The 56616-nt window shown below is 68.5% G+C and carries 59 protein-coding genes (2 of these 59 only partly in view); 20 read left to right on the forward strand and 39 right to left on the reverse strand.

Annotated features, from left to right (window positions below; all coding sequences use genetic code 11):
- The 7 genes from AB0H49_RS17610 to AB0H49_RS17640 form a co-directional block, all read right to left on the reverse strand.
- Positions 1–4603, reverse strand: the 5' portion of a protein-coding gene (locus AB0H49_RS17610) for an amino acid adenylation domain-containing protein (protein WP_357252523.1). It extends 9398 nt beyond the left edge of the window; 4603 of the gene's 14001 nt are visible here — the first part of the coding sequence; it begins with the start codon at positions 4601–4603; its stop codon lies off the left edge, out of view.
- 249 nt (positions 4604–4852) lie between these two features.
- Entirely contained in the window at positions 4853–5311 is a 459-nt protein-coding gene (locus tag AB0H49_RS17615; protein ID WP_357252526.1) for an AMP-binding protein, read from the reverse strand.
- Positions 5312–5499: 188 nt separating this feature from the next.
- Entirely contained in the window at positions 5500–6705 is a 1206-nt protein-coding gene (locus AB0H49_RS17620; RefSeq protein ID WP_357252529.1) for an FAD-dependent monooxygenase, read from the reverse strand.
- A 244-nt stretch (positions 6706–6949) separates the two neighbouring features.
- A complete protein-coding gene (locus AB0H49_RS17625) occupies positions 6950–7600 on the reverse strand; it encodes a PadR family transcriptional regulator (RefSeq protein WP_357252532.1) in 651 nt (216 codons plus the stop codon).
- 308 nt (positions 7601–7908) lie between these two features.
- Positions 7909–8166 carry a S1 RNA-binding domain-containing protein gene (locus AB0H49_RS17630; RefSeq protein WP_357252535.1) on the reverse strand — a complete coding sequence of 86 codons (258 nt, stop codon included), beginning with the start codon at positions 8164–8166 and terminating at the stop codon, positions 7909–7911.
- 379 nt (positions 8167–8545) lie between these two features.
- The gene (locus AB0H49_RS17635) at positions 8546–8851 is read right to left on the reverse strand and encodes a hypothetical protein (protein WP_357252538.1); all 306 of its coding nucleotides are present in this window, start codon (positions 8849–8851) and stop codon (positions 8546–8548) included.
- Between the two features lie 64 nt (positions 8852–8915).
- The gene (locus AB0H49_RS17640; RefSeq protein WP_357252541.1) at positions 8916–9551 is read right to left on the reverse strand and encodes a TetR family transcriptional regulator; all 636 of its coding nucleotides are present in this window, start codon (positions 9549–9551) and stop codon (positions 8916–8918) included.
- Between the two features lie 117 nt (positions 9552–9668).
- Between AB0H49_RS17640 and AB0H49_RS17645 the strand changes: the two genes are divergently transcribed.
- Positions 9669–9935, forward strand: a complete 267-nt coding sequence (locus AB0H49_RS17645) for a hypothetical protein (protein ID WP_357252544.1) — start codon at positions 9669–9671, stop codon at positions 9933–9935.
- 130 nt (positions 9936–10065) lie between these two features.
- Positions 10066–11007 (forward strand): sigma-70 family RNA polymerase sigma factor, encoded by a 942-nt coding sequence (locus AB0H49_RS17650; RefSeq protein WP_357252546.1) that lies wholly within the window; start codon positions 10066–10068, stop codon positions 11005–11007.
- 25 nt (positions 11008–11032) lie between these two features.
- On the opposite strand, the gene AB0H49_RS17655 is transcribed toward AB0H49_RS17650, so the two are convergent.
- Positions 11033–11665, reverse strand: a complete 633-nt coding sequence (locus tag AB0H49_RS17655) for a TetR/AcrR family transcriptional regulator (protein WP_355001091.1) — start codon at positions 11663–11665, stop codon at positions 11033–11035.
- Between the two features lie 145 nt (positions 11666–11810).
- Between AB0H49_RS17655 and AB0H49_RS17660 the strand changes: the two genes are divergently transcribed.
- The 3 genes from AB0H49_RS17660 (at position 11811) to AB0H49_RS17670 (ending at position 13596) form a co-directional block, all read left to right on the forward strand.
- Positions 11811–12686 carry an oxidoreductase gene (locus AB0H49_RS17660; protein WP_355001092.1) on the forward strand — a complete coding sequence of 292 codons (876 nt, stop codon included), beginning with the start codon at positions 11811–11813 and terminating at the stop codon, positions 12684–12686.
- Between the two features lie 74 nt (positions 12687–12760).
- Entirely contained in the window at positions 12761–13216 is a 456-nt protein-coding gene (locus AB0H49_RS17665) for a transcriptional regulator (RefSeq protein ID WP_357252551.1), read from the forward strand.
- 80 nt (positions 13217–13296) lie between these two features.
- Complete coding sequence (locus AB0H49_RS17670; protein WP_355001169.1) at positions 13297–13596, forward strand: DUF3817 domain-containing protein; 300 nt, start codon at positions 13297–13299, stop codon at positions 13594–13596.
- A 277-nt stretch (positions 13597–13873) separates the two neighbouring features.
- Here the strand turns inward: AB0H49_RS17670 and rdgB are convergent, their stop codons facing one another.
- The 10 genes from rdgB to clpS all read right to left on the reverse strand — a co-directional run bounded on the left by rdgB (position 13874) and on the right by clpS (position 20969).
- Positions 13874–14485 (reverse strand): RdgB/HAM1 family non-canonical purine NTP pyrophosphatase, encoded by a 612-nt coding sequence (rdgB, locus tag AB0H49_RS17675; RefSeq protein WP_357252553.1) that lies wholly within the window; start codon positions 14483–14485, stop codon positions 13874–13876.
- Positions 14485–15258, reverse strand: coding sequence for a ribonuclease PH (rph, locus tag AB0H49_RS17680; protein ID WP_067790707.1), 774 nt, complete (start codon positions 15256–15258; stop codon positions 14485–14487). Before rph ends, rdgB begins: the two co-directional genes overlap by 1 nt.
- 55 nt (positions 15259–15313) lie before the next feature.
- Entirely contained in the window at positions 15314–16078 is a 765-nt protein-coding gene (locus AB0H49_RS17685) for a cyclic nucleotide-degrading phosphodiesterase (RefSeq protein ID WP_357252556.1), read from the reverse strand.
- A 204-nt stretch (positions 16079–16282) separates the two neighbouring features.
- Positions 16283–16993, reverse strand: coding sequence for a rhomboid family intramembrane serine protease (locus tag AB0H49_RS17690; protein ID WP_357252558.1), 711 nt, complete (start codon positions 16991–16993; stop codon positions 16283–16285).
- Between the two features lie 69 nt (positions 16994–17062).
- Positions 17063–18025 carry a cysteine synthase gene (locus tag AB0H49_RS17695; protein WP_357252561.1) on the reverse strand — a complete coding sequence of 321 codons (963 nt, stop codon included), beginning with the start codon at positions 18023–18025 and terminating at the stop codon, positions 17063–17065.
- Positions 18026–18029: 4 nt separating this feature from the next.
- Positions 18030–18329 (reverse strand): MoaD/ThiS family protein, encoded by a 300-nt coding sequence (locus AB0H49_RS17700; protein WP_355001097.1) that lies wholly within the window; start codon positions 18327–18329, stop codon positions 18030–18032.
- Between the two features lie 33 nt (positions 18330–18362).
- The gene (locus tag AB0H49_RS17705; RefSeq protein WP_357252564.1) at positions 18363–18785 is read right to left on the reverse strand and encodes a M67 family metallopeptidase; all 423 of its coding nucleotides are present in this window, start codon (positions 18783–18785) and stop codon (positions 18363–18365) included.
- Between the two features lie 187 nt (positions 18786–18972).
- Positions 18973–20031 (reverse strand): P1 family peptidase, encoded by a 1059-nt coding sequence (locus AB0H49_RS17710; protein ID WP_357252567.1) that lies wholly within the window; start codon positions 20029–20031, stop codon positions 18973–18975.
- A gap of 2 nt (positions 20032–20033) precedes the next feature.
- On the reverse strand, positions 20034–20603 hold the full coding sequence (locus AB0H49_RS17715; protein WP_355001100.1) for a DUF2017 domain-containing protein: 570 nt from the start codon (positions 20601–20603) through the stop codon (positions 20034–20036).
- Positions 20604–20648: 45 nt separating this feature from the next.
- A complete protein-coding gene (clpS, locus tag AB0H49_RS17720; protein ID WP_067790717.1) occupies positions 20649–20969 on the reverse strand; it encodes an ATP-dependent Clp protease adapter ClpS in 321 nt (106 codons plus the stop codon).
- 84 nt (positions 20970–21053) lie between these two features.
- Here clpS and AB0H49_RS17725 point away from each other — a divergent pair, with 84 nt between their 5' ends.
- The 5 genes from AB0H49_RS17725 to AB0H49_RS17745 all read left to right on the forward strand — a co-directional run bounded on the left by AB0H49_RS17725 (position 21054) and on the right by AB0H49_RS17745 (position 26834).
- On the forward strand, positions 21054–22367 hold the full coding sequence (locus AB0H49_RS17725) for a nicotinate phosphoribosyltransferase (RefSeq protein ID WP_357252571.1): 1314 nt from the start codon (positions 21054–21056) through the stop codon (positions 22365–22367).
- A 166-nt stretch (positions 22368–22533) separates the two neighbouring features.
- Entirely contained in the window at positions 22534–23103 is a 570-nt protein-coding gene (locus tag AB0H49_RS17730) for a nicotinamidase (RefSeq protein WP_355001102.1), read from the forward strand.
- Between the two features lie 67 nt (positions 23104–23170).
- On the forward strand, positions 23171–23716 hold the full coding sequence (locus tag AB0H49_RS17735) for a hypothetical protein (RefSeq protein ID WP_357252574.1): 546 nt from the start codon (positions 23171–23173) through the stop codon (positions 23714–23716).
- Between the two features lie 32 nt (positions 23717–23748).
- On the forward strand, positions 23749–25794 hold the full coding sequence (locus tag AB0H49_RS17740; protein WP_355001104.1) for an ATP-dependent DNA helicase: 2046 nt from the start codon (positions 23749–23751) through the stop codon (positions 25792–25794).
- Between the two features lie 332 nt (positions 25795–26126).
- Entirely contained in the window at positions 26127–26834 is a 708-nt protein-coding gene (locus AB0H49_RS17745; RefSeq protein ID WP_357252577.1) for a methyltransferase domain-containing protein, read from the forward strand.
- 118 nt (positions 26835–26952) lie between these two features.
- Here the strand turns inward: AB0H49_RS17745 and AB0H49_RS17750 are convergent, their stop codons facing one another.
- Genes AB0H49_RS17750 through AB0H49_RS17765 form a run of 4 tightly spaced genes read right to left on the reverse strand, consistent with a single transcriptional unit; the run spans position 26953 to position 30018 of the window.
- Positions 26953–27717, reverse strand: coding sequence for an ESX secretion-associated protein EspG (locus AB0H49_RS17750; RefSeq protein ID WP_357252579.1), 765 nt, complete (start codon positions 27715–27717; stop codon positions 26953–26955).
- Positions 27714–29003 carry a hypothetical protein gene (locus AB0H49_RS17755; RefSeq protein WP_357252667.1) on the reverse strand — a complete coding sequence of 430 codons (1290 nt, stop codon included), beginning with the start codon at positions 29001–29003 and terminating at the stop codon, positions 27714–27716. The genes AB0H49_RS17750 and AB0H49_RS17755 overlap by 4 nt, the downstream gene beginning before the upstream one ends.
- 3 nt (positions 29004–29006) lie before the next feature.
- Positions 29007–29408 carry a hypothetical protein gene (locus AB0H49_RS17760; RefSeq protein ID WP_357252582.1) on the reverse strand — a complete coding sequence of 134 codons (402 nt, stop codon included), beginning with the start codon at positions 29406–29408 and terminating at the stop codon, positions 29007–29009.
- Between the two features lie 34 nt (positions 29409–29442).
- Positions 29443–30018 (reverse strand): DUF3558 domain-containing protein, encoded by a 576-nt coding sequence (locus tag AB0H49_RS17765; RefSeq protein WP_357252585.1) that lies wholly within the window; start codon positions 30016–30018, stop codon positions 29443–29445.
- A 537-nt stretch (positions 30019–30555) separates the two neighbouring features.
- On the opposite strand from AB0H49_RS17765, the gene AB0H49_RS17770 reads away from it, so the two are divergent.
- The 4 genes from AB0H49_RS17770 (at position 30556) to AB0H49_RS17785 (ending at position 32978) form a co-directional block, all read left to right on the forward strand.
- A complete protein-coding gene (locus AB0H49_RS17770) occupies positions 30556–31140 on the forward strand; it encodes a YbaB/EbfC family nucleoid-associated protein (protein ID WP_357252587.1) in 585 nt (194 codons plus the stop codon).
- A 2-nt stretch (positions 31141–31142) separates the two neighbouring features.
- Entirely contained in the window at positions 31143–31484 is a 342-nt protein-coding gene (locus AB0H49_RS17775; RefSeq protein WP_357252590.1) for a type VII secretion target, read from the forward strand.
- A 3-nt stretch (positions 31485–31487) separates the two neighbouring features.
- Entirely contained in the window at positions 31488–32369 is an 882-nt protein-coding gene (locus AB0H49_RS17780; protein ID WP_355001112.1) for a hypothetical protein, read from the forward strand.
- A 120-nt stretch (positions 32370–32489) separates the two neighbouring features.
- On the forward strand, positions 32490–32978 hold the full coding sequence (locus AB0H49_RS17785; protein ID WP_357252593.1) for a hypothetical protein: 489 nt from the start codon (positions 32490–32492) through the stop codon (positions 32976–32978).
- 134 nt (positions 32979–33112) lie between these two features.
- Here the strand turns inward: AB0H49_RS17785 and AB0H49_RS17790 are convergent, their stop codons facing one another.
- The 12 genes from AB0H49_RS17790 to AB0H49_RS17845 form a co-directional block, all read right to left on the reverse strand.
- A complete protein-coding gene (locus AB0H49_RS17790; RefSeq protein ID WP_357252596.1) occupies positions 33113–33880 on the reverse strand; it encodes an ESX secretion-associated protein EspG in 768 nt (255 codons plus the stop codon).
- Positions 33877–35205 carry a hypothetical protein gene (locus tag AB0H49_RS17795; RefSeq protein WP_357252599.1) on the reverse strand — a complete coding sequence of 443 codons (1329 nt, stop codon included), beginning with the start codon at positions 35203–35205 and terminating at the stop codon, positions 33877–33879. Before AB0H49_RS17795 ends, AB0H49_RS17790 begins: the two co-directional genes overlap by 4 nt.
- An 8-nt stretch (positions 35206–35213) precedes the next feature.
- Positions 35214–35606 (reverse strand): hypothetical protein, encoded by a 393-nt coding sequence (locus tag AB0H49_RS17800; RefSeq protein WP_357252602.1) that lies wholly within the window; start codon positions 35604–35606, stop codon positions 35214–35216.
- A gap of 108 nt (positions 35607–35714) precedes the next feature.
- On the reverse strand, positions 35715–36326 hold the full coding sequence (locus tag AB0H49_RS17805; RefSeq protein ID WP_357252605.1) for a DUF3558 domain-containing protein: 612 nt from the start codon (positions 36324–36326) through the stop codon (positions 35715–35717).
- A gap of 123 nt (positions 36327–36449) precedes the next feature.
- Positions 36450–36719, reverse strand: coding sequence for a hypothetical protein (locus AB0H49_RS17810; RefSeq protein ID WP_357252607.1), 270 nt, complete (start codon positions 36717–36719; stop codon positions 36450–36452).
- Positions 36720–37389: 670 nt separating this feature from the next.
- Positions 37390–39033, reverse strand: a complete 1644-nt coding sequence (locus tag AB0H49_RS17815) for a serine/threonine-protein kinase (RefSeq protein ID WP_357252610.1) — start codon at positions 39031–39033, stop codon at positions 37390–37392.
- Between the two features lie 21 nt (positions 39034–39054).
- The gene (locus AB0H49_RS17820; RefSeq protein WP_357252670.1) at positions 39055–39693 is read right to left on the reverse strand and encodes an SUMF1/EgtB/PvdO family nonheme iron enzyme; all 639 of its coding nucleotides are present in this window, start codon (positions 39691–39693) and stop codon (positions 39055–39057) included.
- A 151-nt stretch (positions 39694–39844) separates the two neighbouring features.
- Entirely contained in the window at positions 39845–40240 is a 396-nt protein-coding gene (locus AB0H49_RS17825; RefSeq protein WP_357252613.1) for a Rid family hydrolase, read from the reverse strand.
- Positions 40241–40360: 120 nt separating this feature from the next.
- Positions 40361–40903 carry a DoxX family protein gene (locus AB0H49_RS17830; protein ID WP_355001121.1) on the reverse strand — a complete coding sequence of 181 codons (543 nt, stop codon included), beginning with the start codon at positions 40901–40903 and terminating at the stop codon, positions 40361–40363.
- 121 nt (positions 40904–41024) lie between these two features.
- The gene (locus tag AB0H49_RS17835) at positions 41025–42386 is read right to left on the reverse strand and encodes an NCS2 family permease (protein WP_355001122.1); all 1362 of its coding nucleotides are present in this window, start codon (positions 42384–42386) and stop codon (positions 41025–41027) included.
- Positions 42387–42603: 217 nt separating this feature from the next.
- Positions 42604–45234: an alpha-glucan family phosphorylase gene (glgP, locus tag AB0H49_RS17840; protein WP_355001123.1), complete on the reverse strand. Its 2631-nt coding sequence runs from the start codon at positions 45232–45234 to the stop codon at positions 42604–42606.
- 51 nt (positions 45235–45285) lie between these two features.
- Positions 45286–45738, reverse strand: coding sequence for a VOC family protein (locus tag AB0H49_RS17845; protein WP_357252618.1), 453 nt, complete (start codon positions 45736–45738; stop codon positions 45286–45288).
- A 78-nt stretch (positions 45739–45816) separates the two neighbouring features.
- Here AB0H49_RS17845 and AB0H49_RS17850 point away from each other — a divergent pair, with 78 nt between their 5' ends.
- Genes AB0H49_RS17850 through glgB form a run of 4 tightly spaced genes read left to right on the forward strand, consistent with a single transcriptional unit; the run spans position 45817 to position 51323 of the window.
- Positions 45817–46416 carry a TetR/AcrR family transcriptional regulator gene (locus AB0H49_RS17850; protein WP_357252621.1) on the forward strand — a complete coding sequence of 200 codons (600 nt, stop codon included), beginning with the start codon at positions 45817–45819 and terminating at the stop codon, positions 46414–46416.
- A 48-nt stretch (positions 46417–46464) separates the two neighbouring features.
- Positions 46465–47106: a LysE family translocator gene (locus AB0H49_RS17855; RefSeq protein WP_357252624.1), complete on the forward strand. Its 642-nt coding sequence runs from the start codon at positions 46465–46467 to the stop codon at positions 47104–47106.
- Between the two features lie 39 nt (positions 47107–47145).
- The gene (locus tag AB0H49_RS17860) at positions 47146–49149 is read left to right on the forward strand and encodes an alpha-1,4-glucan--maltose-1-phosphate maltosyltransferase (RefSeq protein ID WP_355001127.1); all 2004 of its coding nucleotides are present in this window, start codon (positions 47146–47148) and stop codon (positions 49147–49149) included.
- A complete protein-coding gene (gene glgB / locus AB0H49_RS17865) occupies positions 49146–51323 on the forward strand; it encodes a 1,4-alpha-glucan branching protein GlgB (protein WP_357252627.1) in 2178 nt (725 codons plus the stop codon). The genes AB0H49_RS17860 and glgB overlap by 4 nt, the downstream gene beginning before the upstream one ends.
- Before the next feature lie 187 nt (positions 51324–51510).
- Here the strand turns inward: glgB and AB0H49_RS17870 are convergent, their stop codons facing one another.
- From AB0H49_RS17870 to AB0H49_RS17880, 3 genes are all read right to left on the reverse strand, one after another.
- Positions 51511–52356: a tetratricopeptide repeat protein gene (locus tag AB0H49_RS17870; RefSeq protein WP_357252673.1), complete on the reverse strand. Its 846-nt coding sequence runs from the start codon at positions 52354–52356 to the stop codon at positions 51511–51513.
- Between the two features lie 61 nt (positions 52357–52417).
- The gene (locus AB0H49_RS17875) at positions 52418–52795 is read right to left on the reverse strand and encodes a DUF3817 domain-containing protein (protein WP_357252630.1); all 378 of its coding nucleotides are present in this window, start codon (positions 52793–52795) and stop codon (positions 52418–52420) included.
- A 150-nt stretch (positions 52796–52945) separates the two neighbouring features.
- Positions 52946–54124: an acetyl-CoA C-acetyltransferase gene (locus AB0H49_RS17880; RefSeq protein ID WP_357252633.1), complete on the reverse strand. Its 1179-nt coding sequence runs from the start codon at positions 54122–54124 to the stop codon at positions 52946–52948.
- A 126-nt stretch (positions 54125–54250) separates the two neighbouring features.
- On the opposite strand from AB0H49_RS17880, the gene mce reads away from it, so the two are divergent.
- Together mce and AB0H49_RS17890 are read left to right on the forward strand one after the other, a co-directional pair.
- Positions 54251–54724, forward strand: coding sequence for a methylmalonyl-CoA epimerase (mce, locus tag AB0H49_RS17885; RefSeq protein WP_357252636.1), 474 nt, complete (start codon positions 54251–54253; stop codon positions 54722–54724).
- Positions 54725–54810: 86 nt separating this feature from the next.
- Entirely contained in the window at positions 54811–55815 is a 1005-nt protein-coding gene (locus AB0H49_RS17890) for a hypothetical protein (protein ID WP_355001132.1), read from the forward strand.
- Between the two features lie 134 nt (positions 55816–55949).
- Here AB0H49_RS17890 and AB0H49_RS17895 read toward each other — a convergent pair whose 3' ends face one another.
- Together AB0H49_RS17895 and AB0H49_RS17900 are read right to left on the reverse strand one after the other, a co-directional pair.
- Entirely contained in the window at positions 55950–56249 is a 300-nt protein-coding gene (locus AB0H49_RS17895; protein ID WP_253815591.1) for an ATP/GTP-binding protein, read from the reverse strand.
- A gap of 134 nt (positions 56250–56383) precedes the next feature.
- On the reverse strand, positions 56384–56616 hold the 3' portion of the coding sequence (locus AB0H49_RS17900) for an endonuclease/exonuclease/phosphatase family protein (protein WP_357252640.1). Its footprint extends 481 nt past the window's final position; only the last 233 of its 714 coding nucleotides appear in the window; the start codon falls outside the window, past its right edge; the stop codon is at positions 56384–56386.

Consider the following 56616-nt stretch of genomic DNA (forward strand, 5'->3'; position numbering starts at 1 on the left):
AGCCCACCGTGCGCGCGAGATCCGCGCCGGGCAGCACCGATTCCTCGCGCCCGTGCCCCTCGAGGGTGAACAGCGCACCGGACCTGGTCCGCCACCGCGCGACCGCCATGGTGAGCGCGGCGAGGAGCACATCGTCGGCGCCGCAGTGGAACAGCGCGGGCACCGTGTCCAGCACTGCGGTCGCGGTCTCCACCGGCACGGTGGTCCGCACCTCGGCCGCGGTGGCCACGGTGTCCACCCCCAGGTCCGCCGCTCGCGCCCCGAGTGGGGCGTCCGGCGTGGCGAGCACGCGCCGCCACACGGGGAGTTCGGTCGCGCGCGCCGCCGCCTGCTCGACGTTCGCGTGCGCCCAGCGGCGGTACGAGGTACCGACGGGCTCCAGCTCGCCGCCGGAGAAGGCGGTGGCCAAGTCGGGCAACAGAACTCGCCAGGAGACGCCATCGGTGACCAAGTGGTGGAGAACCAACCAGAGCCGGGTGCCCTCGGCGATGCCATGGCCGTCGGCGACGTCGACACCGCCGGTGGCATACGCATCGGCGCCGCGGCCCTCCCTGCCAACGTCTACACCATCGGCGGTGCGAGCATCGGCACCACGGCCGCCATCGGGCATATCGGCACCATCGGTGCCGCGCACATCAGCGCCACGGCCCGCATCAGCGATGCCACGGCCACCATCGGCGGCGTCATCGGCAAGGCCGATGCCATCGGCAGCACGCGCATCGGCGCCACGGCCCACACCGGCGATGCCACGGCCACCATCGGCGGCGTCTACACCATCGGCGCCCCGCACATCAGAGCCACGGCCCGCATCGGCGATGCCACGGCCGCCTGTTGCCTCATCGGCAAAGCCGACACCCTCGGCGGCGCGAGCATCCATTCCACCGCCCGCACCGGCGATTCCGACCTCTTCGGCGGCCCGCGCGTCGATACCACCCTCGGCAGCGGCCACGTCGACGACGGTCCTCTCGGCGAACTCCGCCGCACCACCGATGACGCCGGGAATGACGACGCCCACTCCATCGGTGGTGCCGGTGCCTGGAGCATCGACGACCGATTCACCGGCGGCCGAATTCGGTTCCACCAGAACGAACCGGGCGACCACCCCTGCGGCCGGATCGAGCCGATCGGCGGCGCGCTGCAAGGCATACTCGCAACTCACCTCGAGGTCGTCACCCGCGACCACCGAATCGATGCGTTCGGCCGCGCGCACCGAACCCGGCTCCGCGACAACCCATTCCCAGCCGTCCTCGCCCTTACGCAACGTGCTGCGCAGCACGTCGTGGTGGTCGATGAGCGTCTGCACCGCGGCGGTCAGCCGCGCGCGGTCGCCGTCCGGCGGCAGCGCGATCAGGACGGCCTGACTGTAGCGGTCCCAGGTCTCGCCCTGATCGAGCATCGCGTGCACGATCGGGGTGATCTCGACGGAACCGACACCGCCACCGGGCAGTTCGAGCACCGCGGTGTCGGCGGCATCGGTGGCGACGGCGGCCAGCGCGGCGACCGTCTTGCGCTCGAACACGTCGCGCGCGCTGAACCGCAGACCGGCCGAGCGGGCGCGGGAGACCAGCTGGATGGAGATGATGCTGTCGCCGCCGAGCGCGAAGAAGTTCTCGTCGACGCCGACCGCGTCCAGGCCGAGCACCTCCGCGAAGAGCCCCGCGATCGTTTCCTCGCGGGGCGTGGACGGTGGGCGTCGCACGACGGTGCGCATACCGAAATCCGGTGCGGGCAGAGCTCTGCGGTCGACTTTGCCCACCGGCGTCAACGGGACACTGTCCAGCACCATGATCACCGTCGGCACCATGTAGGCCGGAAGACTTTCGCCGACAGCCGCTTTCAGCGCCTCCGGCTGCACCTCGACACCCGGCGCGCCGAGCACGTAGGACACCAGGGCGGTGGCGCCGCTCGGGGTGGTCGCGCCGATGGTGAGGGCGAACTCGACCTCCGGCTGCCGCTCCAGCGCGGCGTCCACCTCGCCGAGCTCGATGCGATAGCCGCGCACCTTCACCTGGAAATCCCCGCGGCCCGCGTAATCCAGCTCCAGCCTGCCCCCGCGCCGCCGCCACCGAACCAGGTCACCGGTGCGGTACATGCGACCGCCGGGCTCGTACGGGTTCGCCACGAACCGGCTGGCAGTCAGCCCGGTGCGCTGGTGGTAGCCGCGCGCGACGGCGGGCCCGCCCAGGTACAGCTCGCCGACCACACCGGGCGCGACCGGTCGCAGCCACGGATCGAGCACCAGGCCGACCACGCCACGAGCCAGGCTGCCGATGCTGACCGGACCGTGCGGCACCAGCGGCGCGCTGACGGTGACGGTGATCGTGGTCTCGGTGGGGCCGTACCCATTGAGTAGCGTGCGGCCCGCCCATCTCGCCACCAGCTCCGGCGGGCACGCGTCTCCGCCGACCACCACGGTGCGCAGGTCGGGCAAGGTTTCCGGGTCCAGCGAGCCGACCACGGCGGGTGTCACGTTCAGATGCGTGACCCGGTGCGCCCGCAGCACTTCGGCCAAGTCCTCGCCCGCGTAGGCGGCGGGCGGAACGACGGCGATCGACGCGCCCACCGCGAACGCGACGAGCAGCTCCTCGACCGAAATGTCGAAGCTCGGCGAGACCGCGTGCGCCACCACGGCATTCGCGTCCACGCCGAACGACGCGCCGGACCCGGCGACCAGGTTCGCCAAGCCACGATGGGTCACGGTGACGCCCTTGGGCATGCCCGTCGAACCGGAGGTGTAGATGAGGTAGGCGGGCTGGTCGAGGTGGATCGCGGTGGTCCGCACGGCATCCGTGATCGGGGCCGAATCCTGGTGCGCCAGAACCTCTTCGGTGTCGGAGTCGTCGAGCGTCAGCCAGGTGATGCGGTCGGGCAGCGCCGACCGCGCGCCCGTTACGGTGAGCCCGGCGACGACGCCGCTGTCCGCGACCATGTGCTCGATGCGGTCGGCGGGATACCCGGGATCGACCGGCACGAACGCGGCGCCGGTGCGCGCGACCGCCCAGACCGCAAGCACCGACTCGACGGAGCGTGGAATGGCCACGGCCACCGCGCTTTCCGGTCCGGCGCCCGCCGCGATGAGCAGCCGCGCGAGGCGGTTGGCGTAGGACTCGACCGCGCGATAGGTCAGCGACGTGCCGTCGGCGCGGATGGCGACCGCGTCCGGATCGACGGCCGCGCCGTCCGCCAGAATCTCGGCCAGCGTGCGCGGCGGCACCGACGCGGGCCCGCGGGCGGGCTCGAGCTCGGCACGTTCCTCGGGCGAGAGGACCGGCACCGCGTGCAGCGGCGCGTCCGGTCCCGCGGCAAGGAAGCGGTGCAGGAAGTCCAGAAATCTCCGGTGCTGCGCGGCGAGTTCTTCGTCGTCGTACAGGTTGGGATTGGCCTGGAAATCGATGTGGGTGTTCTCCGCGCCCATGCCCGGATACAGGTTCAGGAACAGGTCTTCGATCAGTCCCGAGGTCAGCACGTGCATCCGGCCGGTGACCTCGCCCAGCTGAATCCTGGTGTCCACCATCATCAGATTGACGGTCGGGCCGAACGAGGCCGCCTCGTCCAGCGACCAGCCGAGGTCGCGGACGATGTCCTCCTGGCGGTACCGCTGCCTGCGCAGCGCCGAGGTCAGCTCGCCCTGCGCGGACCTGATCAGTCCACCGACGGTGCTCTCGGCGCCGAGGGGCAGTCGCAGCGGCACGACGTTGGCGATCATGCCGCCGGAGCGCCGTAGCGCGGCGGTGGTGCGACCGGAGACGGGCAGGCTCAGTATCACTTCGGGCGCACCGGTCATCGCGCCGATATAGGCGCCGAACGCGGCCACCACCACGGGCGCGATGCTGGAGGACACCGACTTGGCCACCGCGTCCAGCAGTTCGGCGGTGGCAGGCGGCAATTCACCGGCCACCAGGGCGGGATGCGCATCCACCTCGGCCGCCCGGCCCGCCAGGCTGACGGGCTCGGACATGCCCGCGAGATGGTCGCGCCAGTACTGCGCGTCGGCCTGGAAGCGCTCGGAATCCCGGTAGGCGACATCCGCGTCCACGATGGTGCGCAGGTCGGCGGCCTTGTTCGGCGGCGCCTCGCGGCCCGCGAGCTCGGCGTTGTACAGCTCGGCGGTGCGCTGCACGAGGCTCATCGCGCCGAAGCCGTCCAGCAGGATGTGGTGGATGCGCTGGTACCAGTACCAGTGCTGGTCGCCCAGTCGCAGCATGGCGTACTTGCCGAGCCGGTCGCGCAGCAGATTCAGCGGCGCGGTGTACTCCGCGCGCATCCAGGCGTGCGCGGCGGCCACCGGATCGGGCTCGTCGCGCAGATCGACCACCAGCGTCTCGTCCTCGAGCGAGGTATCGATGACCTGGTAGGGAAATCCGTCCACCTCGATCAACCGAAGGTAGCCGCTGCCGAACTCGTCGACGGCTCGGCGCGCCACGTCGGCTAGTAGATCCAAATCCAGCGGCCCGTGGAATTCCACGTACTGCGCGATCGAGATCGGGGTGTCACCCGCGAAGTGCTGGGCGAACCAGATGCCGCGCTGCGCCGCGGAAAGCGGAAAGGCGCCTGCGGGCAGCCGGTCGGCCGCGGCCACTGGAGTGAGAGACGGCTGTGGCATACAAGGTCCCTGCTGGGCTCAGGAAAAGACGGAAGAGAACATGTCGAGAGCGCGCGGTGCCCGTGCGGGGTGAGCGCGCTGTCGCCCGCGACGGGCTTCGACTCGTGTGGGAACGAGCCTTCCCGCGGATGAGTCGACCAGCGTGCGCATAGGAGTACTTCCCCTGGAGAGTCTAGCTCCGCACGCTGGTCGACAACTCGAAATCCGCATGTCAGGAAGGAGTTCCCGAAGCGGGACGTCGGCGCGTCGTCAGGACGCGCGCCGCATGGGCTCGCGCTCGGCGTCGGTGATCGGCGCGTCCGAGCCGGTGAGGTAGCGCACCAGCATCGCGCGGTCGTCGAGCAGCAGCCAGCCGATGGCGTCGGTCAGTTCGCCGCGCCGCGAGTGGGTGGTGACACCGAGCACGGCCGACTCGACCTCCACCGAACCGGACGTCGCGAGCACCGGGGTCGCGCCGGACTTGGCGATGGCCCACCGGGTGACGGCCGACTCGATGGTCGGCTCCACCGCCATGGCGACCGTGGTGCCCGGTCCGGCCCCCTCGCCGAGCAGCACCCTGGCGAGCCGATTCGACCATGAGTCCAGTTCGCCGTAGGTGAGGTCGCCGTCGGGGGTGGACACCGCGATGGCGGCCGGGTCGAAGCGGGTGACCGACGCGAGCGCGCCCGTCCGGGCCGGAACGGCAGGTGCGATGGTTTCGGTCGGCATTGCGGTGCTCCTCGGTATTCGGGCGGCGTTTCTTTCTGACTACTAATCTCGCCGTCCGGGGCCTTCCTCGACAGGAACCCCAGTGCTGCCTCCCCACCTCCGAGGGTGAACGATTCCCCACCCAAGGGGGAACACGCGAACCGCCGGTCGCGAACGGTTTTCGCGACCGGCGGTCGTGCGGTCCGCCGTCAGGCGGGGACCGGCTCCGACTGGACCGGCGCGGCCCAGTCGATGCGGTAGCGCTGCTCGGCGCCCATGGTCTTCTCGGGGTTCATCACCGTCTTCACCATCAGCGGCATGAGCAGATTCATCATCTTGCGACCCACCGGACCAGGCGTCTTGCTGCGGTTGATCTTCGCGGCGCGCGCCGCGACACCCTCCACCCGGCCGCGGCGCAGCCGCTCATAGGCCGCGAAGGCCGCCTCCGGCTCCGGCAGATCCCGCAGGCACCTGGCCAGCTGCACCGCGCTCTCGATGGCCAGCGAGGCGCCCTGCCCGGAGCTGTTGGACGGCGCGTGCACCGCGTCGCCGACCAGGACCATGCGGCCGCGGTACCAGTGCGGCACCGGCGGCATGATGTGCAGGCCGCCGGTGACCTCCAGCTGCTCCTCGGTGGTGCTCCGGGCCAGTTCGCCGCCGGGAGTGTCCGCGCCGTAGGTCTCGCGCAGGATCGACAGCCAGTGCGACGCCGGGACGGCGCGGGCCTCGGTGAGCGTCAGGTACTGCTGGTGCGGCAGGTTGGCGCCCCAGAAGACCCGTCCGTCACCGGTCGACCAGTACAGGTAGTACGCCTTCTGGCCGAAGGCGAAAACCATGGTTTCAGCGGGTATTTCGGCATCGCACTCGGTGGCCGCGCCGAAACCGAGCATGCCGGTGAACTGGGGGCCCGGCGCGTTCGGGTCGATCAGGCCGCGCACGGTCGACCGGATGCCGTCGGCGCCGATCAGCACGTCCGCGGTCGCGGTGCTGCCGTCGGCGAAGCGCGCGGTGACGCCGTCGGCGTGCTCCTCCACGCCGACCAGACGCTTGTCGAACTCGACGGGGACGCCCGCGGCCACCGCGTGATCGTGCAGCGTCTGGTGCAGTTCGGCGCGATCCACCAATTGCAGCGGCGGCTCGCCGCGCAGGGTGGGCACGTGGTGCCGGGTGCGGCCGACCGAAAGCATCATCTTGGACACCGGCTGCGCGATGCCGCGCACCGGATCGCCCGCGCCGATGACATCGAGCGCCGCCACGCCGTTCGGTGCGAGCGCGAGCCCGCTGCCGATGCCGTAGGACGGGCCGGGGTAGGCCTCGTAGACGCGGGCGTCGATGCCCGCCTTCAGCAGGGCGGTGGCCGCGACGGGCCCGGCGATGCCGCCGCCGACGACGAGTGCGGAACGGATTCTGGACATGAGGTATCTCCGAATGTGAGTCGGTTGGTTTCCTCGAACCGATCCGCGTACCGCGCACCCAGCTATCCTGTGGTTGCCAACCTCGTGGCCGGGTGCGCTCCGTGCGGGCACGGTTCGAGACGGTTTCATCGGGCTCGGCGGTGGTGTTGCCGCACCTCCGCCGGGTCCGGTCTCGTGTCGCCCCTGGCTGTCGCCGGGGACGGTGTCTCTCTGCTTCGGCGTTGTGCCTACTGAGACGTTCGGTCTACTGAGGCGCTTGCATCCCCCTTTCCACCATGTCGAAGACGTCGGACGACGCCATGCCGCCGGTATGCATCTGCCGCCACATCGCCAAGTCGGGGAAGGTGCCGTCGACCAGCTCCGCGCGCCAGGAGCGAGCCCACGCGGCCTCGGCCTCCAGCATCGCGAGCCCGTACTCGGTCTCGATCACGAACAGGCGGGGCAGCGTGCCCGCGAGCCCGTCCAGTTCCCGGCGCACGCCCGCGATGATCGCTTCGAGCGCGGCGATCCGGGTGGCGAGCAACTCGATCACCTCGTCCGGCGACAGCGCGCCGATCACCGACAGGCCCGCCGTGAAGGCGTCGCGCTCGAGCACCGGAGTGGCGATCAATTCTCTTGTCCAGTCGGACATTTCGGTCCGGCCCGCGTCGGTGATCCGATAGATGACGCGCTCGGGGCGCGAGCCCTCGCGTTCACTGCCGACGGGTTCGAGGAAACCGGCCTTGACCATGTTCTGAACCACCGTGTAGAGCGAACCCCACTTGATGTCCATGTCCTGGTCTTTGCCGCGCTCGCGCAGTTTCGAGGCGATCTCGTAGCGGTGCATCGGCCGTTCGATGATCACCGAGAGGATCGCGAGCGCCAGCAGGTTGTTCACCTTGCGCTTCGTGGCCATGGCACCTCCTTACTCGTTTACGAATATACGTGTGCGAGTATTCGCGTACAAGTATCGTTCGCGCGGGTAAGCATCGAGGATCGTGGGCGGCGCGGAGGCATAGCCCGATCGAGCGCTGCCGGAAGCACGTCCACAGCCCGCGCGTGCCCGGAGCGGATGCGGAGGTAAGCGCGCTGAACGCCCGAAGTCCCGCCCACGGACTGCGCATGGCCCGAGCGGTACGGAGATACGCATAGGCTGAAAGTGTGCGGAGGCAGGTGGAGTCTGCCTCCGCACACCTCTCTCAACCGGACGTCACGGACCCGGCATCATGCCGCGGCCAGGCTCACGCGGTAGCGCTCGGCGTCGATGGCCAGAATCCGGACCGCCATGGCGGCGCCGACCTGCGGTTCCGCCGACCAGTGCGACCATTCGTTGCGGTGCAGCAGACCGTGCACGCCGGGCGCGACTTCGAGAAAGGCGCCGAAGGGCACGATCTGGACGACGGTCGCGTCGAGCACACTCTGCACGCCGTGCGCGGCCGCGAATCGTTGCCACGCGTCGACGTCGAAATCGGTGTGGGACATGAGTTCACCTCCTTTCGCAGTCCCTGAGAAACCTTGCGGTACAGAGAAGAAGCGAAGGAGGCGGCGGGCCACGCGCCCGCCGGAGGGTCACCGAACGGCCGGGCGACCCATCTGTGTGCGGCGTATCGCCGACCCGGCAGTCACGAATTCAACCTAAAGGCAAGCGAACCCGGCGCGCAAGCCCGCTCCGGGTCGCACTCGACCGGTTCGCGACGGGACAGGACTTCGCCGGCCACGTTGACGCTCGGCGCGGCGGACGGGGCGGCGCATGCCCGGCGAGCACTACCCGCACTCTTGGGTTCTCACGCACGGAGTCATCCGACTGTGGCAGCTTCCACCTCGTCCAGGTGCTCCTCCACAAGCTTGGCGGCGACGCTCATCAGGGCTTGGTCGAGGAGCGCCCGATCGGCGGGGTCGCGATCGTCGTGGGCCCTTCCGCACGCGCCTTGCACATGGCCACCGCGACGGCGCGTTCGAGCAGACCCACGCGGTCGCTGTTCTCGGGCACCGAAAAGCCCTCTCCCACATCGGAAGCGCCCGCGCGTGCGCTGTCGCGCAACGGCACCTCCTTCAGGAACAAGGCCACCACGAATCCGGCCAGCGCGACCGGAACGACCCAGCGGAACACGTGGTCGATGGTCATGGCGTAGGCGTCGACGATCGGCGCGGACTGCGCCGGCGGCAACGCACGCAACGCCTCCGGGCCAGCGACACGGCAGCGAACGCCGCCGCCAGGCCCCCCTCGCGCGTTATCCGGCGCGCACGGCGTAGTCGCCCAGGCTCGGTTCCAGCGCGTCGAAGGCCACCCGGATGTACTCGGTCAGCGCCGCGGCGATCTCGTCGTTCGATTCGCCCGCCAGGGTGCGGCGCATGGTCTCCTCGAACAGCACCCGGTGCACGCCGCCGAGCTGGGCGGCGGCCACCCGTGGCGCGATGTCATCCTGCGCCGCATCGGTTTCCGCGGCCAGCGTGCGGGCCAGCGCCGCCTCCCTTTCCTCGTGGAACTCGCGCAGGCGCGCGAGCAGCGCGGGGCTCTCGGCGATCATCCTGGCGAACTCGAGACCGGAGAAGCCGACCACGGGGTCCTGCTCGGTGGCCGCGGTGCGATAGGCGCGCCGCAGCGCGGCCAGCGCCGACTGGCCCGGCTCCCGCTCGCGCACTGTGCTGGCGAGCTGGTCGACGAAGACCTCGCCGAGGTCGAGGGCGAGGTCTTCCTTGCGCGGGAAGTAGTTGGTCACCGTCATCTTGGCGACGTCGGCCGCGGTCGCGACGTCGGCGATCGTCACCTTGTCGAATCCGCGCTCCAGGAACAGCAGCGTGGCCTGGTGGGAGATGTTCTCGCGCGTCTGCTGCTTCTTGCGCGCACGAAGTCCCTGTTCGGTCATATCGGGAGCGTATACGATCCCGACATAAATTTATAGTTGACATATTTTTAGGTCTGATCTAAGTTTGTCTTCGCCGCCGGAGACGACGGCACGAACCGAGAAGGAGACCCCCTGCGCATGACCCACGGCCCCCAGACCGCAGCCCCGATTCACACCAGCCAGACCGACCGACAGGGAGCAGCCACCGTGGCCGACATCGACACCGCGCACCTCGAGACCGCGATCCGCCGACACCTCGGCGCCACGCCGATCCGCACCGGCAGCCCGATCACCGGATCGCACAACCTCTTCCACGGCGGGCCCGTTCGCCACGACAGCGGCGTCCAGCGCGCGCAGACCCATCGGGGCAAGCCGCGCCGTCCGCTGCGCATCCCGGGTCGCTGAGCGAAACCCGCTCGGCAATCCCCCGGCGGCGGGCCGCGCGCGAACCGCACCGCCCGCCGCCACCGGTGACCGGCATTCCCGAACCGCGCCGCCACCGGACCGGCTCCTCGCTCGACCGAAAGGACCACCCGTGCCCCACTCCGTCACCGCCACCCTCACCGAAGACCCGGTGCGGGACTACCTGCGCCACATCGGCCGCACCCCGCTGCTCACCTCCGGCGAGGAGGTAGCCCTTGCCGTCCGCATCGAGGCGGGCGTGCTCGCGCAGCAGCGCCTCGACGAAAGCGCCGACGCCGGAATCGAACTCACCCCCGCCGCGCGGCGCGAGCTGCGCGGCGCCGCCGCCGACGGGCTGTGCGCCAAGGACCACATGATCCGAGCGAACCTGCGCCTGGTGGTCTCGATCGCCAAGCGCTATCCGACGCCGACCGGGATGTCGCTGCTCGACCTGGTCCAAGAGGGCACCTTCGGCCTGATCCGCGCGGTGGAGAAGTTCGATCACCGGCTCGGGTTGAAGCTGTCCACCTACGCCACCTGGTGGATCCGCCAGTCCATCGGCCGCGCCCTCGCCGACCAGGGCCGCACCATTCGCATGCCGGTGCATGTCGTCGAGCTGCTCAACCGGGTCAACCGCACCCGGCGCACGCTCGCCCAGCATCTGGGTCGCGAGGCCACCGAGGCGGAGGTCGCCGCGGAGCTGGAAATGCCGGTGGCCCAGGTCGAGGAGGTGCTGCGGCACGGGCGCGAGCCGATATCGCTGCACACTCCGGTCGGCGACGGGGAAACCGAGTTCGGCGGGCTCATCCCCGACGACGCCCCCGACCCGGCCGATGTGGTCGCGGCGAGCATGCTGCGCGGCAAGCTGGACACGGTGCTCGCCACGCTCACCGACCGGGAACGCGAGGTGATCCTGCTTCGCTTCGGCTTGGATCGCGGCGAGGGGCGCACGCTCGAGCAGGTGGGCACCGCACTCGGCGTCTCCCGCGAGCGGGTCCGTCAGCTCGAGGCGAAGGCGATGGGCAAGCTGCGCCAGCCCCCGCGCGCGCGTCGCCTGGAAGGCCTGCTCGCGTGACGCGGTAGCCGAGTTCCGGTGGCGGTCAGGGGTTTTCGATCAACGCGATCGCCACCGGAACCAACAGCTCCACCAGAGCCGAGACCGGCGGCCGCGGATCGCAGAGCAGCCACTCGTGGGTGAGTCCGTTGATCGCGCCGATCAGGGCGCTCGCCGCCAGACCGGGACCGCCGCGGATGTGCCCGCCGGGCGCGACGCGCGGCACCACGGCCGATTCGAGCACGGCGGCCCAGGCATGCCTACGTTCGCGCCGGTGCCGCTCCATCCGATCGCTGACCCCGACCACCTCGATGAAGGCCACCTTGGCGCGGTACGGGTCGGCGCCCAGCGAGCCGAGGTAGGCGGTGAGCACCGCGGTCATCGCGGCGCTGGGGTCCAGGCGCGGGTCGAGGGTTGCCAGTGCGCCGCCCACGGCCGCGACGGCGTCGTCCTGGATGCGGTCGTAGGCCGCGGCGAGCACGTCCTCCCTGGTCTCGAACTCCTCGTAGAACTGCCGCTTGGAGAGCCCTGCGGCCGCGCACACGTCGGCGAGCGAGCATTCCGTGTACCCGCGTTCGGCGAAGAGGCGCGTCGCAGCCTCCAGGAACCGCAGCCGCCGTTCCGCCTTGCGCTCGGTGACGGCGCGCCCGCCGTATTGCCTCCCCACCGTGGTCGTCACGTCTTCACCGTAGCGAACCTCGCGCGGGGGTAACGTCACCGAATCCCGGCGCGGCAGTGCCGGTGCGAGTGTCTGGGCCGATATTCTCCCCCGCGGGTGCGCGCGCTTCCTTCCCTCCGAACTTACTCCAGAGTAAGGTTGGCCCATGGCGTGGAAACCTACCGAACTCCCGGACCAGACCGGGCGCACTTTTGTCATCACCGGCGCGAACGGCGGCCTCGGCGCGGAGACCACCAAGGTGCTGGCCGCCAAGGGCGCGACCGTTGTGATGGCCTGCCGCAATGCCGCGAAAGCCGAGGAGGTGGCCGCCGCGATCCCCGGTGACGTGCGGGTCGCCGCGCTCGACCTCGCCGACTTGGCCTCGGTGCGCAAGTTCGCCGAGCAGTCCGGCGAGATCGACGTGCTGGTGAACAACGCGGGCCTGATGAACATCCCGTTCTCCCGGACCGCGGACGGCTTCGAGACCCAGTTCGGCGTCAACCATCTCGGTCACTTCGCGCTGACCGGACTGCTGCTCGACCGCATCCGAGACCGGGTGGTCACGCTGGCGAGCATCGCGCACAAGCAGACACCGAAGCTCTGGATCGACGACCTCAACTACGAGCACCGCCGCTACCAGCGCAATCTCGCCTACGCGCAGGCCAAGCTGTCGAACCTGATGTTCGCGAGGGAGTTGCAGCGCCGCCTCGCCGAGTCCGGCTCGAAGAAGCGCTCGTACGCGGTGCACCCGGGTGTCTCGGCCACCGACCTGTTCGCCAGGACCGAGACTCCGCTCGACCGGATCAGCAAGCCGTTCATCCGCCTGATCGGCCACGCGCCCGCCAAGGCCGCGCACTCGACGCTGTTCGCCGCCGGGATGCCCGACCCCGATCCCGACACCTACTGGGGCCCGACCTGGTTGTTCGGCAGCCAGGGACCGGTCCAGCCGTCGTCCTCCACCAAGCTGTCGAAGAACCCCGAATTGCAGCGCCGGCTCTGGGCGGAATCGGAGCGGATGACCGGAGTCACGTACAAGTTCTGAGGCGCGCGCGGCGGGGAGAGCCGAGCGTCGACCTGCTCCTACGCACCCTGTAGTAGACGGGTACCGTAGGAGGCGTGTCCGCTTCTCCCCGCCGCTCGGCACACAATCGCCCGGCCCTGATATTGCTGGTGATCGTGGCCGCCCTCGCCTGTCTGGCGCTCGGCTGGTGGCAGTGGGAACGCTTCGAGTCGTCCAGCGGAACCGGCCAGAACCTCGGGTACGCGCTGCAGTGGCCGCTGTTCGCCGGGTTCGCGGTGTTCGCCTACTTCCGGTTCGTGCGACTGGAGACCGAAGCCGAGGAGCAGGACGCGCCGAGCACCGCGCCGCAGCGGACCGACTCCGCGCGGAAGGCCGCGCCGCGGGAGATTCCGGCGGGCATCCTGCCGGAGCGTCCGACGGCCGCGCGCGACGACGACCCGGTGCTCGCCGAATACAACAGGTACCTGGCGGCGCTGAACTCCAAGGAGCTCGACGGCCAGGTTCGCCGGGCGGGCTTGGACACCCGCAACACCGAGAGGAGCGCCGGTTGAGCGCCAGCGAGAACGAGACCACCGTCGCCACCGAGCCCCAGGCCGCTCCCGCGCAGGCCAAGGCGGCGAACACCGCCAAGATCGCCTCGGCGCTGCTGCGCTACCGGGTGCTCGCCTGGACCACCGGCCTGTGGCTGCTGCTGCTCACCGGCGAGATGATCGCCAAGTACGGCTTCGACGCCAACCCGCCCAGCTGGATCGCGGTCGTGCACGGCTGGGTGTACTTCATCTACCTGATCGCCACGGCCGACCTGGCGGTCAAGGTGCGCTGGCCGATCGGCCGCACCGTCGGCACCCTCATCGCGGGCACCGTCCCGCTGCTGTCGTTCTTCGTCGAGCACACCAACGCCAAGCAGGTCAAGAACGACTTCGGCGTCTGATCGGGCGGCGTTCGATCCAACGCGTAACCCGCCGAATTCCGGCTGCCGTGCAGGCCACTAGGCCGCGAAGCCGCACCCCGTGGGGTGCGGTCCTCCGCGAGCGCGGCAGGCCATTGGTTCGGCGACCGACCCGCGCGACGTCAGTCCTCAGCGTGCGCGGTGTCAGTCTCGAGCGAGCACGGCGCACAGGTCACTGGCCTTCGCGACCGGCCCGCGGTGTCAGTCCTCGCGAGCGCGGCGCGCGTGCGACTGGGCTCCGCGATCAACCCGCGCGGTGTCAGTCCTCGGCGAGCGCGGCCAACGCGGGCAGCAACTGCCGCAGCGCCCGCCCGCGGTGCGAGGCGGCGTCCTTCTCGGCGGAGGTGAGCTGCGCGGCCGAGACCGTGCCGCCGTCCGGAACGAACAGCGGGTCGTAGCCGAAACCGCCCTCGCCCACCGGCTTCTGTGCGATCGTGCCCGGCCACTCGCCGCGCACCACGAGTTCCGTGCCGCCGGGCACCACCAGCGCACAGGTCGAGACGAAACGCCCGCCGCGCCGCTCGTCGGGGACGTCGGTCAGCTGGGCCAGCAGCAGCGCGTTGTTGGCGGCGTCGTCGCCGTGCCTGCCCGCCCAGCGGGCCGAGAGCACTCCGGGCATGCCGTTGAGCGCATCCACCTCGATACCGGAATCGTCCGCGACACAGGGCAATCCGGTGGCGGCCGCACCGTCGCGGGCCTTGGCCAGCGCGTTCTCCTCGAAGGTCGCGCCGGTCTCGGGCGCCTCCTCGTAGGCGGGCACGTCGTCCAAGCCGACGATCTCCACCCCGGCCACGCCCGCCTCGTCCAGGATGCGGCGCAGTTCCTTCAGCTTCTTGCTATTACGGCTGGCGACCAGAACGCGGCGGCTCATCACTTCTTCTTCGACGTCTCGACCGGCTCCGGCAGCACGCCGGGATACGGCAGCGCCAGCGCCTCCTTCTGCACCGTGAACAGCTGCTCGCATCCGGCCAGCGCCGCGTCGAGCAGCTTGTCCAGGGTGGAGCGCGGGAAGGTGGCGCCCTCGCCGGTGCCCTGGATCTCCACCAAGGTTCCGGTGTCGGTGGCGACCACGTTCATGTCGACCTCGGCGCGCGAATCCTCTTCGTAGGGCAGGTCGAGCCGCACCCGTCCGTCGACGACGCCGACGCTCACCGCGGCGATCGCGCACGAGATGGGCTGCGGATCGGCGAGCCCGCCGGAGGCGCCGAGCCAGGTCACCGCGTCGGCGAGGGCCACGTACGCGCCGGTGATGGCCGCGGTGCGGGTGCCGCCGTCGGCCTGGAGCACGTCACAGTCGATGGCGATGGTGTTCTCGCCGATGGCCGCCAGGTCGATGCAGGCGCGTAGCGAGCGTCCGATCAGCCTGCTGATCTCCTGGGTGCGCCCACCGACCTTGCCCTTCACCGACTCACGACCGGAGCGGGTGTGGGTGGCCGCGGGCAGCATCGCGTATTCGGCGGTGAGCCAGCCGAGTCCGGAATCACGCCGCCACGGCGGCACGCTCTCGGTGACGCTCGCCGTGCACATCACCCGGGTCTGACCGAACTCCACCAGCACCGAACCGGCTGGATGCGTGGTGAATCCACGGGTGATACGTACCTCGCGGAGCTCATCGTCCGCCCTGCCATCGGCTCGTCTCGACACGGGGCCAGCCTAGTGGACGACTACGACGCGCTCCGACCGCAACCCCGGCGCCCCGTCAGATGTCGAAGGTCTCCCCCGGCGCGACGGCGTGCACCGGGCCGGCGAACTCGGCCTTGGCCTCCGCGATGACGTCCTCGCGCGAGGTCCACGGCGGAATGTGGGTCAACAGCAGTTCCTTCACGCCCGCGCGCGCCGCGATCTGACCCGCCTCGGTACCCGAAAGGTGGATGCCCGGCGGACGATTCGCCGGATCGTGGGTCCAGGAAGCCTCCGACATCAGGACGTCGGCGCCCTGCGCGAGTTCCAGCACGGCGTCGCACATCGCGGTGTCGCCGGTGTAGACGAAGGTGCGACCCGCCTTGGTGGTGATACGCAGACCGTAGGACTCCGGCGGGTGGTACATCCGTCGCGCGACGACCGTGTGGCCCGGACCGAACTCGATCTGCTCGTCCTCGATCCACGGCCGCATGTCGATCACGTCGGACCAGTCGTCGCATTCGCCGCCGACCTCGGCCGAGGCGTTGCCGATGCGCAGCGCGGCGTCGGAGGGTCCGCGTACGATCGCCCGGCCGACCGGCGGGGTCGGGTGGTAGCGCCGCCACACCAGCAGACCGGGCAGGTCGAGGCAGTGGTCCGCGTGCAGGTGGGTCAGGAAGACGTCGACCTCGCCGGGATCGGCGTAGCGCTGCAACGCGCCGAGCACACCCGGGCCGAAATCGATGACGGTCGGATTCATATCCGGGCCGGTCAGCAAGTATCCCGACGCTGGGGAGTCCGGGCCGGACACACTGCCCGAGCACCCGAGGACGGTAAGGCGCATGCCCTCATGCTGCCACGACGAATTCTCGGTCACGAAATGGTCCCCCAAAATCTCCGACGGGCTGCGCTCTCACCGTGGTGCGCCAAGGATCCCCGCTCGATCCTTCCTACGGCGTCGACGTCCATTGTCAGAGCGTACCCAGCCGCAGGGCGGCTCACGCAGCACCCGCGAAATCACGGATCCGCCAAAAGATTCCGGATGGTCTCAGGCGACCGTCGGCGTTGTGGCGCGCCGTTGCCGCGGCGCCAGCAACCACGCCGCGACGACACCGCCGATCGCGCCGAAAAGGTGTCCCTGCCAAGAGATTCCGTCCTGCCCGGGCAACACACCCCAGAGCAGCGAGCCGTACACCACCAAGACGACGAGCCCGAGCACGATCTGCCCGGCACTGCGGGTGAACCAGCCGCGCAGGATGAGAAAGGTGAGCCACCCGAAGACCAGCGAGGAGGCGCCGATGTGCACGGTGCCGTCGGCGCCGGTGAGCCAGGTGCCCAGCCCCGCGACCACCCAGATGACGGCCGTCGCCGCGAGCCCGCGGCCGATGCCAGCCGCCAGGACGAGGAAACCGAGGACGAGCACCGGCACCGTGTTGCCCATCAGGTGGTCCCAGCCGCCGTGCAGCACCGGAGCCCAGAGAATGCCCCACAGCCCGTCCGCCTCACGCGGTTCGATGCCCGCGCGGTCGAGTTCGCGGCTGTCGACGGCGTCGACGCCCTCGATGGCGTACAGCAGCAACACGAACCCGGCGATCAGCGCACCGGCCCGTAGCCAGAGTTGCCGCAGCGCCGCGAAGTCGCCCGCCCGCTGCGGTCGCGTCGGCGCCGCGCCCGGCGTCACCGTGCCGGGGTTACCCAGCCGCGCACGCAAGGCCGCGATGCGATCCGAATCGAACGAGGGCCCGAGTCCGCCGGTCATGGCAACCTCCTGATCGATGCCACAGCTCGTTCTTCGAGCGTACCGACGCGGAACCGGGACCCGTGCCGATCAAGCCCAGAGCTGACCTTCCAGCCGCTCCTCGGCTTCTTCCAGCGTGCCGTCGTAGGCGCCGGTCGAGAGGTACTTCCAGCCGCCGTCGGCCACCACGAACGCGATGTCGGCGCGCGTCCCCGCCTTGACCGCCTTGCGCGCGACGCCGAGCGCCGCGTGCAGGATGGCGCCCGTCGAGATGCCCGCGAAAATGCCCTCCTCGAGCACCAGTTCGCGGGTGCGCTTGACCGCGTCGAACGGGCCGACCGAGAAGCGGGTGGTCAGCACGGTCTCGTCGTACAGTTCGGGGATGAAGCCCTCGTCGATGTTGCGCAGGCCGTAGACGAGTTCGCCGTACCGCGGTTCGGCAGCGACGATTTCGATGTTCGGGACCTTCTCCCGCAGGAAGCGTCCGGTGCCCATCAGGGTGCCCGTGGTGCCGAGGCCCGCGACGAAGTGCGTGATCTCGGGCAGGTCCGCGAGCAGCTCGGGTCCGGTCGTCTCGTAGTGGGCGAGCGCGTTGGCGGGATTGCCGTACTGGTAGAGCATCACCCAGTCGGGGTTGGCCGCGGCGATCTCCTTCGCCTTGGCCACCGCCTGGTTGGAGCCGCCCGCCGCGGGCGAATCGATGATCTCCGCACCGAACATGGTGAGCAGCTGACGCCGCTCCACCGAGGTGTTCTCCGGCATCACGCACACCAGCCGGTAGCCCTTGAGCTTGGCCGCCATCGCCAGCGAGATGCCGGTGTTGCCGCTGGTGGGCTCGAGGATGGTGCAGCCGGGTGACAGCAGACCGTCGGCCTCGGCCTGCTCGATCATGCGCAGGGCGGGGCGGTCCTTGATCGACCCGGTGGGGTTGCGATCCTCCAGCTTGGCCCACAGCCGCACGTGGTTCTCGCCGTCCCACTGCGGGGACAGCGTGCGCAGGCCGACCAGCGGGGTGTTGCCGAGGGTCGCGATCAGCGATTCGTAGCGGGCCACGGACTCAGCTGATCCGGTCGACGTGCGTCCGCGAGCCACCGGCGACCGCGGGCAGGATGGTGACGCTCGCGCCCGCGGGCACCTCGGCGGCCAGACCACCGGAGAAGCGGACGTCCTCGTCGTCGACGTAGATGTTGACGAAGCGGTTCAGCTTGCCGTCCTTGAGCAGGCGCTCGGCCAGGCCGGGGTGGTTGGCGTCGAGGTCGTCGATCAGCGCGGACAGGGTCGCGCCCTCGGCCTGCACGCGCTTCTCGCCTCCGGTGAGGCCGCGCATGATGGTCGGGATGGACACGGTTACCGACATGGGTACTCCTCGGTTTTCGTCAGGGCTCGGGGGTCAGGCGGTCTCGTAGGAGGCGACGATCCGCACCGGTTCTTCGGTGACCTCGCCGTCCAGGATCCGGTAGCTGCGCAGCTCGTGCTGTTCGGGGTCGCGTGTCGAGACCAGCACGTAGTGCGCGTTGGGCTCGGACGCGTAGGAGATGTCCGTGCGGCTGGGGTAGGCCTCGGTGGCGGTGTGAGAGTGGTAGATCACCACCGGCTCCTCGTCGGCGGCGTCCATCTCGCGCCACACCTTCAGCTGTTCGCCGGAATCGAAGCGGTAGAAGGTCGGCGAGCGTTCGGCGTTGACCATCGCGATGAACCGCTCCGGCCGATCGGAGCCCTCCGGCCCCGCGATGACCCCGCAGGCCTCGTCGGGGTGGTCGGCGCGGGCGTGCGCCACCATCGCCGCCACGAGGTCGGCTCTGATCACCAGCACTAGTCGAACCCTTCCGCATATCTTCGCCGACCGGTCACAGCCGACAACGAGCCAGAATATTCGCCTATTCCCGCCGCCTCGCTCCCCGGTCCTTGTTTCCCACCTTCGTCGGCACACAGGTTCTGATCATCGGTACGGCGTGTCGCGCGGCGAGTCGATGTGTGGCAGGGCGAAAAGGTCTGTGGGGTCAGCGCAGGAAGAGGTCGGCGTAGGTGGGGATGGCGGCGACGGGGGTGGCGGTGAGGATGGCGTTGACGAGGGCGCGTTCGACGCACAGTGCGGCGGCGGTGCAGAGGGCGTCGAGGAGCAGCAGGTCGTCGGGGAAGGCGGGCGGGAGCGGGACGGGCGCGATCCGAGCGGTTCCGGTGGACACGGCGAACAAGGTGTCGCCGTCGAGCGGGGAGTGCGCGGGCCGGATGGCGCGGGCGAGGCCGTCGTGCGCGGTGGTGGCCATCCGACGACATCCGGCTGGTTCCAGTGGCGCGTCGGTGGCGACGACGCCGATCGTGGTGTTGAGAACGGTGCCTTTCACCGGCAACGCGTTCGCCCTGGCCAGGCGCTCCGGACTGGCCGGACGCAAGCCGAACCACTCGGGTCCGTCGGTGCCGACTCCCCACGGCAGACCGGTGCGCGGATCGAATACCGACCCGACCGGGTTGGCGACCACCAGCGCGGCAACGGTGACACCAGCGGCAGGACCGTCACCGAGCACCAGGCTCGCGCTGCCGATGCCGCCCTTGATCGATCCGGCGCGCGCACCGACCCCCGCGCCCACCGAGCCGCGCGCGAAATCGGCGGACGCCGCGGCGGCGGCGCGGTACCCGAAATCGGCGGTCGGCCGCGTGTACCAGTCGCCGACCGGGAGATCGAAGATCACCGCGCCCGGCACGATCGGCACCACCCGGTCGGCGTCTTCGGGATCCATCGGAATGCCTTCGCCGTGCTCCTCCAGCCACCGCATGACGCCGTCGGCGGCGGCCAAGCCGTAGGCGCTGCCGCCGGTGAGCAAGATCGAGTGGACCTGGCGAACAGTGTTGGACGGGTCGAGCAGATCGGTCTCGCGGGTGCCGGGTCCGCCGCCGCGCACGTCGACGGCGGCGACCGCACCGCCCGGCGCGCGCACCACCGTGCAGCCGGTGGCCGCGCCGGAACCGAGGGTGGCGTCGGGGTCGAGGGCGTGGTGATGGCCGACGAGCAGACCGGCGACGTCGGTGAGCGAATCGCGGGGGCCCGGCACTGCGTTCATGGTCAGGGAGCGAGCGCCTGCAGCAGCGTGTCCTGCATCCAGGTCAACCAGTGGTAGACGTCCAGGTGCGGACCGCGCGGATCATCGGGCTCCAAATGGTCGGGCGTGTCGGCCTCGATCCCCAGCACGGTGCCCAGCGCGAGCCGGACGTCGGTGAGCGCGGTGAGCCACGCGTCGGCCTGTTCCGGAGTGAGCACGATCTTGCCGCCGTCCGGCGGGACGGTGTCGAGCACCACCGCGCCCGCGGCGAGCTTGTTATCGATGATCTCCGGCTCGTGCAGGCCGCGCAGCGCGCTGTTGAGATCGGCGCGATCGGCATCCGGGGAACCGGGCTCGGCGCGATGGAAGTCCGGCAGCAGCCGCAGCAGCCGCGGGTCGTCCGGCGGGGCCGTGTTGCCGGTGCGCAGGCCGGTGAGCGCGGCGAGCTCGTCCTCGGGCGCCGACTGCGAACGCTCGGTCAGCAGCCCGGACACCGCGCCGACCAGGGAGCGCAGTACCCCGGCCTCTCTCGCGTCCATCTCGGTCCGCAATTTGAGGCCGCTCAACGAGTTCTTGCGGCTCCACTTACGCACCGCGCCTGCTCCGTTCACGCACGAGCGCCAGGGTAGTCGTACCGATCAGTCGTCCCGTTGCATGGTCGCCCACAGGCCAGCCGCGTGCAGTCGACGGACGTCTTGCTCCATTTTGTCGCGCGATCCGGACGACACCACAGCCTTCCCTTCGTTGTGCACCTGCAGCATCAATTCGGTCGCCTTGGCTTTGCTGTACCCGAAGAGCTTCTGGAAGATGTAGGTGACGTAGTGCATCAAGTTGACCGGGTCGTCCCACACCACGGTCACCCACGGACGGTCCTCCGCCTCCAGGATCTCGGTGTACTCGACCGCTTCCGGAGTCGCCTGTGCCGCCGACAGTGTCGAGTTCGTTTCGCACAAGCTCATAACGTCCAGGGTACGACTCGACTCCGGAGATACAACACCCGCGCACCGCCCGCCCCGCGAGTCCCGCTGGCTACAGTGGCCGGTGTGGACCACCGCGACGCCGTCGCCAGCACCGCGCTGCTGACCGACCAGTACGAACTCACCATGCTGGCCGCCGCGCTCGCCGACGGCTCCGCGCATCGCACGTGCACCTTCGAAGTATTCGCCAGGCGCTTGCCGCACGGCCGTCGCTACGGCGTCGTCGCCGGAACCGGACGTTTGCTCGAGGCGCTCGCGGACTTCCGGTTCGGGGAATCGGAACTGGCGATCGTCGCCGAATTCCTGGACGAGCGGACCCTGAACTGGCTGCGCGACTACCGGTTCACCGGCGACATCGACGGCTACGCCGAAGGCGAACTGTATTTCCCGGGTTCACCGGTTCTTTCGGTGCGCGGCAGCTTCGCCGAGTGCGTCGTGCTGGAGACGCTGGCGCTGTCGATCCTCAACCACGACAGCGCGATCGCCTCGGCCGCGGCACGCATGGTGAGCGCCGCCGCGGGCCGCAGGATGATCGAGATGGGTTCGCGGCGCACTCACGAACTGGCCGCGCCCTCGGCGTCCAGGGCCGCCTATCTCGCGGGCTTCGACGCCACCTCGAACCTGGAGGCGGTACGCCGCTACGGACTGCCGGGCGCGGGCACCAGCGCGCACGCCTTCACCTTGCTGCACAGCGGCGCCGACGGCGCGCACGAGGCCGCCGCGTTCCGCAGCCAGGTCCAGACGCTCGGCGTCGGCACCACCTTGCTGGTCGACACGTTCGACATCACAAGGGGCGTGGCCGCCGCGATCGAGGTCGCGGGCACCGAATTGGGCGGTGTGCGCATCGATTCCGGTGATCTCGGCGTGCTGGCCAGACAGGTGCGCGATCAGCTCGACCGACTCGGCGCGAAGAAGACCCGCATCATCGTCTCCGGCGATCTGGACGAGAACGCGATCGCCGCGCTGCGCGCCGAACCCGTCGACGTCTACGGCGTCGGCACCGCGCTCGTCACCGGATCGGGCGCGCCGACGGCAGGCATGGTCTTCAAGCTGGTGGAAGTGGACGGGCTGCCGGTCGCCAAGCGCAGCAGCCACAAGGAATCGCGCGGCGGCACCAAGAAAGCCGTTCGGCTGGCGCGCGACACCGGCACCATCGTCGAGGAGATCGTCTACCCGGCGACCGGCCCCGCGCCCGCGTCGGGGGAATTCGAGGCGCGGCAGTTGCTGGTCCCGCTGGTGCGTGACGGCAAAGTCGTCGACGGGCTGCCGACCTTGGCCGAGGGCCGCGCGCTGGTGTCGAGCGGTTTGATCAGCCTGCCGTGGGAGGGCCTCAAGCTCTCCGACGGCGAGCCCGCCATTCCGACGACGTTCCTGAACTGAGTGGTCACCGGCTCGAGGTGACCTCCAGCGTGTCAGGCGGGGTGAAGGTCGGGTTGGCGCTCATGATTCCCTCCGTACGAATCGAATTCGCCGGGTGAGACGAGGCGGCAAGAGGTAATCACCGGCGGGGTAGTCTTCGCTTACATCACGCGAAAGGTGTCATGAGATGAACCGGGCGTTGATCATCGTCGACGTACAGAACGACTTCTGCGAAGGCGGTTCGCTGGCCGTCGACGGAGGCGCCGCGGTCGCCGATCGCATCAGCGACCACGCGACCACCGGCGATTACGCCGCCGTCGTCGCGACCCGCGACTATCACGTCGACCCGGGCGCGCACTTCTCCGCCGACCCGGACTACGTGGACAGCTGGCCCCCGCACTGCCGCGCGGGCACCCCGGGCGCCGACTTCCACCCGAATCTGGACACCGCGCCGATCCAGGCGGTCTTCTCGAAGGGCGAATACTCCGCCGCCTATTCGGGTTTCGAGGGCTCGACCGCCGAAGGCGTCATTCTCGCCGAGTGGCTGCGCGAGCACGACATCGACACCGTCGACGTGGTCGGCATCGCCACCGATCACTGCGTGCGCGCCACCGCGCTGGACGCCAGGTCGGCCGGGTTCGAGACGCGCGTGCTGCTCGAGTTGACCGCGGGCGTTGCCCAGGCCACGACCGACAAGGCGATCGATGAGATGCGAACCGCAGGCATCGAGGTCGCGGGGGAACTGCCCGTTCGCTAGACGGTTGGTCACACCGCCGCTCGTCCCGGCACGGCCGGACCTTCGGCTGCCCTTTAGAGTCCCGCCCGTGGATTACCGATTTCCGGCGAGCGCTCGCGCAGCCGTCGCCCGGGCGCTGGCCGACGCCGACGACATCGCCCGCGCCGCGGACATCGTCTTCTGGTCCAACCCGGCGACCGAGGAACTGCGCGCCGACCCGGTCCGCCGCCGCACCGCGCTGCCGCCCGCCTTCGCCAACCTGATGGTGCTCGCCTCGCTGGACGAGCATGTCGGCGACCGCGGCTTCGGCCGCTACCTCGCGCGGCGGGTAGACGAACTCCCCTGGGTACCCGGCGCGCTGCGGGCCGCGGGTATGCCGGGGCTGGCGGCCGCGGTGGTGGTCGCCGGGTACGAAGCGCTCGCGGAATCGCACGACGACGCCGACCTGGATCGGCTGTGGGACGACGAGTACGCCGTGCTCGACAACCCCGACCAGATCAGGCAGCCGCCGGACAGCTCGCGGAAGAACCGTGCGGACGCGCTCTACGACGCCAACGAACCCGCGGATTTCCAGCGACGCGTGCTGGAGTACGCGCGCGCCAACCTGGACGACTTCGTGCGGCCCGACCGGTGAACCGTGTCGGTGCCGAGCAGTAGGCTGCACGCGTGCCCGAACTGCCCCCAGTCTCCGACCTTTTGGCCACCGCCGTGCACGCGCTCGGCGGCAAGGAGCGCTCCGGGCAGGTGACGATGGCGACGGCCGTCGACCACGCGATCGATACCAAGGAGCATCTGGCCGTGCAGGCCGGGACCGGCACCGGCAAGTCGCTGGCCTACCTGGTGCCGAGCCTGCGGCACGCGGTGCGCACCGGGCGCACGGTGGTGGTGTCGACCGCGACGATCGCGCTGCAACGCCAGCTGGTCGACCGCGACCTCCCCCGCCTCGCCGAGGCGCTGGCCAAGCCGCTCGGCCGCCCGGCCCGCTTCGCGATTCTGAAGGGCCGCAACAACTATCTGTGCCTGAACAAGATCAACAGCGCCATTCCCGACGAGCCCGCCGAGGCCGAGCTGTTCGACGCGTTCGCCATCTCCCGCCTCGGCCGCGAGGTGCAGCGCCTCAACGACTGGGCCTCGAACACCGAGACCGGCGATCGCGACGAACTCGCGCCGGGTGTGACCGACCGCGCATGGCGCCAGGTCAGCGTGTCCTCGCGCGAGTGCCTGGGCAAATCGCGCTGCCCGTTCGGCCAGGACTGCTACGCCGAGCGCGCCCGCGCCGAGTCCGCACAGTCCGACGTGGTGGTGACCAACCACGCGCTGCTCGCCATCGATGCCATCAGTGGCATCCAGGTGCTGCCCGAACACGATGTCGTCGTCATCGATGAAGCGCACGAGCTCGTCGACAGGGTCACCGGGGTGGCCACCGCCGAGCTGGCGCCGACCGCGATCAGCGCCGCCGCCCGCCGCTGCGCCAAGCTCATCGACGAACGCGAGCTGGATCGGCTCGAAGGGGCGGCCGAGGCCTGGCACGAGGTCCTCGACGCGTTGCCGCCCGCCCGTTGGGACACGATGCCCGAGGGCGTCGCGCAGGTGCTCGCCCTGGTGCGCGATGCCGCGTGGAACGCCCGCACCGAACTCGCGCCGCCCGGCAGCAGCACCGCGCAGGGCGATCCCGAGACGGCGGCCGCCCGCAACCTGGCGGTCGCCGCGATCGACGAGATCCACGACAGCGCCGTCCGCGCGCTCACCGCGTTCGATGAACCCGATCCGGCGTCCCGGCGCGACGTCATCTGGCTGGCGGCCGAGGACGCGCGCGGCGGCGTGCCGCGCAAGACGCTGCGCATGGCGCCGCTGTCGGTGGGCGGACTGCTGCGCTCGCGGCTGTTCGGCACCGCCACCGTCGTGCTCACCTCGGCCACCCTGCAAATCGGCGGGTCCTTCGACGGGCTCGCGGTCACTTGGGGCTTGCCCGCGCAGTCCCCGAACCGCCCCGACACCGGGACGGCCAACGGCGCGCAGGCGCCGTCCGACACCGAGACCGTGCGCTGGAGTTCGCTCGACGTCGGCTCCCCCTTCGACCACGCGAAATCCGGCATCCTCTACGTCGCCAAGCATCTGCCACCGCCGGGCCGCGACGGTCTGCCGCCCGCCTACCTCGACGAGATCGAGCGCCTGATCGACGCGGCGGGCGGACGCACGCTCGGCTTGTTCTCCTCGATGCGCGCCGCCCGCGCCGCCACCGACGCCCTGCGCGACCGCCTGAACACCCCGGTGCTGTGTCAGGGCGAGGACTCGACGGGCGCGCTGGTGCGCAAGTTCGCCGACGATCCGGAGACCTCGCTGTTCGGCACCCTGTCGCTGTGGCAGGGCGTCGACGTGCCCGGCCCGTCGCTGAGCCTGGTGATCCTGGACCGCATTCCGTTCCCCCGGCCCGACGACCCGCTGCTCGCGGCCCGGCAGCGCGCGGTCGAATCCCGCGGCGGCAACGGTTTTCTCACCGTCGCGGCCAATCACGCGGCGCTGTTGCTCGCCCAGGGCACCGGCAGGCTGCTGCGCAGCGTGGACGATCGCGGCGTCGTCGCGATCCTCGACTCCCGGTTGGCCACCGCCCGCTACGGGGGTTACCTGCGGGCCACGCTCCCGCCCTATTGGGAGACGGCGGATCCAGAGGTGGTCGTGAAGGCGTTGAAACGCCTCACGGCGAACGTCTGACCGCGTACGTCCCCGCCGGGAAGACGCTCGACCGGACTCACCGGCGGTCGGTTTCCGCTCGTGCCCTACGTTGCCCGGCCGTCGAGGCCGGATCGCGAATCCCGGCCTACCGCACTGTGGGAACCAAGCTGTGACACCTCTCACAATCAACTGTCGTTGATTCCGCATGGAAGTAAATTGGGCGGTGGTACTTCGGTGGACCCCAATTCCCGCACCGGACGTATCGGCGATCCCCGCGCCAAGCCCTGCACGCGGCGCGGGGATATCGCCAAGAATTTTTCTCGGCGCAAAATTCGCTGTCGCACCCCTGCGGCGTATGAGACGGTTTCCAGATGAAGCACCCCACCGAAACCGACGCACTCGGTGAATTCCTGATCAGCGCAAGATCTTTGGCCGAGTATCACGCCATCTTCGAACTCTCCGAAGCCGACCTGCGCGGCCGCCGCATACTCGACTGCCCCGGCGGCGCAGCGAGTTTCGCCGCCGAAGCCGCCGCGCTCGACGCCGACGTCACCGCCACCGACCCCATCTACGCCAGGCCCGCCGCCGAACTGCGCGAGCTCGCCCGCACCGAGACCGAACGCGGAAGCGCCTACGCCGGAGCCCACCACACTCGCTACCGCTGGGACTTCTACGGCGACCCGGACAACCTCCAGTCCGTCCGGCTGTCCGCCGCCACCCGCTTCGGCGCCGACCTCATGGCCCACCCCGACCGCTACGTCGCCGCCCAGCTCCCGGCACTCCCCTTCCAGGACAACAGCTTCGACCTGGCCCTGAGCTCTCACCTCCTGTTCACCTACGCCGACCGCCTCGACGCCGACTTCCACCTCGCCGCCCTACTCGAACTCGCCCGCGTCACCCACGGCGAAACCCGCCTCTACCCTCTCGTCGACCACACCGGCCACCCCCAAGACGACCTCGTCACCTATCTCCAAAAGAGTCTCCACGACAAGGGAATCCCTACCACCCTCCGCCCCACCGGCTACGAATTCCACCACGGGGCGACCACCATGCTCGTCCTACACCCGAACCAGAATTGACCCGTGGCCGGATGATTCCGCTCGATGCCGACTCGACCTGTTGGACGCATCCGCGAGATCACCGGTCAGCGAGCGTGACCAGCGACGGAAACGATCCATGGGGCAGCGCCTCGGCCGCTCACCAACTGCGCGCAACGGGGCGATGCGCTTGGATCAAATGCTGCAGCTGCCGTTGAATCTCCTCGGCGGGGCCGGGCGTCAGCGTGAACTCGTCCTTGTCGTGGTTGTGCAACAGATACCGACCGTCGGCGGGTAGATAGTCCATCCAGTGGAAACCGCGGCCGTCCGTGGTCGGCCTGGAGTCGATGGCGCCGCCGCGGAAGACGTTGATCTCCCCGAGCCCCGAACGCGGCCGCTGCACGATCCGACGGGCCTCCTCGGTGTAGGAGGCCGGACGTTCCCCGTGCGGTGCACGATTCACCTCGGATCGCCGGGCTGTCACCGGACGCAGCTGTCCCGCAGCACATTTCGGCAGCGCTGCGGCGACATGCGCGGCCACGCCATGCGACGGACAGACCGTCAACGCGATGTCACGGCCGTAGTTCTGGTTCGGCCCGGGCTGTTGTACCGCCACGGTCGCGGTGTCGCCGACGATTCCGGCGTGCACCCGGACCACCTGCTCGAAGTCACGCCCGTAGAAACCGTGCACCTCGACCCGAACCTGCGGCTCCAACAGCACATTCAACGCATCGAACAACTCGCGCCCGGCAAAGCCCGATATCTCCCGCGCCGTCTGCCTGCGCAGCCGCTCGTAGTCCTCCGCACCCTCGATGCTCGGGTCGTCCACGAGGACGCGCAGCGGGTAGGGCAATCGATCCCGGCCGAAAGCCTCCACCGCCAACTCGAACATCAAACCGCTCAAACGCCAACGGTGTTCGGTCATGCCCCAATCACTCCACCCGGTGGCAGCGCCGGCGGCTGCGTCCCGAGCAATTCATCGCCATGGTCATAGATCAGATAGTCCGGCGTCTTGTGCTCATCGTCGTCATCGCCCTTGCCGCGAGCGGCCGGCGCACCCATGCCGGGCATGCCCGCCCGACCGGTGCCCGCCGGGCGACTGTTGGCCAACCCTCCCGTCGGCCCCGACTGTCCCGGTAGATTCCCGCCCGGCACCGACCGCCCGGGCGACGGGATCGTCGGCACACCCGGACCCGGCCCGCCAGGGCCAGGCCCAGAAGGCGTCGGCAGACCCGTATTCGGCAGCTTGGTGTCGGGAACCGTCGCGGCGGGCGTGGTGGAGGCAGGCGTGGTCGATGTCGGATCGGTCGGAGTCGTGCTCTGCGGAGTCGTGCTCTGCGGGTCGTCGGTCGTCGGGTACTCGGGCGTTTCCGTGTCCGTCGGGTCGTCGGTGCCCGGATCACCACCCGGTCCTGGGCCCGGACCGGGGCCAGGACCGCCGGGACCTGGACCGGGTCCGGGAATTACCGGTTCGTCTTTCTTGCCGTCGGTCGTGCTGGAGGGTTCGGGGAGGATGGGCGTGTTCTTGTCCACGTCCTTCGCGCCGGGCATGTAGTACGTCTTCATGACGTATCGCGCCTGGTTCTCCGCTTCCTCGGCGCGATACGAGGGACCCTTCACGATGTTCTGGAAGGGTAGGACATCGATGATCTTGTCGCCGACGGTGAGGTTGTCGGGCTTGCCGACCGAGACTCTGGCCTGTTCGAGGTGGCCTTCGATGAGATCCAAACCGTGAGCGACCATTTGGAAAGTTGCGGCGAGCTGTGTGAAAGTCGTGGTGAACTGGCGGGTGGCCTCGACGGCCTTGGTTCCCGACTTGCCGTCCCACTTCTCCTCAATGGATTTCTCGACTGCGGTCTTGAACTCGTCGACCGCGGCGCGCGCATCGCGACTCAGATCTCGCCAACCATTAGCCTTGCTGTTTATGTCGCTGTGGTTGACGCTCTCCAAAGCGTTGTAAATCTCTTCGTGCGACATAGTGTCGAAGGGGTCATCAACCTTGATCACAGTGTCGGCGAATCGGGAACTGTTGTATTCGGCAAGTAGTCCGGACCATTCGCTGCCAACGATTTGGCGGTCCTGATTCCACTTGTTGTCCTGTTCCTTCTCGCGATTCTTGTCATCGCGCTCGTTTCTGCCTGAATCGAGAATCGAGTCGCCGACAATGCCTGTCAAGCCGAAGGCATACTTCCAGTCTTCGAAAGCAACCATCACTCACCAGTCCTGGCCCTGCTGCGCGAGCTGCTGCGCGTTGGTCTGATCGGTCTCGGTGAGAGACTTGGCCGCCAGCTCGTAGGTTTCCTTCATCAGAGTCAGGACCTCGGCACTCTGCTTAAGGCGAGTGACCGCGGCGTCGTCACCGTCCTGCGCCTTGAGCGCGAACTTGCCCTGCAAGGCCTTCGCCGAGCCGAGAGTGCCGAAACCGCTCAAATAAGCCAACCACGCTGCCTGCTCTGTCAGTCGATCGAGCGCCTTACCCATCTTCTCGGCGTGACCGGCCAACTCTCTACCGATATCGCCATCCATGTGCAACTGACCCGATTCAGCCTGCTGCTTCAAGTTCTTCCACTGCACCGACTGCTGTTGCATCTGAGCGCCGGACTGGTCGATACTCACCTACGCCTCCTCTCCATCGACCCCTTCTAGCGAATCACTTCGGTAGAAACGGCTCGATCCCCTTCGCATGTGTCACGGCAAGATCACACGGCGGTGCTTGAGTCATAGATTTCCGCTCGCTATAGCGCCACCCCACAACCACATTGAACATGCCGTCCTCGGAGGGAAAGCTCACGTAACAGCGCAACTTGTCGGGGTCTTTCTTGTCCCGATAGGTCAGACCCGACCGCGCGCCAATGGTGATCGGCTGGAAGTCGGTGACCGTTTCGTTCGTGCGAACTTCCTCTTGGGCATGGGTCGACGACGCGACAGACACCAGATAAGGACCCTCGGTCGAACTCCACTGGCAGATCCGCCATGCGGCGGGGCCCGAGGGAGGATCGGTAACGGTGTCCTTAGAAGCCGGATCGACTTTGATGGCCCGCAACGCATCAGCCGACAGATCGGTGCACGGGTTGTACTTCACCGACCGCTCACCATTGGTCGGACTCCCCGCCCCCTCGGTTCGCGCATTCCCGTCCACCACCGACGAGCACCCAACCACACTCCCCGCCAACGCAACCCCGGCGAACAACGCCGCCACTCCCCTGCTCACAGCGCTCGTTCGCATGATTCTCCTGATGCTCGACGCGGAGCACCCAGCCAGCGTTCTACGCGCCGGATCCCCCTCGGTTCCCACTCGGGCACGGCCAGCTTATCCAAAGGCGACCAAGCGCCCAACAGCTCCGGAGAGTCGCGCTTCTCCGCACAACGGCCGCTGGTCATGGTGTGCCGGGCTGTTCGCCGAGCGGAGGACGACAGCGCGGGTCTTGTTCGAGCGCTGCCCGGAAACGAGGGTGAGCGTCCGGTCGGCCGCGTACCGACGCGGTGTGGATGCGCCAGCGCGGCGTCTGGATCACAGGGCAACGTAGGCGTTTTCGAGCCGCCGGGCAGCGGCTGGCGAAGACGGTGTGCTCGGCGGGTGCCGGAAGCCGCCGAAATTCGATGGAACCGATCGGATCGCCGTCACGTCGAATGAAGTAGTAACCCGCACTCCGAAACCTTCGGAGCGAGATTTGCGCGGGACGACCCCAGACGACATGGTGTGTGCGGCGGGAGATCGCCGTGTAGGACGACAGTCGTCGAGGCTGCGATGAGGGGAGTGTTCATGGTCGGATTCACCGCGGAAGCTATGGAGCGCTACGCGGCGGATATGGAACGCCGAGCCAGACGGTTCGAGGAGTTGCAGGGGCGGATGGCGGCGGTCACCGCTACGGGGTCGAGCCCGAGCGGCCGGGTCACCGTCACGGTCGACAACAATGGCGTTCCCTCCGCGATCACGCTGTCGGCCGCCGCGCGCGGCGCGGATCCGTCGACGCTGTCCGCCGAGATCATGTCCACCATGCGCAGTGCGCAGGCACGTCTGCGCACTGCGGTGTCCGATACCGTGCGTAATTCCGTCGGCGACGACCCGGTCGGTGCCGCGATCATCCAGAATTTCAGGGAGCGCTTCCCCGAGGAGCAAGCGGCCGAGCAGGTCACCCCGCCGCCACCTGTCCAGCCGCCGACGTCACCTGTTCCGAATCCGGTGCCGCCACCGGTGCCGCCCGCATTCGGTCATGCTCCGGGTTGGCCGGGCGAACCGCCTGCGCCGCAACCGCGTTCGCGCAAACCCGACCGTGAGCAAATCGTCACACCGGACGAACCGGACGACGATGACGACTACTTCAACAAGAAGTCCTGGCTGGTGTAGACATGGGCGGCGAAGCACTGTCGGTAGATCCCGACGAGGTCCGCAACCACGCGGAGAATCTGAAGTCCGTGATCCAGGACTTGGACCTGGCCTTGGAGGCTGCCTCCTACCTGGGCAACGCCGACGACGGGTACGGGAAGATACCGCGCCCGGTCGTGAGCTGGCTGCTCGACGACAACTTCGAGGGCGCCGTCTCCGCGATTCGAAGAGTCGCCGAGAGCGTCGCGGCGCTGCCGGACAAACTCACAACGGTGGCCACCACGTTCGAAGCCGAAGACGCCAGTTTCGGTAAGGCTTTGAGCGACCTGCGCGAGACCATCGGCGAATCCGGGGGAACGAAGTAGACCATGGCGCACAACGACGCGGAAGCGCCCGACAACGAACTACTGAAAAACGACGACGACGAGCTCGCGGTCGACCATCGAAACAACTACTACCAGGAGGATGTCTCCTGGCTGCACGAAGTCGGTTTCGCGAGCAACGACGACGGCGTACCGGGGGTCATCGATGGCACCGTCGCCGGTGACGCCTGGAAAGTCTTCGCCGACCTCGGCAAGGGTGATGTGCTGTCGGTGGTCACCGGCGGCATCGCCACGGGCGTCACCATCGCCGACGCCTTCATAGATCCCTTCGCCTTCGTGGCCGAGCAGATCGTCGATTGGATGCTCACGCACGTCGAGCCGCTCCGGCTGTGGCTCGACGAACTGGCCGGATCCCCCGATATGGTCCAGGCCTACGCGGATTCGTGGACGAAGATCGCCGAGAAGATGGTCGAGACGGCGACGAGCTGGGAGACGGGCCTGGCCAAGGACATCTCCACCTGGACCGGCGATGCTGGCGAAGCGTACAAAGCCACCGCGAACGCGCTGATCGGCAAGATCTCGGCCGCAGGCGGTGTCTCCGCCTCCATGGGCAAGATCATGGAGATCGTGCAGAAGGTCATCGACGCTTTCCGCACGCTGGTCCAGGACGTGCTGGCGAGTCTGGCCGGCGCCCTGATCGGCTGGACGCTCGAGCTGATCGTTACCGCCGGTGCCGCCATCGTGCATGTGGGTCCTGCCGCTGGCGCGCGGATCGCCCGCGACTCGGTGAAGGTTTCCATGCTGATCGTGAAAATGCTCGAGGCACTGAAGGATCTGGGCCCGTACAAGGAAGCCCTCACGGCGGTCATCACCGGGATCGCGGAAGACCAAGCGCAACAACAGCAGCCGCAACCACAACCCGCCTAGCCGGAGTCGAACCGCTATGCGGTGCATAGGAGGAAGATCGCTGTGCGTAAACAGCAGGATGAGTCGCGGCCGGATCACGCGGCAGACGGTCTACCGGGTGGGACGCGGAACCGGTGGCGAATGTTGCCCACCGCACCGCCGGACCCGCTCGAGGCCTATCGTCCCGAGCCGGGCCCGACGGGCATCCGGGTCGATGCCCAGTACTACCGGCCGTGGCCGCTGGGTTTCGTCTACGGCACGACCGGACCGCGAATCCTGGTGAACGGCAATGAGATACCGGATACCAGCTGGGGTGAGACGCGCATCCCCACCCAGCCCGGTCGCTATACAGTCGAGGTCCGCACTCGCCCGCCCGCGGCATGGGTGCGATGGACCATCAACCGGGTGTGGTGGGAGGACATGGGGCAGGCGGTGGCCGAGGTGCCGGTACATCCCGGCGCGCAGACGCCGGTCTATTACCGGTCGCCTGGTCTCCAGTACTACCAGGGTGCGATCGGCGCGGAGCCGAAACGCTATCCCGCGCTCAACTGGATGCGTTTCAGCTGGGTGATCGTGGGGTTGTTCGCGGCGATGATCGTCGCGGGTGTCGTGGTGTATCTCGTACGGTGATGCCGGGCGGCCTCGGGCGTCAACCACACCCCGGGGTGCCTGGTTGCGGACCGAGCCAGGGTGGCGATGGCTTCAGGGCGTCGCACTCGCCGAGTACGGCGACTGGCGTCCTGTGGATCAGTTGAGGACGGCTGTCACCAGCGACGGGCAACCGGGCTGTGTGTCGACTCGATCAGGGTGGTCAACTGACGCTCGATCTCCTCCGGGCCACCGGGCGTGACGGTGAAATCCTCGCCGCCTTGGTGATAGAGCAGATACCTGCCGTCCGCGGGAAGGTAATCCAGCCAATGGAATCCACGCCCGTCGTTCGTCGGCCTGCTGTCGTACGCCGCACCCCGATAAACGGTGATCTCTCCGAGACCGGATCGGGGACGCCGCAGAATGCGGTTCAACTCCTCGGTGTGGGACAAGCGGGTGGGGTGCTGGGCGTAATCCGTCCGGCCCAGATCGGAGCGACGCCCCCGGATCGGAGAATGCCGACCTTCCGCGCATCTCGGTAGATGGGCAACGATATGCCGAGCGACTGCTCGTGCGGGACAGTGCCAGAGCAGCACGTCGCGGCCGTACTGCTGAGTCGGCCCCGGCAACTGGACCGCGACAGTCCCCCAACCACCGTCCGCACCAGCGTGAATGCGAACGACCTGAGCGAAATCGCGCCCGAAGAAGCCGTGCACCTCGACGCGGACTTGCGGCTCGAGTAGCACCTGCAATGCGCCGTGCAAGCGATGATCGGCGATCCGGCCGAGTCGCTGCCCAGCTTCGGCGCGCGCACGTAGGTAGTCGTCGTGCGCCTCGATGCCCTCGACCATGTAGCGCAACGGATACGGCAGCCGGTCACGCCCGAACGCCTCCAGCGCCAGCTGGAACATGAAACCATCCAGACGCCAATGGTTTTCACTCATCCGCCGATCACTCCACCCGGCGGAAGCGCGGGCGGCTGAGTCCCGAGCAATTCATCTCCATGGTCGTAGATCAAATAGTCGGGCGTCTTGTGCTCATCGTCGTCATCACCCTTACCGCGAGCGGCTGGAGCACCCATGCCGGGCATGCCCGCCCTGCCGGTGCCCGCCGGGCGGCTGTTGGCCAACCCGCCGGAGGGCCCCGACTGTCCCGGAACATTCCCGCCCGGCACCGACCGCCCGGGCGACGGGATCGTCGGCACGCCCGGCCCGGGAGCCCCCGGGCCTGGGCCCGGCCCAGAGGGCGTCGGCAGACCCGTACTCGGCAGCTTGGTGTCGGGAACCGTCGCGGCGGGCGTGGTGGAGGCCGGCGTGGTCGACGTCGGATCGGTCGGAGTCGTGCTCTGCGGAGTCGTGCTCTGCGGGTCGTCGGTCGTCGGGTACTCAGGGGTTTCCGTGTCCGTCGGGTCGTCAGTCCCCGGATCACCACCCGGTCCTGGCCCCGGGCCCGGACCCGGACCGGGGCCAGGACCGGGCCCAGGAATCTTCGGCGTTTTGTCGTCGATCGTGCTCTTCGGCTCGGGCAGGATCGGCGTGTACGGATCCACTTCGTCCACGACGCCGGACTGATACACCCGATCCATGAACTCGCGCACTCGATTCTCGGCTTCGTCGGCGCGGTATTGGGCGCTCTTGAAAAACCCGTTGCCGGGGATATGACCGATGACTTGATCGATGAACGAAAGGCTATGCGGCTCATCGACGGTCTGCTGCGCCTGCGTCAGATATCCCTCGGTGAGATCCAGTCCGCGGGCGACCATGTTGAACGTGACGATCAGCTTCTTCATCTCGTCCGCGTAGGACTTGGTGGATTCGACCACCGCGTTGGCGGTCTTGCCCTCCATGAAGTCGTCGATGTCGCGTTGCACGCCGGTGGAGAAGTCGTTGACGAGACGTTCGGCCTCGCGAACCATGTCACGCCAGCCGTTGGCGGCCTTGTTGATCTCAGGTTGCTTGACGTCCTTCAAGTGGTTGTAGATCCACTCGTGCGACTGAGACAGGAACGATTCCTTCTTGTCTCCCACGATGACTCGGTCCGCGTATCGGCCGTCGTGCTGCGACTGCAGATCCGACCACGTCTTGTTGACGAACTGCCGGTCCGTATCCCACTGAGTCTGCGCTTTCGACCGCTGATCGTTGAAGTTCTCTTCTTGCGTCTGAGCCTCGGAACGCGCGTGGAAGAAGTTGTACACGTGACGCGGAACCGCGATCACCGGAACGCCATAGCTGGCGACGTTGGCCAGCCACTCGTGCGGAGGAGTACCCATTACCCTGCTTACACATCCGTATTGTTGAGCTGACTGGCAGTTGCCTGATCGGTGTCGGAAAGCTTGCGAATCGACAAGGCGTAGGTATCGCGCATCAACGTGACAAGTTCGATGTGCTTCTTCAGTTGGTTGACCGCACAGTCGGAGTCTGCATCCGCCTTGTTCTCGAATTTCGTTTTCAGCGCCTCGGCTGAGGGCAAAGTACCGAATCCACTCAGCTGGCCGAGGTCCGATGCTCGACGGAGCAGGTCCTTCTCGAGGCCGTCCAACATCGTCTGAGCGCGTCCCCGCAGCGCATCCCCGATCTGCGGGTCCATGCGGAACTCGCCGGACTCAGCCTTCTGTTTGTGATTGCGCCACTGTGCGAGCGCGTTGTCCATCGAACTCGTTTCGTCAGACATCAGCCAGACCCCCTTTTCGCACTACTCGAAACTCCTTCGGCAAACTGATCGAATCGCTGCACAACTCGACGGGAGTCGAACAATGAATGACCCGTTTTCGCTATACGGTCACTTCGGGAGGTGTCGTTCGAAGTAGTTCATGTGCCGAATTGCCACTGCACATGGCGGCGATTCCGGCATCGACTGACGTTGGCTGTAAAGCCAAGTGACCCCAACCTCGAACATCCCTTGCGCAGCGGGGACGCTCACATAGCACGTCAGCTTGTCGGGATCGCTTCTCTTCGTGGAAACCACACCGGCCCGAGACCCGACGGTGACGTCCCGTATCACCAGGCTGCGGTCGTTCGCGCGACGCTCCGGAACTGTCCGTCGCGTCGAAAAGACGCTCACGCCATAGGGTCCTTCGGTGGAGTCCCAGTTGCAGACCTTCCACCACGCCTCGTCGTTGGACTCACCATCCGCGGTCACCCGTTTGGTCGCCGGATCCAACTTGTCCCCCCGCAACACTTCATCCGACAGATCCGTACACGGATTGAACAGCGGAACCGACTCGTTGTGGGAGACCGGACTACTCCCCTCCTCCGTCGCGTTCCCGCCAACGGTCGACGCGCAACCCGCCAGCACAGAACTCACCGCGGCCATACCAACAGCCAGACGCACCGCGAACCTCTTCGACATCCCCATGGCTCGCATACCCCTCCTGACATCCAGCGCCGACAAGCCCTCACAGGATAGGACGCAACAGAATCCCCCTCGGTTCCACTCGGGCCCGGTCAGCTTATCCGAAGGAACCGAGCGCCCGACAACTCGAGACAGTGGTGCTCCTCCCACCACTGCCGCTGATCACGGTATGTCGGGCTCTTCACCGAGCGAAGGACGATAGCGCGGATCTTGTTCGATCGCCGCACGGAAGCGAGGGTGCGCTTGGACGAAGGCGAACCTCTCGTCATAGATGGGCCGGTAGGTCACTCGCTGGGCACTTTTGCGGAACAGGTGAACGACCACCACCAAGCCCAGAAGCGAACCCGGGAACAGCGCCAATACCACCGGGCCGAGCAGGGGATCAACGTTCGCCACGCTCGCTATCACCACCGCGACGAGATTGACGGCCATCAGCAGCAGGAGTGCGCGGGCAGCCAGCGGTATAGCCGAGCAGTGCGGACACATCGGTCACAGACGGGCCACTCACCGACAACGATCGTCGAAACAGGCGAGATGCCAAGCCTTCTCGGCGACACGACTGTCTTGGCCATGTCTCGCGGCAAGTTCGAGCTATCGAAGCGAGGATGCAGGTCGGTGTCGTAGAAGCAAGCCCGCACCGCGCTTCGGGACACCGCCGAGCGACCATGCCCGGGACACACGTCGGGCAGTGGCTGCGCGATCTCCAGTTCGAGCGGTTCGACGCGTAGCGGCCGGTCCGTTTTCATCCAATGGGCTTGGGTGTTCGGCAAGGGCTCCCGACACCGGCGCAGCTTGATCGTCACATCGTTCTCGTGCGTCCACGGCCGCTGATACACCATTGGAGTCGGCGGTAGCGGATCCGCTTCGAAGTCACCACTATTGGGACGGTACTGGTCACCGATCAAGCGGTCACCAACGTGTCTCAGTCGCCGCACTGGCCACCCCCTCCTGATTCGGCGAAAGCCTACTTCACGTCCTGCATTCGGCTGGAGTCAGCGACGGCGCCGAGCCCGACGATCGGATTGCGGACCGAATCTGGATGGCGCTGCCTCGAGCGTCGTAATCGCGCCGAGTACGGCGATCGGCGCGTCGTGGGTCGTCCTCACGAGAGCGGCGCTTCGCGCCACCATTTCCGCACACCGTCCAGGTCGAGGTGGAGGGAGCCTTCCATGCTGTGGGTGTACATGAGGACGGTTTCGCGGTCGGCGTCACCGGTGAAGACGGTGACGATGCGGGTGTAGGTGAAGCCCGCTTCTTGGCGGTCGAGGGTGTAGTTGGTGTACGTCTTCGATCCGTGTGCGTCCTCGGAGCGTTTGTTGCTGGGGAGTGCGGCAACGACCGCTCGGGCGTCGGCGGCGGACCGGTAACGATAGAACTCGTAGTAGGGCGGGTTGAGGCTGTTCGGACCGACACCGTCGCCGCTGTAGCAGAACCAAGCTTCGGTCCAACTACCGAAGTCCGGGCGCTGTTGCATGTTCGAACTCTCGGTACTCCGGGTGGTGCGTTTGTCGCACTTCGCATTTCGGAAGCCCGGATCCAATCGGTCGGCGGGCACCATGCCGGGGAACTCTTGGTGGATGAGGTCGACGTCGGCGGGGTCCTTGGAGCTGTTGAGCGCCATCGCGGTGGCGACACCGCCGACGGCGAGCACCGCGACGGCGCACAAGACGGCGAGAAGGACGAGTGGCGAACGCCGTTGTGGCGAAGCGCCCATGGGCATCATGCCGCCCGGTCCCATTCGTGCCGGAGGGACGTGTCCGTGTCCCATCGGTGCTCGGCTCGGCGCGGGAACAGGCCCGTGCGCAACCGGCCCATGCGACATCGGCGCCCCGCCAGCCGCGAAGTACGGCTGGGGCGGTGTCACCGTCGCGCCACCGATCGGAACCCCTACCGCCACTCCCGCCAGCGCCCGCGCCGCCGCCTCGGCGAATTCCCCACAGCTACCGAACCTTTGCTCGGCCCGCTTCGACAACGCCTTCGCGAGCACACCGTCCAACGCGACCGGCAGGCCGTGACGAAGACTGCTCAGCGGAGGCGGCGGCTGCTGCAAATGCCCTTGGATGACGACCGCGGGATTGGTGGAATCGAACGGAACCACGCCCGCCAGTAGCCAATACAGCGTGCAAGCCAGCGAGTACTGGTCGGTGCGGCCGTCGAGTGGCGCGCCGGTCAGCTGTTCCGGGGAGGCGTAGGTCAGGGTGGCGGTGAAGGTGCCGGTCCGAGTCAGGTGTCCCGCGTCGTCGCGCAGGCGCGCGATGCCGAAATCGGTGAGGAAGACGCGTTCTCGGTCGACGCCAGCGCGAGCGAGCAGGATGTTGGCGGGTTTGACGTCGCGGTGCAGGATGCCCATGCCGTGCGCGTAGTCCAGCGCCTCGGCGGTCTCGGCGACGATCCGGATGGCGTGGTCGGGCGCGAGCGAGTTCGGGTCGGCTTCGGCGGCGTCGGAACCGTCGACGTACCGCATCGAGATCCACAGCTGCGAGTCCTCGATCCCGCGGTCGTAGACGGTGACGATGTTCGGGTGGTCCAGTTGTGCGACGAGGTCGGCTTCGCGTTCGAAGCGGGCGCGAATCTCGTTGTCGGCGAACATCTCCCGGTTCAGCAGCTTCAGCGCGGTACGTCGGGGCAGACGCGGATGCCTGGCCAGATACACCGAGCCCATGCCGCCGCGACCGAGCTGTCGCTCGATGACGTAGCCCGCGAAGACCTCCCCCTCGTGCAGCACGCCGCCCCCTCCTTCGTCCATCCACCGGCAAGCGTGCCGATGCTACCCCGAGCGAGCGACCCGGAACCCGACGTCATCGATCCGAAAGGTCGGATGGCTCCGCCGCCGCACCGACGCACGGCAGCTCCAGTGCTGGTCGGACCACCCGCCCCCGCGCAGCACCCGATATTCCCCGTACACCTCGGCGTCGTACACGTCCCAGCACCAATCCCAGGTGTTGCCGAGCATGTCGTACAAACCCCAGGCATTGGGCACTTTCCCGCCGACCTCGTGCACGCGCCCGCCAGAATTCCCGCGATACCAAGCGATCTCGTCGAGCTCACCGTAACGCGGACCGGAAGTCCCCGCGCGGCAGGCATATTCCCATTCCGCCTCGGTCGGCAAGCGATAACCGTCCGCCGACACATCCCATTCCACAGCCGACCCGTCCACCCGATAAGCGGGCGCGAGCCCCGCACGTTCCGACAGCGCGTTGCAGAAGCCGACCGCGTCGAACCACGAAACGCCTTCCACCGGAGACCGATCCCCTTCGACCGAACTCGGCCGCAGCCCGGTGACCGACAGATACTGCTCCTGCGTCACCGCGACCGCGCCGATCCGATAGGGCGCGAGATCCACCGCCCAACTCCGCTCGGTGCGCCGATCCGACAGCCTCACCCGCCCCGCCGCGACGGCGACCAGCTCGATTTCCGCACTCATGATCCAGCGATCGTAATGTCCGCAGCCTGGAGCGGGCCCACTCGATTCGGCCGCAGTCTCGCGCGCGACCGATCCGATGGCGTGGCAGGCCGAGCCGGGCGGATGCGCACGGCACCCGCCCGGCACCGGGAACTCAGCCCCGCACCGCCACCGCGTCGACCTCGAAAAGCATGCCCGGCAACGCCAACGCCGCGACACCGAGCAAGGTCTGCGTCGGCGGCCGCTCACCCCAGATCTCGGCGATCTTCTTGCCGAGGACCGTGAGCTTGTCGAGATCGTGCCCGACGATGAACGTGCGCAGCTGGGCCACGTCGGCGTAGTCCAGCCCCGCCGAGCGCAGGGCGATGCCGAGGTTGGCGAAGGCCCGGTCCACCTGTCCCGCGAAGTCCTCGGTGGTGGTGTGTCCTTCGGCGTCCGAGTCGTACTGCCCGGCGATGAGCACCAGCTCCCCGGACACCCGCGCGACGTGGCTGTAGCCGAACCCGGTCGGGTCGTGCAGTTCGGCGGGGTTGCTGATCTCGATGGTCATCCGACTGTCTCCTTCAATCTCTGATCGGGCCGCACCCAGACGACGACGCGGCACCGCCGGGTGTGACAAACGAAAGCGGCGCGGCGATCCGATCGCCGCGCCGCCCACGTCAGGCCTTGCTCAGAGCACCCACTTGAGGATCAGCGTGAAGATGCCGGTGGCCACGGCGAGCACCACCGCGCCCGCGCCCCACACGAAACCGTTGCGCTCCCAAGGCCGTCCGGCGTCCACCGAGAACTTGCCGGAGCCGGTGAAGGCCAGTGTGGCGGCCACGGCGCCGAAGAGCAGCGGCATCTCCCAGCCGCCCTGGCCGAACAGGCCGGGACCCCAGGTGGCGTTGATCGCGTTGAGCATGGTGCCGAGCACGATGGCCGCCGCCAGCGGGGTGAGCACACCGGCAACCAGCATCAGACCGCCGACGACCTCGGTCAGACCGGCCAGGGTGCCGAACAATTTGCCCGGGTTGTAGCCCATCTGCTCGAAACTCGCCTGGGTGGCCTCGAGCCCGTAGCCGGAGAACCAGCCGAACAGTTTCTGCGCGCCGTGCGCGGCGAGCAGCGCGCCGAAGACGACCCGCAGGATCAGCAGGCCGATGTCGCTCGAGACGCCGTCGAGCGAGCTGGTGGTCTTGATATCGGGCAGTGCCGTGGACTTCGTGGTCATGCTGGTTCCTCATCCCTGCAACGTGGTCGTGGACACGATCGTCAGTTTCGGCAACTAATCGGACCGTGGTCCGATTGTCACACAGTTTGTGCCAACTCCGCGTTGCGGGGATCTATTCCGGCTACTCGGCCAGGAAGAAGAAATATCCGGCGAAGATGACCAACAGCGCCCACATGGCGGGATGGATCTCCTTGATCCGGCCGCGCGCGACCATCACCACGGGGTAGAAGATCATGCCCATGGCCAGCCCGTTCGCGATCGAATAGGTCAGCGGCATCATGATGACGGTGATGAACGCGGGCACCGAGTACTCGAGCCGGTTCCAATCGATCTCGCCGAGCGAACGCGCCATCAGAACGCCGACAACGATCAGCGCGGGCGCGGTCACCTCGGGAGACCCCGCGACCACCGCGAAGATCGGATAGCAGAACATCGCGAGCAGGAACCAGCCCGCGGTCGTCACCGCGGTCAACCCGGTCCGGCCGCCCGCCGAGACGCCCGCCGTGGATTCGACGTAGGCGGTGGTGGTCGAGGTGCCGATGACGGCGCCCGCCGCGGTGCCGACCGAGTCGGCGGCGAACGCGCTCGCGGCGCGCGGCAGCTTGCCGTCCATGTCCAGCAGCCTGGCCTGGTTGGCCACGCCGATGAGTGTGCCGGAGGCGTCGAAGAAATCGACGAACAACATGGTCAGCACGACGACGGCCATCTGCGCGGTGAACGCGTCGGGTAGGTGGATGATCGCCTGCCCGAAGGTCTCGTCGAGTCCGCGCGGCAGTGCGGCGATGCCTTCCGGCAGCTCCACCAGCCCGGTGACGATGCCGAGCAGCGCGGTGAGCACGATGCCGTAGAGCACCGCGCCGTGCCAGCCCTTGACCAGGAACACCACGGTCACCAGCAGGCCGAACAGCGCCAGCAGCGTGGTGCCCGCGGTGAAATCGCCCAGCTTGACGAAGGTCGCCTCGCTCGCGGTGACGATGCCCGCGTTCTTCAGCCCGAGAAACGCGACGAACATGCCGATGCCCGCGCCCACCGCCAGCTTCAGTTGCAGCGGAATGGCATTGAGGATCTTCTCGCGGACCTTGGTGACGGCCAGCACGAAGAAGATGACGCCGGACAGGAAGGTCCCCGACAGCGCGACCTGCCACGGAATGCCCATGCCCAGCACCACCGAGAACGCGAAGAACGCGTTGAGCCCCATGCCGGGCGCCAGCGCGATCGGGTACCGCGCCCACAGTCCCATCACCAGGGTGCCGAACAGCGCGGCCACGGCGGTGGCGGTGAACACCGCCTGCATCGGAATACCCTTGTCGCCCAGCGGGCCTTCGTCACCGAGGATCGCCGGATTGACCGCGAGGATGTAGGACATGGCCAGGAACGTCACCGTGCCCGCCATCAGTTCGCGGCGCATCGTCGAGCCGTTCTGGCCGACGCCGAAGTACGTGTCGATGCGACCCCGGGTTCGGGTCAGCAGGTCGGTTGCCATGGGTTCTCCAGTCCTGGCGGTCGAACAAGGGGATGCCCGGACACGTCAGGCGTACCTCCGCATCAGCTGCGGCCGTGCGTGGGCTGTCGACGGATTGCGTCCAGCAGCGCACCTTAGCGGACAATTCACCGAACACCGGAGCCGATGCGGGCCCCACCGCTCGAGGACACACGTGACACTGGTCACCCCCGCGTTCGCGGCCCGCTCTCCACCGCGGTCACGCGCTCGGCGCGACCACCAAGCCGAGTTCGGCGTCCGAGGCGAGCAGGTCGTTGTGCGGGAGCACGCGGACGGTGTATCCGACGGCGCCGGAGACCGGCAGCGGTGTCTCCACCCGGAAGAACTCCACGCCGGAATCGGACCCGACGTGCGTCATCGGCATGGTGGTGACATCGGAGAGCTCGTCGGTGGGCGAGACACGACCGATCACGGCCTGCACCACCACATCCGACAGGCTCAGCCCGCCCAGCTCGACGCGCGCCGTGAGCGACAGCGGCGCGCCGATGATCGGCGTGTCCGGCAGCCCGGCGCTGTCCACCTGGATCACCTTCACCGACGGCCAGGCCGCCGCGACGCGTCCGCGATACTCCGCGGTCGCGCGCGCGCCCGCGAACTCGTCGCCCACCGCGCGCCGCAGTGCGTTCGCGGCGGGTGCGTAGTACTCCACGGCGTAATCCCGAACCATGCGGGAGGCCAGCACCTTCGGGCCGAGCGTCTGCAAGGTGTGCCGCACCATCTCGACCCAGCGCACCGGCATGTCCGAGCCGTCGCGGTCGTAGAACCGCGGTGCGACGGCGCGTTCGAACAGGTCGTAGAGGGCGGCGGCCTCCAGATCGTCGCGGCGGTGTTCGTCGGAGACGCCGTCGGCGGTGGGAATCGCCCAGCCGTTCTCGCCGTCGTACATCTCGTCCCACCAACCGTCCCGGATGGAGAGATTGAGTCCGCCGTTGAGCGCGGACTTCATGCCCGAGGTGCCGCACGCCTCCAGCGGGCGCAGCGGATTGTTCAGCCACACGTCGCAGCCCCAGTACAGGTACCGGGCCATCGACATGTCGTAGTCGGGCAGGAAGACGATGCGATGGCGCACCTCGGGATCGTCGGCGAACCGGACGACCTGCTGGATCAGCGACTTGCCCCCGTCGTCGGCGGGGTGGCTCTTGCCCGCGACGACCAACTGCACCGGCCGCTCCGGATGCAGCAGCAGGGTGCGCAGCCGTTCCGGATCGCGCAGCATCAGGGTGAGGCGCTTGTAGGTCGGGACGCGGCGCGCGAAGCCGACGGTCAGCACATTGGGATCGAAGACCTGGTCGATCCAGCCCAGTTCCGCCGGGGCGGCGCCGCGCTCCAGCCAGGACGCGCGCAGCCTGCGGCGCACCTCGTCGACCAGCGTGGCGCGCAGCGTGTTCCGGGTGGACCACAGTTCGCCCAGATCCACATCGCGCAGCCGTTCCCAGCCGCGCGCCTCCTGGACCAGTTCCGCGCCGATGTGCTCGCGCGCCTTGTCGATCCACTCGCGCGCGGCCCAGGTCGGCGCGTGCACGCCGTTGGTGACCGAGCCGATCGGCACCTCCGCCGGATCGAAGCCCGGCCACAGCGGCGCGAACATCCCGCGGCTGACCTCGCCGTGCAGCTGGGACACGCCGTTGGCGCGCTGGGCGAGCCGCAGACCCATGTGCGCCATGTTGAACACCGACGGATCGGCCTCGCGTCCCAGCGCCAGGATGCGGTCCACGGAAAGCCCTGGCAGCATGGCGGATTCGGTCTCACCGTGTCCGCCGCCGAAGTAGCGGCGCACCAGCGGCATCGGGAAGCGGTCGATACCCGCGGGCACCGGGGTGTGCGTGGTGAACACCGTCCCGGCCCGCACCGTGGCCAGCGCGGTGTCGAAATCGAGTCCGCCCGAGACGTATTCGCGGATCCGTTCGACGCCGAGGAAGCCCGCGTGGCCTTCGTTCATGTGGAACACATCGGGGTCCGGTAGGCCAGCGGCGCGGGTGTAGGCGCGCACCGCGCGCACGCCGCCGATGCCCGCCAGAATCTCTTGCTTGATGCGGTGGTCCTGGTCGCCGCCGTACAGCCGGTCGGTGACGGCGCGCAGTTCCGGATCGTTCTCGGCGATGTCGGAATCCAACAGCAGCAACGGAATCCGCCCGACCTGCGCGATCCACACCCGCGCCCGGAGGACTTTGCCGTCGGGCATCGCCACGTGGACGAGCACCGGCGAGCCGGATTCATGGCCGTGATCCGTTGACCCCGCGTCACGCGAGCCGTCACTCGCGCCGCGGTCGCTGGTGAGCAGGCGCAGCGGCAGCCCTTGCGGGTCGAGCCTCGGGTAGTGCTCGATCTGCCAGCCGTCCGAGGACAGCGACTGCCGGAAGTACCCCGATCGGTACAGCAGGCCGACGCCGATCAGCGGCAGGCCGAGATCCGAGGCCGCCTTGAGGTGATCGCCCGCCAGGATGCCGAGACCGCCGGAATAGTTGGGCAGCACCTCGGTGACGCCGAACTCCATCGAGAAGTAGGCGATGCCGCGCGCGCCGTCCTCGTCGTTCTGGCGCTGGGACCAGCCGGGGCGGTCGAGATAGGCGCGCAGGTCCGCGGCGGCCGCGTCGACCCGGCCCGCGTAGTCCGCGTCGGCGGCCAGTTCGTCGAGCCGGTCGGCGGGCACCTCCCCGAGCATGCGGACGGGATCGCGCCCGACCTCACGCCACAGTTCGGGGTCGAGTTCCTCGAAGAGATCCTGCGTCGGCCAATGCCACGACCAGCGCAGATTCGTGGAGAGTTCGCCCAGCGCCGCGAGACGCTCGGGCAGATGGGCACGGACGGTGAATCGACGCAATGCCTTCACTCCGGGAACCCTACCGAACGCCACGCGCCTCGGCCGCCCCGACGACGTGACTCACCGGTCGGCGAACTTCTCGGCGACGTACTCGGCGCTGAACTGAGCGGTGTACTCCGCGCTCGGCGGGATCTCCGTGATCATGTCGATCAGGACGCCGCTCGGGTCGGCGACGATGAAGTGGCGCTGGCCGAAGTCTTCGGACCTGATTTCCAGCTCGGCGTTCAGCCCGCCCCGCACGACGAGGCGCTCCCATTCCGCGTCGACGTCGTCGACCTCGAAGTTGAGCACCAGTCCCTGCACCGGCTTCCGGTAGGCCTCCGGCACCGTCGGGTGCGTGTGGTCGAGCAGCGCGAGCTCGTATTCGGGCTCGTCGGCGCCACCGCGGCGGCGCAGGCTGATGTACCAGTCCGCCTCGAAGGTGATCTCGAAGTCGAGCCACTCGGTGTAGAAGTCACGCGATTCCGCGAGCCGGGTGGTGCAGAGGACGGGGTAGAAGCTGCCGAGTTTCATGTCCAACCTTTCACGTACCGATGGTATGTGAAGTAAGGTAGTTCGCATACCGATGGAATGTCAACGGAGAGGTTTTCGATGCCGAGCACCCTGCGCGCGCAGCAGCGCCAAGAGACCCGTCGCGCGCTGCTGCGCGCGAGCAGACGCCTGTTCGCCGCGAAAGGCTATGGCGCCGTGGGCCTCTCGGAGATCGTCGCGGCGACAGGCGTCACCAAGGGCGCGCTCTACCACAACTTCGCCAGCAAGACCGAGCTGTTCCGCGCCGTCCTGGAGCAGGTGCAGCAGGAAGTCGGCGAGCGGGTCGCCGCGGCCGCCGACCCCGCCTCGGATGCCTGGACCCAGCTGGTCTCCGGGTGCGAGGCGTTCCTCGCCACCTGCACCGATCCCGAGATCCAGCGCATCATGCTGATCGACGGCCCCGCGGTGCTCGGCTGGCACGAATGGCGGGCGCTGGACGAGGCCAACTCCGCCCGGCATCTCGGCGAGGCTTTGCGACTGCTGGTCGACACGGGCGTGCTCGCACCACAGCCGATCGCCCCGCTCACCCACCTGCTCTCCGGCGCTATGAACGAGGCCGCGCTCTGGCTGACGACCGCGTCCGAGCCCGACGCGCTCGACCAGACCACGACCGCCCTGCGCGCACTGCTCGAGGGCCTGCGGGACAAGCGGTCGCACTGAAAATCGAATCCACTGGCCGGACTGCTCCGCCCGTGCCACCATCGGCTGATGCCGCACTGGGTCGACGTGCTCCCCGAATTCCTGCTCGCCTGCCTGGCGCTGGCCGCGCTGCCCGGCCCGGCGACGGCGCTGTTCCTGCAACGGTCGGTGCGCGACGGCCGCCGCGCGGGACTCGCCGCGGTGGCAGGCAACGAGATAGGCGTGTTCGGCTGGACGCTCGCGGGCGGCGCCGGTCTTTCGGTCCTGCTGGTCGCGAACGCCGTGCTGAACACCGCCGTGCACGCGCTCGGCGCGGCGGTGCTGATCTGGCTCGGCGTGCAGGCCTGGCGCGGCGCGGGCCGCGACGACGCGTTCGGCTCCACCATGACGACGCTGCTGCCCGCGGGACGCACCCCCGCCGCGGCTTTCCGCGCCGCCTTGCTCTCGATCGCCGCCAACCCCAAGGCCGCGGTCTTCGGCCTGACGATCCTGCCGCAGTTCCTGCCGACCAGCGGGCCGGTGCTGCCGACGGTGCTGGTCCTCGCCGCGATCCAGCTGGTCATCGACACCGCTTGGTGCGTCGGCGTCGTGCTCGCCGCGGACCGCGCTGGCGGCCTGCTGCGCCGCGCGCGCATCCGGCAGCGGGTGGAGCGCGCGCTGGGCGCGGCGCTGGTGGCGCTCGGCCTCGGCCTGGCCGCCGATGCCCGCTGAATCCGCATCATCGGCACGGCACCGGGTAGGTTGGTCCACGTGACCGGCCGCATCGCCATCGATGACACCGCCCCGTCCATCCCCGGCGGCCGCCCGGCCAAGGCCGTGGTGGGCGAGGTGTTCCCGGTGCGCGCCGTGGTGTGGCGCGAGGGACACGACGCGGTCGCCGCCACGCTCACGGTGCGCGCTCCCGGAGCGTCCCGGGCCACCCGAATACGCATGACCCCGGAGTACGAGCCCGACGTCTTCAACGCCACCTTCGTACCGAACCAGCCCGGCGCGTGGACCTTCCGTGTGGAGGGCTGGAGCGATCCCATCGCGACTTGGCGGCACGCCGTGGAAGCCAAGCTTTCGGTCGGGCAGAGCGCCGTCGACCTGGCCAACGACCTCGAGATCGGCGCCCGGCTGTTCGACCGGGCGGCGCAGGCGCTGCCGAAGGCCAAGTTCGAGAAACTGCGGTCGGTGGCGGCGGCGTTGCGCAGCGACGCGCAGCTGCCCGCCCGCGTCGCGCCCGCGTTCAGCGAGGAGGTCGCCGAGATCCTGCGCGACACTCCGCTGCGCGAACTGGTGACCAGGGGCCAGCAGCACACCGTGCAGGTCGAGCGGCATCGCGCGCTGTACGGCTCGTGGTACGAGTTCTTCCCGCGCTCCACCGGCGGGTGGGACGCCGACGGCAAGCCGGTGCACGGCACCTTCGCCACCGCGACCAAGGAACTGTCCCGTATCGCGGGCATGGGCTTCGACGTGGTGTACCTGCCGCCGATCCATCCGATCGGCGAGGTGAACCGCAAGGGCCGCAACAACTCCCTGTCCGCCGAACCCGGCGACGTCGGCTCCCCGTGGGCGATCGGCTCGAAGGACGGCGGACACGACGCCGTGCATCCCGCACTCGGCACCGAGGCCGATTTCGCCGAATTCGTCGCCGCCGCCGGGCAACTCGGCCTGGAAGTCGCGCTCGACCTCGCGCTGCAATGCGCACCGGACCACCCGTGGGTCGCCGCGCATCCGGAGTGGTTCACCACGCTGCCCGACGGCACCATCGCCTTCGCCGAGAACCCGCCGAAGAAGTACCAGGACATCTATCCGGTCGACTTCGACAACGACGCCGACGGGCTCTACGCGGAAGTGCTGCGCGTGGTACGGCACTGGATCGGTTTGGGCGTCAAGATCTTCCGCGTCGACAACCCGCACACCAAGCCCGCCGACTTCTGGGAATGGTTGATCGCCACCGTGCGGCGCACCGACCCGGACGTGATCTTCCTGTCCGAGGCGTTCACCCGCCCGGCGCGCCTCTACGGCCTGGCCCGGCGCGGATTCAGCCAGTCCTACACGTATTTCACGTGGCGGGTGACGAAATGGGAGCTCACCGAGTTCGGCAACGAACTGGCCGCCAAGGCCGACGAGGCCCGCCCGAATCTGTTCGTGAACACCCCCGACATCCTGCACGAGAGCCTCCAGCACGGCGGGCCGGGCATGTTCGCCATCCGCGCCGTGCTCGCCGCAACTCTGTCACCGACCTGGGGCGTGTACTCGGGTTTCGAACTGTTCGAACACCAGGCCGTGCGTCCGGGCAGCGAGGAGTACCTGGACTCGGAGAAATACGAGCTGCGCCCCCGCCCGTTCGCCGAGGCGCTGTCCCGTGGCGAATCGCTGGAACCCTGGCTGACCAGGCTCAACGAGATCCGCCGCGCGCATCCGGCGCTGCAACAGCTGCGCTGCTTGCACTTCCACTACGTCGACAACGACGCCCTGCTCGCCTACTCGAAGTTCGATCCGGTCAGCGGCGACGCGGTGCTGACCGTCGTGAACCTGAATCCCTATGGCGCCGAACAGGGTTTCCTCTCGCTCGATCTACCCGCAATCGGTCGCGAATGGCACGACCATCCCGTGGTCGTCGACGAGGTGAGCGGCGAGGAATACCACTGGGCCCAGACGAATTACGTGCGCCTCGATCCCGCCAAGGCGGTCGCGCACATCATCGCGCTGCCGCCGGTGCCCGCGCCCGCACGACTGGAGCTGGCCTACCGGCGGTCGTTCCGATGACCCGCTCGGCCACCATCAACCGCCGCGATCTGATGCTGCTGGCGGCGGGCACCCATCACGACCCGCACACTGTCCTCGGCGCCCATCCGCACCCGGACGGCACGGTCGTGCGGGTGTTGCGGCCGCACGCCGACACCATCGCGGTGCGGGTCGGCGGGGACGACCATTCGCTGAAACCGTTGGGGTACGGGATCTTCGCGGCGGTGCTGCCTTACCCGGACCTGATGGACTATCGCGTGGTCACGACGTACACGGACGGACACACCGTGGTCGCCGCCGACGGTTACCGCTTCCTGCCCACCGTCGGCGAGCTGGATCTGCACCTGATCGGCGAGGGCCGCCACGAGCGGCTCTGGGACGTGCTCGGCGCCCACCCGCGCAGCTACACCACATTGGACGGCCCGGTCGAGGGCACCTCGTTCGCGGTATGGGCGCCGAATGCTCGCGGCGTCACCGTGATCGGCGATTTCGACGGGTGGAGCGGCAACACCGCGCCGATGCGGGCGCTCGGCTCGTCCGGGGTCTGGGAGGTCTTCGTCCCGGACGTCGGCGTGGGCACGAAGTACAAGTACCGGGTGCACGGCGCCGACGGACGCACCGTGGACCACGCCGACCCGCTGGCCTTCGCCACCGAAAACCCGCCCGCGACGGCCTCGGTCGTCACCGAGAGCCGCTACACCTGGGGCGACGCGGACTGGCTCGAACGCCGTGCCGCGACCGACCCCAACCGCGCGCCGATGAGCGTCTACGAGGTGCACCTCGGCTCGTGGCGTCCCGGCCTCGGTTATCGCGAATTGGCCGAGCAGCTGGCCGATTACGTGCGGGCGGCGGGCTTCACCCATATCGAACTGCTGCCCATCGCCGAGCATCCGTTCGGCGGCTCCTGGGGTTATCAGGTCACCTCCTACTACGCCCCGACGGCGCGCTTCGGCTCCCCCGACGACTTCCGCGCCTTCGTCGACCACCTGCACGGCGCGGACATCGGCGTGCTGCTCGACTGGGTGCCCGCCCACTTCCCGCGCGACGAATGGGCGCTGGCCCGCTTCGACGGCACCCCGCTCTACGAGCACGCCGACCCGCGCCGCGGCGAGCAACTCGACTGGGGCACCTACATTTTCGACTTCGGCAGGCACGAGGTCCGCAACTTCCTCGTCGCCAACGCGCGCTACTGGATCGAGGAATTCCACATCGACGGCCTGCGCGTCGACGCCGTCGCCTCCATGCTCTACCTGGATTACTCACGCCGCGAAGGGGATTGGGAGCCGAACGTGCACGGCGGCAGGGAGAACCTGGAGGCCGTGGACTTCCTGCAAGACCTCAACGACACCGTGCACCGCCACCACCCCGGCGTCGTCACCGTCGCCGAGGAGTCCACCACCTGGCCCGGCGTCACCCGCGGCGCGGACGTCGGCGGCCTCGGCTTCACCATGAAATGGAACATGGGCTGGATGCACGACACCCTCGGCTTCCTGCGCCGGGACCCGATCCACCGCTCCTGGCACCACAACGAGATCACCTTCTCGCTGATGTACGCGTGGAGCGAGAACTACGTGCTACCGATCAGCCACGACGAGGTCGTGCACGGCAAGGGCACGCTGTGGACGCGGATGCCCGGCGACGATTTCGCCAAGGCGGCGGGCGTTCGAGCGCTGCTCGCCTACATGTGGGGCCATCCCGGCAAGCAGTTGTTGTTCATGGGCCAGGATTTCGGCCAGTTCCGCGAGTGGTCGCACGACCGCGGCCTGGACTGGGGCGAACTGGACAATCCCCTGCATTCCGGCATCGCCGCCGCGGTCCGCGACCTGAACTCCGCCTACCGCGCCCACCCGGCGTTCTGGAGCCAGGACACCACACCCGGCGGCTACTCCTGGCTGGAGGCCGACGACCGTGAGCACAACGTGCTGGCGTTCCTGCGCTACGGAGCGGACGGATCGGTCGTCGCGTGCGTGTACAACTTCTCGGGTTCGGTGCACGGTGAGTACCGCGTCGGGCTGCCCGTCCCCGGCGAGTGGACCGAGATCCTCAATACGGACGCGGCGGAGTACGGCGGTTCCGGCATCGGCAACTACGGCGCGGTGAAGACCGAGGAGATTCCCTGGCACGGGCGTCCGTTCTCGGCGAGCGTCGCGTTGGCGCCGAACAGCGCGGTGTGGTTGGCGGGTCCATCCGCCTGATCGCGGGCGCCCTTCCGATCGGCAACCGGCCAGCCGACGTTCCAGTCGATGGCCGCTCAGGATCAACCGGCCCTGACCGCGCGGCGAATCCAATCCGACCGAAGGTCACCAGCTGGATACGGTCTGCCTGTGCCCGAACGCGGAAGACGCCCGGGCGTAATCGCTCCGGGCGTCTGCGGCACAAATATCAGTAGAGCGCGGCGGCGAGCTTCCTGCGAGCCGCGACCACGAACGGCTCGGCCTGGTCGAACAGCTCGAACAATTCGAGCAGCCGGGTCCGCGCCTTGGTGCGGTCGTCGCCCGCGGTGCGCTTGACCACGGCGATCAGCCGGTCGAACGCCGCTTCCGGCCGCTGGTTGAGCAGTTCCAGGTCGGCGGCGTCGATGGCGGCGTCGACATTCGCCGGGTCCTGGTCGGCGGTCGCGAGCGCCGAGTCCGGCACCCGCTGGGCCCTGGCCAGGAAGCGCAGCTGCCGCAGTGCGCCCTTGGCTTCCTCGTTGTTCGGCTCGGCGGCCAGAATCGCCTCGTAGGCGGCCTCCGCGCCGGCCAGATCGCCGCGCTCGAGCGCGTCCTCGGCGGCGGCGAAGCGCGGGTCCTCCGCGGGCTGCGGCTGAGCAGCACCACCCTCGAGCTTGCCCGCGACCGCGTCGACCACCGCGTCGAGCCACTGCCGCACCTGCGGCTCGGGCTGCGCGCCCTCGAAATCGGCCAGCGGCTGCCCGGCGGCGATGGCGATCACCGTCGGGATGCCCTGCACCCGCAGCGCCTGCGCGATGCGCATGTTGGCCTCGGCCTCGACGGTGGCGAGCTCCCACGTGCCGCCGTCGGCCGCGACCAGCCGCTCCAGCGTCCTGACCAGCTCGACGCTGCCCGGGCTGCGCTGCGAGTACAGCGCGACGACCACCGGAACCTGCATCGACCGGCGCAGCACCTTGGTCTCGAAGTCCGCCTCGCCGACCGCGTAGTCGCCACCACCACCGGTCGCACCAGCGGGCGGCTGCTTCAGGCTGGACAGATCCACCGCTCCGGACATGGCAGCGGCGACGGCGGGCGAGGGACGGCGTGCGGCAGGTCGAGTCACGGTTTCCAGTTTGTCACGACGCGGCGCGAACGGCTTCCGCGGCGGGGGTCGCGTCGGCGTTGCTCGACACGTTGAGCTTGCCGGTGCGCACGGCCCAGACCTCGAAGATCACCGTGAAGAACGGCGGAATGCTGGACAGCAGCGCGAGCACGGTGGTCTTCCAGTTCCAGCCCAGTTCGCGCGCCGCGAGCAGCGCGGTCAGGACGAACAGGATGAAGATGGTGCCGTGCACCGGGCCGAAGATCTTCACGCCGATCTCGTTGCCCGGATCGGGAATGTACTTGAACGCCATTCCCACGAGCAGACCCAGCCACGACAGTGCCTCGAGCACCGCGAAGAATCGGAATCTACCGGCGACGCTGCGCAGATCGAAGAAACCCATGCGCACCATTGTGCCGTATGCACTACGACAGGTCGTAGTTGAACCCGTCACACCGGCCGACCCGCGGTGTGTCCGCACGGACACACCCAGGACGACATCGCGTCCGGCGCCGAAGTCACCGAACGCGACGCGACCCGACGGGTACCTGTGCTACGTCGACTAGACCTTGATGATCAGCGCGTCACCCTGACCGCCGCCGCCGCACAGCGCGGCCGCGCCGACACCGCCGCCGCGGCGCTTCAGCTCCAAGGCCAGGTGCAGCACGATGCGAGCGCCCGACATGCCGAGTGGGTGGCCGATGGCGATCGCGCCACCGTTGACGTTCACCTTCTCGCCATCGATGCCCAGCTTGCGCGCCGAGGCGATGCCGACCGCCGCGAACGCCTCGTTGATCTCGACCACGTCCAGCTCGGCGGGCGAGATGCCCTCGCGCGCACAGGCCTTGGCGATGGCGTCGGCGGGCTGGTCCTGCAGCGTGGAGTCCGGTCCGGCGACGACGCCAGCGGCGCCGATCTCGGCGATCCAGCTCAGGCCGAGCTGCTGCGCCTTCTCCTTGCTCATCACGACCACCGCGGCCGCGCCGTCGGAGATCTGCGAGGCGGTGCCCGCGGTGATGGTGCCGTCCTTGCGGAAGGCCGGGCGCAGCTTGCCGAGCGATTCCGCGGTGGTGTCGGCCCGGACGCCCTCGTCCTTGCTCACCAGCACCGGATCGCCCTTGCGCTGCGGCACCTCGACCGGGACGACCTCGTCGTCGAACACGCCGTTCTTCCACGCCGCCGCCGCGCGCTGGTGCGAGGCCGCCGCGAACGCGTCCTGATCCGCGCGGCTGATCGAGTCGCGGTCGTTGCGCTGCTCGGTGAGCGCGCCCATGGCCTGGTCGGTGAAGATGTCGTGCAGGCCGTCGTAGGCCATGTGGTCGCGCATCGTCACGTCGCCGTACTTGAAGCCCTCGCGGCTCTTTTCGAGCAGGTGCGGCGCCTGGCTCATGGACTCCTGGCCGCCCGCGACGACGATCTCGTACTCGCCCGCGCGGATCAGCTGGTCGGCGAGCGCGATGGCGTTGATGCCGGACAGACACACCTTGTTCAAGGTCAGGGCGGGCACGTCCATCGGGATGCCCGCGGCCACCGCCGCCTGCCGGGCCGGGATCTGGCCCGCGCCCGCGGTGAGCACCTGGCCCATGATCACGTAGTCGACCTGCTCGGGCGCGACGCCGCCCTTCTCCAGCGCGGCCTTGATCGCGAAACCGCCGAGATCGGAACCGCTGAAGTCCTTCAGGCCGCCGAGCAGCCTGCCGACCGGGGTGCGCGCACCGGACACGATGACGGTTGTGGTCACGACGAGCCTCGCATTCGTTGGTGGAACCCGCGCGCCATCGCACGAGCGACGGCGCGGCGTCAATGTACTCAACGGTAGCCTGTGCGCCCTCGGCGACTTCACCCAGGTTGGCGCTACCGTCGAGTCGTGAGCAACGCAAACCAGACATCCGAACTCATTCCGGGCGACTACGTGGTGGCGGTCGACCACGTCGGCATCGCGGTCCCGGACCTGGACACCGCAATCGCCTGGTACGCCGAGAATCTCGGCATGATCGAGACCCACCGCGAGGTCAACGAGAGCCAGGGCGTGCACGAAGCCATGCTGTCGCTGCCCGGCGCACCGGACGGCGCGACTGCTCTGCAGTTGCTGGCTCCCCTCGGCGCGGACTCGACTATCGCGAAGTTCATCGATCGCAGCGGACCGGGCCTTCAGCAGCTCGCCTACCGCGTCACCGACATCGAGGCCGTCTCGGCTCATCTGCGTGATCGCGGACTGCGTTTGCTGTACGAGGCCCCGCGGCACGGAACTGCCGATTCCCGCATCAATTTCATCCACCCGAAGGATGCTGGCGGTGTGCTGATCGAGTTGGTCGAGCCGAACCCGAATGTTACGCACTAGTATCAAGATCGGGGCCGAAAAACTCGTCGGAATCACATTCGCGGTCGAGTCACCATCGGCCCTCCATAGGCTGTAGTTTGTGTGCCATGTCGTCACCCGAGTCCGATCGCAATCGCTTCGTTGCACTGCCCTTCACCGTTGTGCGCAAGGGTTATGCGCAAGACGAGGTGCGTAATTACTTCGACCGCTTCGATGCCGAGCTGAGGGTCACCGCCACCGATCGCGATGCTGCTGCGGCGCAAGCACGTAACCTCGCGAGCCAGTTGGAGGATGCGCGGGACGAGATCGACGAGCTCCGCAAGGAGGTCGACCGACTCTCGGTGCCGCCGACCACTGCCGAAGGCATGTCCGACCGCATCTCCCGCATGCTGCGCCTGGCCTCCGACGAGGCCTCCGAGGTCCGGGCCCTGGCCCAGGCCGAGGCTGCGGAAATGGTGTCGATCGCGGAGCAGCAGGCGACCGAGATGCGCGGCAAATACGAGTCGCTGCTCGCGGAGACCAAGGAGAAGCGCGAGGCGCTCGACATCGAGTTCGAGCAGACCCTAGCGAACGCACGCACCGAATCCGCGAAGATCATCGAAGCCGCTCAAGCCGAGGTCGAGCGCCTCGGCAAGGAAGCCGAAGCCAAGCGCAAGGCGACCCAGCAGGACTTCGAAGTCACCATGGCCGAGCGCCGCACCAAGCTCACCCGCGCCATGGAGGAGCTGGAGGCCACCAGCCGCGCCGAGGCCGCGCAGCGGATCAAGGACGCGACCGACGAGGCCAACCGTCTCATCACCTCCGCCACCCAGACCTCCGAGCGCAAGATCGCGCACGCCAAGGAACTGGCCGAGGAGATGCGCGTGCTGCGCGGCCGGGTGCTCGCCCAGCTGCTCGGCATCCGCGGCCAGCTCGACTCGGTGCCGGCGATGCTCGCGGCCGTCAACCGGGAAAGCGAACTGCTGGACGGTGTTCCGGAGCAGCGCAAGTCGATCGGCGGCAACACCAAGTCGGTCACCGGTTCCCGTCCGCCCAAGGCGATCCCCGAGGTCACCAACGAGGACGAGGACTTCGACGCCGACGAGCGCGAGAACGCCGACATCGCGAACTGACGTCGGCTCAGACGACGACGCAGTAGATCACCAGAGTTCACCCGAAGGCCGCTCCCGTCAGGGGGCGGCCTTCTTAGTTGTGCGCGGTTGTCGATACGAAGAATGGCTCCAGGGCACTCGACTCCGTGGACCGCTCAGGACCAGCGTCGAGTGATTCGGCGCGTCCGGCGACCGTTCCAGCAGCCGCGGTGCCAGTGCCTGCGGTCGTCCTCGCCACCGTCGGCGGCCCAGGCGACGATATGGGCGACACCGGGCGGAATCTCGTGGTCGCATCCCGGGCAGCGGTAGGTCTTTGTGGCACGGGTACCGGGGATGGTGCGGACGACGTAGACCTCGTCGTCAGCGGGACCGCGTTCCGTACGGCCGAACACGTCGCCGAGCGGCGCGACGTCGGACCCGGCATGGTGGCGAGCGCGCGGTTTCCGACGAGGCATGCCGACAAGCGTAATAGGCAGCCGGTGACCAGGGTTCGTCCGTACACCGCGCGCTCGCCTACGCTGCCAGCGCTGGCGTTGGCGTTACCGGAACAACGCCCGAGCGAAGATGCGCCGCCCGGTGCGCACTCGCCTCACACAGCGATGGCCGCGCGAACCGGATTGTGGTCCGACAGTCCGTCGGCGCTCTCCACCGCGGCGTCGCGCGCGTACGCGCCATGGGTGACCACGTGGTCGATGAACTGAGACTTGCTTCCCGAGGTTCGCGGCCGAGTAGGCAACGAGCCCGCGGGCAACTCGGCCACGGTGAAACCCCCGCCGAGCCCTTCCGCCACGACGTCGCGATCGGCGTTGAAGTCACCGAGCA

It is taken from the genome of Nocardia sp. NPDC050713 (assembly GCF_040654315.1).
Classification (GTDB): Bacteria; Actinomycetota; Actinomycetes; order Mycobacteriales; family Mycobacteriaceae; genus Nocardia.

Excerpts from the sequence above, each read along its gene's own strand:
- AB0H49_RS17615 (WP_357252526.1), bottom strand. The coding sequence starts at position 5,311 with ATGCCGACCGAAACCATCGCACCTGCCGTTCCGGCCCGGACGGGCGCG.
- AB0H49_RS17620 (WP_357252529.1), bottom strand. The coding sequence starts at position 6,705 with ATGTCCAGAATCCGTTCCGCACTCGTCGTCGGCGGCGGCATCGCCGGG.
- AB0H49_RS17625 (WP_357252532.1), bottom strand. The coding sequence starts at position 7,600 with ATGGCCACGAAGCGCAAGGTGAACAACCTGCTGGCGCTCGCGATCCTC.
- AB0H49_RS17630 (WP_357252535.1), bottom strand. The coding sequence starts at position 8,166 with ATGTCCCACACCGATTTCGACGTCGACGCGTGGCAACGATTCGCGGCC.
- AB0H49_RS17640 (WP_357252541.1), bottom strand. The coding sequence starts at position 9,551 with ATGACCGAACAGGGACTTCGTGCGCGCAAGAAGCAGCAGACGCGCGAG.
- AB0H49_RS17645 (WP_357252544.1), top strand. The coding sequence starts at position 9,669 with ATGACCCACGGCCCCCAGACCGCAGCCCCGATTCACACCAGCCAGACC.
- AB0H49_RS17660 (WP_355001092.1), top strand. The coding sequence starts at position 11,811 with ATGGCGTGGAAACCTACCGAACTCCCGGACCAGACCGGGCGCACTTTT.
- rdgB (WP_357252553.1), bottom strand. The coding sequence starts at position 14,485 with ATGAGCCGCCGCGTTCTGGTCGCCAGCCGTAATAGCAAGAAGCTGAAG.
- AB0H49_RS17685 (WP_357252556.1), bottom strand. The coding sequence starts at position 16,078 with ATGCGCCTTACCGTCCTCGGGTGCTCGGGCAGTGTGTCCGGCCCGGAC.
- AB0H49_RS17690 (WP_357252558.1), bottom strand. The coding sequence starts at position 16,993 with ATGACCGGCGGACTCGGGCCCTCGTTCGATTCGGATCGCATCGCGGCC.
- AB0H49_RS17700 (WP_355001097.1), bottom strand. The coding sequence starts at position 18,329 with ATGTCGGTAACCGTGTCCATCCCGACCATCATGCGCGGCCTCACCGGA.
- AB0H49_RS17710 (WP_357252567.1), bottom strand. The coding sequence starts at position 20,031 with ATGAACGCAGTGCCGGGCCCCCGCGATTCGCTCACCGACGTCGCCGGT.
- clpS (WP_067790717.1), bottom strand. The coding sequence starts at position 20,969 with ATGAGCTTGTGCGAAACGAACTCGACACTGTCGGCGGCACAGGCGACT.
- AB0H49_RS17730 (WP_355001102.1), top strand. The coding sequence starts at position 22,534 with ATGAACCGGGCGTTGATCATCGTCGACGTACAGAACGACTTCTGCGAA.
- AB0H49_RS17745 (WP_357252577.1), top strand. The coding sequence starts at position 26,127 with ATGAAGCACCCCACCGAAACCGACGCACTCGGTGAATTCCTGATCAGC.
- AB0H49_RS17750 (WP_357252579.1), bottom strand. The coding sequence starts at position 27,717 with ATGACCGAACACCGTTGGCGTTTGAGCGGTTTGATGTTCGAGTTGGCG.
- AB0H49_RS17755 (WP_357252667.1), bottom strand. The coding sequence starts at position 29,003 with ATGGTTGCTTTCGAAGACTGGAAGTATGCCTTCGGCTTGACAGGCATT.
- AB0H49_RS17765 (WP_357252585.1), bottom strand. The coding sequence starts at position 30,018 with ATGCGAACGAGCGCTGTGAGCAGGGGAGTGGCGGCGTTGTTCGCCGGG.
- AB0H49_RS17770 (WP_357252587.1), top strand. The coding sequence starts at position 30,556 with ATGGTCGGATTCACCGCGGAAGCTATGGAGCGCTACGCGGCGGATATG.
- AB0H49_RS17775 (WP_357252590.1), top strand. The coding sequence starts at position 31,143 with ATGGGCGGCGAAGCACTGTCGGTAGATCCCGACGAGGTCCGCAACCAC.
- AB0H49_RS17780 (WP_355001112.1), top strand. The coding sequence starts at position 31,488 with ATGGCGCACAACGACGCGGAAGCGCCCGACAACGAACTACTGAAAAAC.
- AB0H49_RS17785 (WP_357252593.1), top strand. The coding sequence starts at position 32,490 with ATGTTGCCCACCGCACCGCCGGACCCGCTCGAGGCCTATCGTCCCGAG.
- AB0H49_RS17790 (WP_357252596.1), bottom strand. The coding sequence starts at position 33,880 with ATGAGTGAAAACCATTGGCGTCTGGATGGTTTCATGTTCCAGCTGGCG.
- AB0H49_RS17795 (WP_357252599.1), bottom strand. The coding sequence starts at position 35,205 with ATGGGTACTCCTCCGCACGAGTGGCTGGCCAACGTCGCCAGCTATGGC.
- AB0H49_RS17800 (WP_357252602.1), bottom strand. The coding sequence starts at position 35,606 with ATGTCTGACGAAACGAGTTCGATGGACAACGCGCTCGCACAGTGGCGC.
- AB0H49_RS17810 (WP_357252607.1), bottom strand. The coding sequence starts at position 36,719 with ATGGCCGTCAATCTCGTCGCGGTGGTGATAGCGAGCGTGGCGAACGTT.
- AB0H49_RS17815 (WP_357252610.1), bottom strand. The coding sequence starts at position 39,033 with ATGGACGAAGGAGGGGGCGGCGTGCTGCACGAGGGGGAGGTCTTCGCG.
- AB0H49_RS17825 (WP_357252613.1), bottom strand. The coding sequence starts at position 40,240 with ATGACCATCGAGATCAGCAACCCCGCCGAACTGCACGACCCGACCGGG.
- AB0H49_RS17830 (WP_355001121.1), bottom strand. The coding sequence starts at position 40,903 with ATGACCACGAAGTCCACGGCACTGCCCGATATCAAGACCACCAGCTCG.
- AB0H49_RS17835 (WP_355001122.1), bottom strand. The coding sequence starts at position 42,386 with ATGGCAACCGACCTGCTGACCCGAACCCGGGGTCGCATCGACACGTAC.
- AB0H49_RS17845 (WP_357252618.1), bottom strand. The coding sequence starts at position 45,738 with ATGAAACTCGGCAGCTTCTACCCCGTCCTCTGCACCACCCGGCTCGCG.
- AB0H49_RS17850 (WP_357252621.1), top strand. The coding sequence starts at position 45,817 with ATGCCGAGCACCCTGCGCGCGCAGCAGCGCCAAGAGACCCGTCGCGCG.
- AB0H49_RS17855 (WP_357252624.1), top strand. The coding sequence starts at position 46,465 with ATGCCGCACTGGGTCGACGTGCTCCCCGAATTCCTGCTCGCCTGCCTG.
- glgB (WP_357252627.1), top strand. The coding sequence starts at position 49,146 with ATGACCCGCTCGGCCACCATCAACCGCCGCGATCTGATGCTGCTGGCG.
- AB0H49_RS17870 (WP_357252673.1), bottom strand. The coding sequence starts at position 52,356 with ATGTCCGGAGCGGTGGATCTGTCCAGCCTGAAGCAGCCGCCCGCTGGT.
- AB0H49_RS17875 (WP_357252630.1), bottom strand. The coding sequence starts at position 52,795 with ATGGTGCGCATGGGTTTCTTCGATCTGCGCAGCGTCGCCGGTAGATTC.
- AB0H49_RS17890 (WP_355001132.1), top strand. The coding sequence starts at position 54,811 with ATGTCGTCACCCGAGTCCGATCGCAATCGCTTCGTTGCACTGCCCTTC.
- AB0H49_RS17895 (WP_253815591.1), bottom strand. The coding sequence starts at position 56,249 with ATGCCTCGTCGGAAACCGCGCGCTCGCCACCATGCCGGGTCCGACGTC.